The organism is Caballeronia udeis (assembly GCF_044909315.1).
In the GTDB taxonomy this organism is placed as follows: domain Bacteria; phylum Pseudomonadota; class Gammaproteobacteria; order Burkholderiales; family Burkholderiaceae; genus Caballeronia; species Caballeronia udeis_A.
In genome coordinates, this window is record NZ_JBIYEB010000009.1 from 230687 (window position 1) to 288357 (window position 57671).

The window sequence follows — 57671 nt, forward strand, 5'->3', positions numbered from 1 at the left end:
GTGACGGAGAGGCCCGTAATACCGATGAAGCTGGTGTAATGCCGGTGGAGGGAAGGGGCCTCAGTTCAAGACAGACGCAATACGTAGTGAGGACGTGGAGATTGGGCAACCTATCAACTCCGATTCGTGTTCAGACGCTGCAGATGGCGTTACACGCGAAAGCGAAGGCAGCAGCCGGGTATCGCTTTTATGCCTTGTACGACAAGATCTATCGCGAGGATGTGCTGGCACATGCGTACGCCCAGTGTCGCTCGAATAAGGGCGCGCCGGGTGTCGATCGGCAAGACTTCGCGGAGGTCGAGGCGTATGGGGTACAGAAGTGGCTCGGCGAACTGGCGCTTGCGCTCAGGCAGGAGAGTTACCGGCCGGACCCTATCAGAAGAGTGTTTATCCCGAAGGCCAATGGCAAGCTGAGGCCACTGGGCATCTCGACCTTGCGAGACCGGGTGTGCATGACAGCAGCGATGCTGGTGCTCGAACCGATCTTCGAAGTCGACCTTCCACCCGAGCAGTACGCCTACCGGCCGGGCCGCAACGCGCAGCAAGCGGCGGTCGAGGTGGAAGAACTGCTGTTTCGCGGTCACACGGACGTTGTTGACGCCGACCTCGCGGACTACTTCGGAAGTATTCTCCACGCCGAACTGATGTTGTCGCTGGCGCGACGCATCGTTGACCGGCGCGTTCTGCATCTGATCAGGATGTGGTTGGAGTGCTCCGTTGAAGAAACCGATAACCGTGGTCGGAAGATGCGGACGACTGAGGCCAGGGACAGCAGGCGCGGCATTCCGCAAGGCTCACCCATCTCACCATTACTCGCGAATATTTATATGCGCCGGTTTGTGTTGGCATGGAAGAAGCTCGGGCTTGAGCGCAGTCTTGGCAGTCGAATCGTGACCTACGCGGACGATCTGGTGATCCTGTGCAAGCGAGGTAACGCTGAGAAAGCGTTGTCGCAACTGCGCGCGATCATGGGCAAGCTGAAGCTGACGGTCAACGAGGAAAAGACACAAATCTGTTCGGTGCCGGAAGGCGAATTCGACTTCCTGGGTTTTACGTTTGGGCGAATGTACTCAGCGACAACTGGTCAGGCCCGTATGGGTTTGCGCCCGTCGAAGAAGAGTATCCGGCGCATGGTCGAAAAGATTCATGCGCTGACTGCCCTTAAGACGGCATGGCAAGAGACCACGACGATGGTGGGCAAGTTGAACCGCTCGTTACGCGGCTGGGCGAACTACTTCCAGGTAGGGAGCGTTAGCCGCGCATATCGCGCGCTCGACAGCTACACCGCGACGCGGTTGCGCCGGTGGCTACGCAACAAGCATAAGCTCAGGCGACGCAGGGGCGGGGGCTATCCACTCCCGCACCTCTACGGGCACTTCGGGCTCGTACGTCTGAGCGCCCGCGGGGGCGTAGCCTGGCGTGTGTGAAGGCGTGATGTCTTGTCCGAGAGCCCAGTGCGGGAGATCTGCACGCTGGGTTCGATGAGCGGGGTGTGGAAACGGGGTTAGGGCTAGGTTATTCGGGCACCGCCAAACGAAAAGGGCGGCAACAGACAAACCGAACCTAATGCGACCGCGCCACATCTCTACCGACGACGATCGACGTCATGGCTCAGGTGCGACTCCCGCCAAAGTTTTTCGGGAGACTGATATCAAAGGATCTTGGCTTGCGCGTAGCTGGCGTTCTCAAAACCGCCGCACACCATGTTCCACAATCGCGGCAAGCTGTCCCTCGGTCCGCCATACATGCCATGCGCGGGATAAGCTGGTACGGACTTGATATCGGGGAGCGGCAAGGCCGTTCGCGATACCCGATTGACTGGGCGAGTTGCCGTACCAGCAGCTCATCAGGACGGAGTACCGTATTGGCGGTGGCGAGTTGTGCAGGGCTGAAATCCACATTGATCAACAGGCGCAGGAGCATGGCACGTCAGTCCGCAGGCGAACCAGGGCGGTCGCCGCGTGGTACAGATCAAGTATGGTGCGCCCTGAGTGTGCAGCACACGACGCCAGCCTGTGATGCGAAGAGAGACAGTCCTTGCTGCCCATGCGCCGGGTAGGGTGAAAATGTAGCTAGTGTGACACCCGTATTACACCGGTAAGAGTCTTTCAATGATGATTCGGCATCCGAATGTTATTCCAGAGAAATAGTGCGCCGCCTTGCATGCATCCACGACGGATCACAGGCGCTTGCGTTCAACTGCGAGTTTTCGACCTGCATTGATGCACGGAAGCTGCCGCTAACCGAGTTGTACATGGTCAACATCAAGTTCGGTCGATAACGAGAAGCGCGGCGAGAATTAGTCGTCGATATTGCTTAGTAATCTTAATGATTTGGGCGTCATGGGATTTTCCCATTTCATTCAAAATGGCTTGACTCCGAATAATCCAATAAATACAGATTTATTATCCTGTATAACAAGATCTTATAGGGAGGGCAGATTAATTATTCTGTATAACAGGATGTGATGAGGCAGTAAAAATGAGATCAATGGGCATTAATTACCGACTCCGCTCAAAATCATGGAGATCATATATGCCATCGTTGACTATATGTAAATATTTAGAATATATTTTGTAATTTAATAAATGACGCATTGAAAATACGCATTTAGAGTGTCGTAAATACCGCTAAACAGATTTCAAACACTGATTCTCTTCTTTTATTTTCTGGCTTTTGACGCTGCCCGCTGGTCGGCTCTCGATCGTCACGTCAAACCGTACTGCCCGGGATTCGCCCCGGCACCACGCAGGTACCGGAAAGTACCGCCCAGTGGGCGTTTGCGCTATGTACCACCCGCCATCGGCCGACAATTCATGGTGCGGCATGGAAGCGGCAATAGCAGCTGAATCCCAATTAACGAGCTGCCGAAGGTTCGCGCATATCCGCTGCGGCATACGCTTATTCTTTTAGAGCGGCGTGAGTACGGCGTTAGTTAGAGTGTTTTCTCTAAAACTAAGTACGCTGTCGTCAAATAAAGTTTGACCGCGCATTTTTTGTCCTGCTATCTTCGCATCCCATGAAACGCCGGTGACAATCGCGCAAAAAATCGGGTGTCGTAGAGCGCTTCGTTTAAATTGTCTCCGGGTATTCATGGCAGGTCGAGATGAGCCCGCCGGATTTAATCTGCCGTTGTTTCATTTAGATGTTCTTCGGCAGGGTTGATGTATCGCCGGGGCGTCTCACAGCCGTATCCGCGTCAACGCATCAGGGTTTACGCTGCCTATAAATTCGGAGTGCAAATCAAGGGGCGGAGCGACGCAGGCAGTTGTCCGAGGTGAGCGTTGGTTGCCCCATGTCGGCGCACTGCAGTTACAGAAATGGACGATTCACGCCGGAGGAGTAAAGGTGGGTACGAAAGTCGAAGGGCAATTCCCGGCAGCAACGGTCCGTATGGAAAGGCCGGGACGCCCACGTGAGTTCGGGCGCAAGCAGCAAAACCCTGTGCGCCGCTTCGGCGGAATCGCAGTTGTTCTGCTCCTGCACATCGTGTTGATCTATGCACTTATCAACGGCCTTGCCACCAAGGTCGTACAGGTCATCCAGCATCCTATTGAAACGAAAATCATCGAGCCGGTGAAGCCGCCGCCGCCGCCGCCGTTGCCCACCGTGCAATTGCCGCCGCCGAAGTTCGCACCGCCGCCGCCGCCGTTCGTCCCGCCACCGGAAGTGCAGGTGCAAACGCCGCCGCAGCCGACCATCACGCACCAGGCCGCGCCGGTCGTGTCGGCACCCGCGGTTGCGCCGCCCGCACCGCCTGCGCCTCCCGCGCCGAGCAAGCCCGTGAGCACCGAAGTAGGGGTTGTGTGCCCGAACTCGGATCAGATCCGTTCGTCGATTCGCTACCCGAAGGAAGCGCAGGAGAACAACGTGACGGGTGATGTGCTGATCGAATTCACAGTGGACCCACAGGGCCATATCACGAATGAGCGCGTTGCCAAGTCTGCGGAAGATTCCTCACTCGACCGTGCAGCGTTCAACGCGGTCAAGCAGTTCACGTGCGTTTCCCAAGGCCAGGCCGTCCGTGTGCAAGTTCCGTTCTCGTTTAACCTGAACTGAAACCCACTGGCTGTCCGGTACCGGTTGCGATTTATCAGTCTTCGTTTAGAAGTTGTACTAATGAACTTGGAGCAGGCATGAAAAAGCGTACTCTCGCCGCACTGGCGGCAACCCTGTTGTTCGCCGTAACCACGGTGGATACCTTTGTGGCGCCGCATATGGCCCACGCGCAAGCCAGCGACGCCACCGCGTCCGCTGCGGCCACTGCTACCCCGACGGCCACCGCCGCAGCGCAAACGGCCGGCTCGGCCGCAGACGAAGCGGTACCGCCGCCGGCGCCTGCCACGTCCGAAATCGTTGCTAACCCATACGGTCTTGGTGCGCTCTGGAAGAACGGTGACTTTGTCGCACGCTTCGTGCTGATCCTGCTGGTGCTCATGTCCATGGGCAGCTGGTACATCATGATCACCAAGTTTTTCGAGCAGTTCCGTGCCAACCGCCGTGCGAAGAGCGCCGACGAGCAGCTATGGACCGCGCCGTCGCTGGTCGAAGGCGCGAAGCTGCTCGACGAAGCTTCGCCGTTCCGCTTTATCGCCGAAACAGCCATCGAGGCCGGCGAACATCACGACGAAGCACTGCTCGAAGCCGTCGACCGCAACACGTGGATCGACACTTCGGTTGATCGTGCCATCACCAATGTATCGAATCGTCTGCAGGACGGCCTGGCTTTCCTCGGGACGGTCGGCTCGACAGCACCGTTCGTCGGTCTGTTCGGTACGGTGTGGGGGATTTATCACGCGCTGACGGCAATCGGTATTGCCGGCCAGGCCTCGATCGACAAGGTCGCGGGCCCGGTGGGTGAAGCACTGATCATGACCGCGATCGGTCTCGCCGTGGCCGTGCCCGCGGTACTCGGCTACAACTTCCTGGTTCGCCGCAACAAGTCGGTGATGGAGCGTGTTCGTGCGTTCGGCGCGCAACTGCACACGGTCCTGCTGGCCGGCAGCCGGCGCTCGGCGCGCGCTACGGCTCGCGAAGCAGCGCTGGCCAATTAAGCGGAGTTCGCCATGGCTATGAGCGTTGGGCAAGATGATGACGACGAGGTCATCTCCAGTATCAACACCACACCGCTCGTCGATGTGATGCTGGTCCTGCTGATCATCTTTCTGATCACGATTCCGGTGGTGACGCATACGGTGCCGGTGCAATTGCCGAAGGAGACAATCCAGCCGCTGCAGACCACACCTAAAAGCATCGTCATCGCGGTCAATCGCGACGGCGATTTCTTCTGGAACGAGACGCTGGTGGATGCACCGACGCTGCTGACACGCCTGAAAACCGTGTCGGTCATGACGCCGCAACCGGAAGTGCATGTTCGTGGCGACCAGAACGCGCGTTATGAATTCATAGGCCGGGTCATTACCGAGTGCGAACGCGCCGGTATTGCCAAGGTTTCGTTTATTACTGAGCCGCCTGCGCGCGGCGGCTAGGAACCAATCATGGGAATGAACGTATCGTCGGGCGGGGGCAGCGCCGAACCGGATGTGATGGTCGACATCAACACCACGCCCCTGATCGACGTGATGCTGGTGTTGCTGATCATGCTGATCATCACGATCCCGATCCAGACGCACGCCATCAAGATGAACCTGCCGATCGGCAATCCGCCGCCGCCAATCACGCAGCCGGAAGTGGTGCAGATCGATATCGACTTCGACGGCACCACGACCTGGAACGGCCAGGCGGTGCCTGACCGCGCGGCGCTCGAATCGAAGCTCGCACAGGTGGCCGCCGAACCGGTGCAGGCGGAAATTCATCTGCGGCCCAACAAGCTGGTGCCGTACAAGGATGTCGCAGCGGTGATGGCTTCCGCTCAACGGCTGGGCGCGACGAAAATCGGCCTGATCGGCAATGAGCAGTACATGCAATAGGGAAGTGGAATGCTAACGATCCATCAACGGTTCAAACACGCTGTCATTGCAGCGGCAACCTGCGGGCTGTCGGCGCTCGCCGTGCTGCCGGTCACGGCTTATGCCGCCGACACCTTGCGGCCGGATGTGGCGAAGCCGCTGAACGCCGCGCAGGATCTGTATCGCGCGCACAAGTACCAGGAAGCATTGACGAAGATCGATCAGGCTGCCGCGGTGCCCGGAAAGACACCGTACGAAAGCCTCATGGTCGAAGAAATGCGCGGTGCCGCAGCGGCGGCGGCGGGCAACAACGCTGTGGCTGCCCAGGCCTATGAAACCTTGCTGGGTTCAGGGCGCCTGAGCGGCGCCGACGAACAACGCACCACCGAGGCGCTTGCAGGCATCTACTTCCAGGAAAAGAACTACGCACAAGCTATCAAGGTCGCACAGCGCTATCAGAAGTCAGGCGGCAGCGATCCCGATATGCGCACCTTGCTTGTTCAGTCGTACTATCTTTCGAACGACTGCGGCAATGTGGTGGGCCTGCTCAAGCCTGGAATCGACGCGCAAGTGCGTGCCGCCCATGCGCCCGACGAGTCGCAACTCCAATTGCTCGGCACATGTGCGCAGCGAGTAAAAGATGACACGACGTACCGCGGTGCGCTCGAAAAACTGGTCGCCTATCACCCGAAGCAGTCGTACTGGGACGATCTGTTTCAATCGATCCGCACGAAGCCGGGTTATTCGTCGGCACTCGATATAGACACTTATCGGCTGCGTCGCGCGACCGGTTCGCTCACCACCGTCGACGACTACATGGAGATGACCCAGCTCGCGATCGTGGCGGGTACCACGGCCGAGGGTAAGCAGGTGATCGACCAGGGGTTCGCGTCGGGCGTTCTCGGCCACGATGCACAGGCGGATCGCGAAAAGCGCTTGCAGGCACTAGCCGCGAAGCGGGCGCAAGCGCCGGCTGATCAGGCGAACCCTGTATCGCCGGTCGACGTCGGCTTCAACCAGGTCTTCGCGGGGCAAACCAAGCAGGGTCTTGCAGCAATGGAGGCGGCCATCGCGAAGGGTGGGCTCGATCACCCTGACCAGGCGCAGCTGCATCTTGGTGTGGCCTACTACGTGGCCGGCGACAAAGCTCGCGCAGTACAAACCTTCCGTGCGGTGAAAGGCTCCGACGGTTCGGCTGACCTCGCCCGATTGTGGGTGATGGTGGCGTCAAAATAACGGGATTATGTCTTGCTATGGTTTTGCCACTCGATAACAAGGCACAGATCGCAGTTTCAATAGGAAGAAAAATCCGCGCACTCCGTCAACGGTTCAAGCGCACGCTGGACGAAGTGGCGACGAGTGCGGGGATTTCCAAACCCTTTTTATCGCAGGTGGAACGAGGTCAGGCAACGCCTTCCATCACATCGCTGGTTGGCATTGCGCGAGCTCTGGGCGTCACGGTGCAGTACTTCGTTGACACCCCCACCGAAGACAAGTCAGTGCGTAGGGGGAGTGAGCTGAAGTACTTCGGATTCGACGGAACCGCGAATCTTTTTGGCCGGCTGACGAACCTGGCGGTAGGCGCCAAGCTGGAAGCAATTCTCGTCAGGATGCCGGTGGGACAGAACCCGTCGGAAGTCACGACACATGCCGGAGAAGAGTTCTTGTATGTGACGAGCGGCCAGATATCACTCACGTTGGAAGGTACGACGTTCGTATTGCTGGCAGGTGACACCGCGCATTTCGAGTCCACCGTGCCTCATGCTTGGAGCAATACCGCTCGCGAAGAAGCGGTGGTCGTATGGGTGGGCACGCCAAGATTGTTCTAGGTGCCTTCGCTCAGTGCTTTCTCTAAAAGCACCGACACGGTTTTCATAAGTATTACTAATAGATGATTGAAAGGTTGCTCTGATGGAGAGGGGTTTTCCGCTTCATCATGCAAGGTAGTGGAAGTGAAAACAATTAGAAAGCGCTGCGCATTTCGTTTGTAATAAATAAGTAGTCCGATATGAAAGTATATGAAGTGTCCCGTCTTCTGTCTGTGTTTGCAATTTGGTGCGCTATTGACCCGATGCCGGGCAGTAGAAGCACGGGTCAGCTTTAACGGAGCGCGGCGCAAGAACGCCGTATATCGAGTGGAGAGGTCCACAAGGCCTCTCTTCACACACAGTTGTGGCTTTACTTACGAGCGAGAAGGGGAAAAATGAAACAACGGGTATTGGCGCTGGCCATCAAAAGAATAGTCTGGGCTGAACTAGCATTATCAGCCGCAATCGCCGTACCGGCGTTTGCGCAAAGCCAGCCAGCCACCACGGGTACAGCCGCGGGCGCAACGACGACGGAAAGCACACCGGCAGCGGCAGCGGCGCCGGTATCGGCATCCGGCACTGCAGCAGCCGCGGCACCGGCATCCGGCACACCGGCAGCAGCGTCCGCGGACAACAACACCGCGACACCGACTGCTGACAAGGGCGTCCAGCAGATCAAGAAATTCGAAGTGACCGGGTCGCTGATCCGCAGCGCCGACAAGGTCGGCTTCAATGCGGTTCAGACAGTTACGCAGAAGGACATTGTGCAGAGCGGCGCCACGACCGTCGCCGATTATCTGCGCACGACCTCCGCCAACTCGGCCAATAGCTGGAGCGAAGGCCAGTCCGGCAACTTTGCGGCAGGCGCGGCCGGTATTGCTCTGCGTGGCCTCAGCGAAAAGTACACGCTCGTGTTGGTGGATGGACAGCGCGTTGCGCCGTTCGCGTTCTTCTCGAACAGTGTCGACTCCTTCTTCGACCTGAATACGCTGCCGTTGAACTCCATCGACCGCATCGAAATCGTGAAGGCCGGCGCCGTGTCGCAATACGGCTCGGACGCCATTGCCGGCGTGGTCAACATCATCACGAAGCACGATTTCCAGGGGCTGCAACTCGACGGCAGCTACGGCAGCGCCATCAGCCAGGGCGGCGGCGCGGGCACGACTAAGTTCGGCGTGCTCGCCGGCTTTGGCGATCTCAACGCCGATCGCTTCAATGTGACAGCCGCCGCGAGCTACTACAAGTCGAACGGCTTTACGCTCGCGGACCGCGACGCGACGAGCGCCCAGGATTTCACGAATCAGCCGGGCGGCCATTCGTTGCTCGCGCCGTCGTACTGGAATATGCCCGACGGCAGCGTGCAGGCATTGAGCGGCTGTGCGAACGGCGGTGCGGTGCATCCCGCAGGCACCAACTCGCTGACATCGGGGTTGCCGGGCACGATCTGCGGCTACAACTCCGCAGAAAGCACGTCTATCGCGCCGATGACCGAGCGTTTGAACGCGAAGCTTCACGCCGATTTCAAGATCAACGATACAACGACGGCGTTCGGCGACTTCCTGATCAGCAGCAACAAGACCACCACGAATGACGGTCTGTGGAACAACGTGATTGGCAATCCGCAGGTTCCCGCGCTCGTGTGGAATCCGCAGACCAAGCTGCTTTCTCCGTTCAACTTCACTGTGCCGGCGAGCAATCCGTACAACCCGTTCGGGGTAGCCACGCCGCTTACGTACGCTTTCCCGGGCGCGGTGGCGGAAGACACGTATTCCACCTACTGGCGCGCGTCGACGGGCATCAAGGGTTCGTTCAACCTGCCGAACGGCGAGTGGGATTGGGCGACGTCGATCAGTCACTCGCAAAGCACGGTTTCGAACACCTATACGAACCAGCTCAACACCAACGTACTGAACAATATTTACCAGAACGGGACGTTCGATTTCTCGAATCCGGCGGCTACGCCGAACGGCCTCAACGGGCTGTACCAGGATGCGAATAACCTGGCGATCTCGAAGCTCGATACCGTTGACGCGACGCTGTCCACGCCACACCTCTTCAGTCTGCCGGCGGGCGATGTGGGCCTCGGGTTTGGTGCGCAGTTCACACACCAGAGCGAAGTGATGACCCCGGGCTCGGCATTCGAACAGGGCGACGTTATCAGCCCGATTCTGCAGACGGTGAATGGCCAGCGCAACGTGGCCGCGGTGTACTACCAGGTCGACATTCCGATCGTGCGCGCGCTGACGTTCAGCCAGTCAGGCCGTTACGACCACTACAGCGATGTGGGCGGTGCGTTCTCGCCGCGTTTCGCGTTGCGCTATCAGCCGGTTCAGGCACTCACGATGTACACCTCGTACAACCGCGGCTTCCGTGCGCCGACGTTCGTCGAGAACAGCGACTCGCGGACGCAGGGTATCCAGGTGGACCCGACCACCGGCCAGAACTACACGTCGATCACGGAGGGTAATCCAGCCCTGAAAGCCGAGCGCACGCGTAACCTCACCATCGGCTTCCAGCTGTCGCCCACCCGTACGACCGATATTGGCCTGGATTGGTACAAGATTCGTGTCGATAACGTGATCGGCCAGGGCTCGCCTTCCCAGGTTGTCACCGACCCGGTCACGGGCGATCTCCTGTACAAGGTCATCCCGTACATGAACCTTGGTTATCTGGATACGAATGGTTTCGAAGGCACGTTCCGCCAGTCGCTGCCGACGAAGACCGGGACGTTCACCTTGTCCGGTGACTGGGCTTACGTGAACAGCTTCAAGCTCGGATCTCCGGGCCAGGCGCCGGTGAATGGCGCGGGTAACGACTACACCCTCACGCAGCCGTTCGGCGGCAGCTTCCCGCGTTGGAAAGGCAACACCACGCTGGACTGGGCGTACAACAAGTTTGACGCAGCGTTGACCTGGCAGTTCACAGGTCCGTATGCGCAAAATCTGGTCGCGGGCGGGCCATCCCACGTGGGGTCGTACAGCCAGTTCAACCTGATGATGACGTACACGGGCTTCAAGCACTGGACGATCTTCGGCGGCATCGACAACATCTTCAACCGTGCGCCGCCGTACGATCCGATCTTTGCAAATGGCACGCTGGATCAGAATGGCTACGACCAGTCGATCTACACGAACATTGGCCGCTTCGCGCAGGTCGGCGCGACGTACAAGTTCTGATGCCGCTGTAGTCTGTTTGCCGGAAGGAGCGGTCGCTCCGGCGCGCGTCATGCGGCGCTGGAGCGGCCTTGTTTTTGGCGTGCTCTCATCGTCTCCGACCCGGATATTTCGATTCAAACATCGATCTTTCGAAACCTCACCGCATGACGTGCTCAAGGCCGCAGTGAAAGCCGGGCGCGGAAGTAACGAATACCAGGAGTTGCCAGATGTTTTTCTCACTACGTCCTCATCCTTCAATCGCTCTTCGCCGTGTATCGTCGGCACTTGTCCTGGGTGGCTTGATGCTCGCCGGCAGCGTGCAGGCGGCAATCGTTCCTCCTGGCGTGCAACTCGCTGCGAAGCAGGAACTGGTGCGCAACAACGGCTCCGAAGTCGAGACACTTGATCCGAACGTGGCGGAATCCGTGCCGGCCAACGCCGTCGCGCGCGATCTGTTTGAAGGGCTGACCGCGACACGCGCTGACGGCGAGACCGTTCCGGGCGTCGCGGAAAAGTGGGAAATGAAGGACCCCACCACGTGGGTCTTTCATCTGCGAAAGAATGCGAAGTGGTCCAACGGCGAGCCGGTGGTCGCCGCTGACTTTGTCTATGGATGCCAGCGTCTCGTCGATCCGAAAACGGCTTCGCCGTATGCAACCACCTACGGCATGTTCCTGCTGAACGGAGCGGATATTGTGGCGGGCAAGAAGCCGGTGGCGTCGCTTGGCGTAAGCGCGCCTGACCCGTACACGGTGGTAATCAAGACGCCGAATCCGGTGCCGTTCCTGCCCGACCTGATGTCGAATACGAACCTTGGTCCGGTGAACAAGGCGGCGGTGGAAAAGTACGGCAAGGACTGGACCAAACCCGGCAACCTGGTCAGCAACGGCGCGTTCATGCTGAAGGACTGGCAGGTGAACAATCGTCTTGTGCTGGTGAAAAATCCGCAGTACTGGAACGCCGCTTACGTGCAACTGAGTCAGGTCACGTACCTGCCGGTGGAAGACGAAAACACCGACGTGGACCTGTACAGGTCCGGCGGCGACGACTGGGTGAACCAACTTCCCTCGGGCACCTACGCCCGCTACAAACAGGAGTATCCGAACGAGATCCGCGCGGCGCCCATGCTCGGCTTGCGTTATTACTCGTTCAACAACAAGGACCCGCTCCTGAAGGACGTGCGTGTGCGCAAGGCGCTGTCCATGGTGATCGATCGGGACATCCTGGCGCAGCGCGTGACGGCCGACGGCCAGATCCCGGCGTATGGCGTGATCGTCAAGGGGGTGAAGGGCGCGGACGTCAGTGCGTACGACTGGGCCTCGTGGCCAATGGCGAAGCGTGTGGACGAAGCGAAAAAGCTGCTGGCCGAGGCGGGCGTGAAACCCGGCACCAAGCTGCAGTTCGCCACCAACACGAGTGAGTATCACAAGAAGATGGCGATCTTCGCTGCTTCCGAATGGAAGACCAAGCTGGGCCTGGATACGGAAATCCAGACGATGGAATTCAAGGTGCTGCTCAAGAAACGGCATGACGGCGACTACCAGATCGCGCGCAACGGCTGGGTGGCGGATTACAACGACGCAAGCACCTTCCTCACGCTCGTTCAATGCGGTTCCGAGCAGAACGACAACCAGGCGTGCAACGCCCGGGCAGATGCGCTGATGCACCAGGCGTCCGACTCAACCGACCCGGCTACGCGCCAGACATTGCAGACCGAAGCGGGCAAGGTGGCAATGGAAGACTATCCCATGTTGCCGCTGCTGCAATACACGATGGTGCGGCTGGTGAAGAGCTACGTGGGCGGCTATTCCACGAAAAACCCGATGGACCATTACCGCAGCGAAGACATGTACATCATCAAGCATTGAACGCTGACTGCATGCGCGCGGCCAGGGTGCGAAGTGCAATTATCGTTCAGGACAACGGCGGCAAGCGACGATGAATAGAGGCTTTATCACGCTGGGGTTTGCGGCCTTGCTCGTTGCATCGCAAACGTTCGCGAGGCCGTCGATCGCGCAATACGGCGAGCCGAAGTATCCGGCGGACTTCATGCACTTCGACTATGCGGACCCGGACGCGCCGGCTAACGGCGACATGAATTTCCAGAACTACGATGAACAGCAAAGCTATGATTCGATGAATCCCTTCCTGGTCCGCGGCGCACCTGCGCCCGACCTGAAGAACCTGATGTTCGACACGCTGATGCAGCGAAGCTGGGACGAACTGGCGTCCGAGTATCCATTGATTACGGACGACGTGGAGGTCGCCCCGGACGGCAAGTCGGCGACGTTCCATATCAATCCCAACGCCTGTTTTTCGAATGGCGACCCGATCACCGCCGCCGACGTGAAGTATTCCTATGACACGTTGGCGAGTCATCAGGCTTCGCCGATCTACAACTCGGAGTTCGCGGGCATCAGCCGCGCGACCGCGGTCGATCGCCTGACAGTGCGTTTCGACTTCAGGGAAGCACGCCGCGATGCGCCGCTGATTGCGGGTGACTTGCCGGTCTTCTCGCCGAAGTGGGGCATGAGAGCGGACGGCACGCGGCCGCCGTTCGACCAGATATCGGACGTGCCACCGGTGGCAAGCGGTCCCTACCTGATCGAGCAACGCAAGAATGACAAGCAGATCACCTACAGGCGCAACCCGGATTACTGGGCCGCCGGCCTGCCGTCGCGGCGTGGCATGTATCGCTTCCAACGCATCACGTTCAGGCTCTTCACGGATCACTACACGTCGCTGGAAGATTTCAAGGCGGGCCACACGGATATGCGCACGGAGTATTCATCATCGACCTGGGCGCGCAAGTACGTCGGCAAGAACTTCAGCAACGGGTCGCTCAGGAAAGGTGCGTTCCCCGACAGCCCGGCGCAGATGCAGGGCATCATTTTCAATACCCGCAAGCTGGTCTTCGCGGACGTTCGCGTGCGTCGTGCGTTGACGCTGGCTTTCGACTACGACTGGCTGAACCGGCTGTATTTCTACGGTCTGTATCGCCGCACGGGAAGTTACTTCCAGGACTCTCCGTTTGGTGCGCGGGGCGAGCCGGATGCGCAGGAGTTGAAACTGCTCGAGCCGTATCGCTCGACGCTTCCCGCCGCCGTATTCGGCCCGATGATCAAGCAGCCGGACACCGTGCCGCCGCATTCGTTGCGCGCCAATTTGCGCGAAGCCCAGGCGCTCCTGAACGAAGCGGGCTGGCAGTATCGTGACGGTGCGTTGCGCAACGCCAGCGGCACGCCGATGACCATCGAGATCATGGACGACCAGCCCGGCATGGGCGGGGTCATCCTGCCGTACATCCAGCAGTTGCAGACGCTCGGTGTGCAGGCGCACCTGCGAGAACTCGACAGCGCGTTGTACGAGAAGCGCATGGATGCGTTTGATTTCGACATGACCACGTATATCTACCCGCCGGTCACTATTCCAGGAGGCGAGCTGACGCGCCGCTTCGGCAGCACGGCAGCCTCGCAGCCGGGCTCGGAGAACTATGCGGGGGTGCGTTCGAAAGCCGCCGACGCGATGATCGACGCTGCATTGAACGCGCAGACGCTAAACGATCTCGAGACCGCCACGCGCGCGCTCGATCGCATCCTGATCAGCGGGTACTACATCGTTCCGGAATACTACGCACCCGATACGCGTGTGGGGTATCGGGCGCGAATGGGCTTCCCGGCGGTCCCGCCGCTTTCTTACCTGGCGGAGGACTGGCTGATCGACTACTGGTTCGTCAAGGTTGCCCCCGCCGCTTCAACACAGTGAGACTGTCATGGCCGCTTATATCCTCAGACGCCTGTTGCTGATGATCCCCACGCTGATCGGCGTCGTCACGCTGACATTTGTTGTGACGCAGTTCGTGCCGGGCGGTCCGGTCGAACAGATCATGACGCAGATGCGCCATGGTGGAAGTCACGGCGGCGAAGGGGGCGGAGGCAGCGGGTATCACGGCAGCCAGGGAGTCGATCCGCAGCAGGTCGAGCAACTCAAGAAGCAATTCGGCTTCGACAAGCCGCCGCTCGTACGCTATATGAGCATGCTCAGGAACTACGCGAGCTTTAATCTCGGCCAGTCGTATTACCAGCATCAAAGTGTCTGGGCGGTGATCCGTTCGAAGCTGCCGGTGTCCATCACGCTGGGACTGTGGACGGTGCTGCTGATCTATCTCATTGCAGTGCCGCTGGGGATTTCGAAGGCCGTGCGAAACGGCTCCCGCTTCGATACCGCCACGAGCGTGCTCGTGCTGACCGGCTACGCCATTCCCGGTTTCGTGCTTGGCGTCCTGCTGCTGATGCTGTTTGGCGGCGGCACGCTATGGCAGGCGTTCCCCATGCGCGGGCTCACCTCCGACGACTTCGACCAGCTCAGCATGGCAGGAAAGGTACTCGATTACCTGTGGCACATCGCGTTGCCTGTGACCGCGGCGGTGGTCGGCAACTTTGCGATCGTCACGATCCTCACGAAGAACACGTTCCTCGAAGAGATCAGCCGGCAATACGTGCTGACCGCCCGCGCGAAGGGCGCGCCGCAACGCGACGTGCTCTGGAAGCACGTGCTGCGCAACGCGATGATTCCGCTCCTGACCGGGCTGCCGGCAGCGTTCGTCGGTGCATTCCTCAATGGCAACCTGCTGATCGAGACATTGTTTTCACTCGATGGCATGGGCCAGCTTTCCTACGACTCGGTGATCCGGCGCGACTATCCCGTCGTGCTCGGTTCGCTCTACCTGTTCACCCTGATTGGTCTTGTGACCAAGCTCATTGCGGACGTGTGTTATGTCCTCGTCGACCCCCGTATCCAGTTCGACCGGCTGGACCGGTGAGAGCATGAACGTCTCCGTGAACCCGATCATGGGGGAAACTTCTGCCGCGGCAGCGCTGCCGTCCGAGTCGCCGGGCCGGCGCGTATGGCTTCGTTTCAAGGCGCAGCGGCTGGGTTACTGGAGCACGGTTGTGTTCGTTGCGTTGTTCGCCATCAGCCTGCTGGGCGAGGTGCTGGCAAACGACAGGCCGCTGCTGGTCCGCTACGGGGGACATTATTATTTCCCGATCCTGAAGGACTATTCGGAAAAGGTATTCGGCGGCGATTTCCCCGCGCGCACAAATTATCTCGACCCGTATATTCGCGACCGGCTGGAATCGAAGGGCAACTTCGCGATCTATCCGCCCAATCATTTTCACTACGACACGGTCGACTATTTCGCGACCACGCCCAATCCCGCACCGCCCTCGGCCGCGAACTGGATCGGCACCGACCAGTTCGGCCGCGACGTGTTCTCACGCCTGCTGTACGGTTTCCGGCTCTCTGTGCTCATGGCGCTCGCACTGACTGTCTCGGGCGTCTTGCTGGGCGTTCTGACGGGCGCGGTGCAGGGCTTTTACGGCGGACGTACCGACTTGATCGGCCAGCGTCTGATCGAGATCTGGAGTTCGATGCCCGACTTGTACCTGCTGATCATCTTCGCGTCGATCTTCGAGCCGACCTTGTGGCTGCTGTTCATCCTGCTCTCGGCGTTCGGATGGCTGACGCTCTCGGACTATGTGCGCGCGGAATTCCTGCGCAACCGTTCGCTTGACTACGTTCGCGCCGCTCGCACGATGGGTTTGTCGAACTGGCAGATCATGTGGCGTCACGTATTGCCCAACAGCCTGACGCCGGTGATCACGTTCCTGCCGTTTCGCATGAGTGCTGCGATCCTCTCGCTGACCAGCCTCGATTTCCTTGGACTTGGCGTGCCCGCGCCAACCCCGAGCCTGGGCGAACTGCTTGCCGAAGGCAAAAACAATCTCGATGCGTGGTGGATTTCCGGAGCGGCGTTCGGCGGCCTTGTCGTCACCTTGCTGCTGCTGACGTTCATGGGGGACGCGTTACGCAATGCGCTCGATACCCGTACGCGCGGTTCCGCATTCGGAGGGGCACAGAAGTGACAACTCCTTTGCTGCAACTCGACGGTTTATCGATTGGCTTCGGCGACAAGACGGTCGTACGGGACCTGAACCTATCCATAGAGCGCGGCGAACGCGTGGCGCTGGTCGGCGAATCGGGTTCGGGCAAGAGCGTCACGGCGCTTTCCATCCTGGGGCTTGCGGACAACGCTCGCCAGACAGGCTGCATCCTGCTTGATGGCGACGACCTCCTGCAAAAGACCGAGCAGCAGATGCGCGGCATTCGCGGCCGCGATGTCGCGATGGTCTTCCAGGAACCGATGACCGCGCTCAACCCGCTGTTCACCATCGGCAAGCAGATCGCGGAAAGCCTGCGTCTGCACGAGGGTTTGCGGCCGAACGCGGCCCGTCAGCGCGGCATTGAATTATTACGGCGTACCGGTATCCCCGAACCGGAACGGCGTATCGACAGCTTCCCGCATCAGCTATCGGGCGGCCAGCGGCAACGCGCGATGATCGCGATGGCGCTGGCGTGCCGTCCGCGCCTGCTGCTCGCCGACGAGCCGACAACCGCGCTCGACGTGACCGTGCGCCAGCAGATAGTGGAACTGCTGATTGGCTTGCAGGAACAGGAAGCGCTGGAGCGTGGCATGGCGGTGCTGCTGATCACGCACGACCTGAACCTGGTGAAGCGCTTTGCGCAGCGCGTGGCGGTGATGGAGAAGGGCGTGCTGGTGGAAACCAATTCGACCGCTGAACTGTTCGCGAATCCGCAGCACCCCTACACGCGCCGCCTGATCCATAGCGAGCCTGAACGCGCGATTGATCCGATCGCTTCGAATGCGCGGCGGGTGCTCGACGTGCAGGGGTTGTCGGTGGATTACCGGACGTCGGTGAAGGGCTGGCGATCCGTCTTCTCTTCGTCTTCGTTCCGCGCTTTGCAGGACGTCGGCATCGCGTTGAGGCGCGGCGAAACACTGGGCATAGTGGGCGAATCAGGATCAGGCAAGTCCACGCTTGCCGCTGCCATCCTGGGCTTGCAGCGGCCGGCGGAAGGATCGATTCATATCGACGGGCAGCCCTTGTCCGCGCTCAGGAGCGCGAACTCGCGGCGGATGGTGTCGTCGCGGCTGCAAGTGGTGTTTCAGGACCCCTACGGATCGTTGTCGCCGCGTATGACGATCGAGCAGATCGTGGGCGAAGGGATCGCATTGCATCGGCCGGAAGTGGACGCGGTGGCACGTCGTCAGCGCGTGCTGGCGCTGCTCGATGAAGTCGGTTTGCCGGCCGAGGTCCTGCCGCGTTGTCCGCACGAATTTTCCGGCGGCCAGCGGCAGCGTATAGCCATTGCCCGTGCACTTGCGGTCGAGCCGGAACTGCTGGTACTCGATGAACCCACGAGCGCGCTCGATGTATCGATACAGCAGCAGGTGCTCAACCTGCTCACGCGGCTGCAGAAAAAATACACGCTGAGTTACCTGTTCATCACGCACGACCTTGCCGTGATGCGTGCGATGGCGCACAGGGTGGCGGTCATGAAGGCTGGGCGGATCGTGGAGATGGGCGACACCCTGGACGTATTGCAAGCGCCCGAACATCCCTATACGCAGGCGTTGCTTGCGGCTTCTATCGTGGCGGGTGCTGCGGCCTGAAATAACGAGGCGGCAGGAGTTTGTCGTTAAGCCATTGGCTCAGGACACGGGCTCGTCGTTCTTTTCGTTCAGGCGGCGTTTTACGCGCAGCGCGCTCACCGGGCCGGGCTCCGGCGAGTCAGTTCCCGAACCCGGTTCGTCGCTCGGCGCGGCGGGCTTGTCCGGGACGATCATCTTGCGCAGTTGCGGCGCGATCGAGGTCGCCTCGAAACACAGCTTGATGCCAAAGCGCGCGCGGTTGAGAAGATGCGCCGTGGACACCGCGCGCCAGAAGCGGTTCGGGTTGAAGCCGGAATAACGCGATTCGCGTTCGATCAATGCCTTGCCGTCGGGCAGGTGGACGAAGCAGCAGTGCTGGAACCATCGGAGGTCGCGATGCGTATTGCCGGTCCAGTGGCGGCCAATGGCCTGGTAAGCGCCCAACTCCACAATCTGCTGCCCTTCGTCCGCCAGCGTATTGAGTGCAGCGGAGATAAACGACTCGTCGCCGTGATGCTGCAAATTCGCGATCTCCGCCACATAACGTTCACAGTGCCGGCGTGCGCGAGGCACCAACGCCCTGAGGAACGCGCTTGTGCTCAGCAGAAACTCGCCGCCATACCAGCGCGGATTGAGCAGGTGCCGGCCGGCCACGATCTCGAGATCCTTGATGACGTTGGCGCTGCCGTAAGCGGGAAATACCTGATCCGATATGTCAAACGCACCGATTCCCGCGTCGGCACAGAGGTGAAGCAGTTCGTCGTCCAGGGGACGGATGGCGACAATGTCCGAATCGAGCAGCAACAGCAGCATGTCGGGCGCGAGCATGCCGGCCACTTGTTCGAGCAGGTCGAGCTTGAAATGCGCCCCGTAGAACTCCGTGTTCCTTGGAACATTGACGCTGGTGATCAGTTCGTGCACGAACGGACGCCGCTCTTCCGGCACGAGGGAAAAGCAGGCGTTGACCGCGTCCGGTGCATTCGTGAAGACATTAAGCCGGGGCATGCCTGCATGAAGCAGGGTCTTGTTTAAACAAAGCGCCTGACGGGCGTAGGACAACGGATCTTTACTCGTGCTATTGGGACTGGCGTTTGCGTCGACATCAACGAAGACCAGCGTACAAGGAAAAATTTCCATTGTTTGGTTGTCCACTTCTTTAATCGGGAATTTCTTGCTGATTTGAATCGGGCCATTGAATAACCCGCCGTTATAAGCATCGTGGGAGATATGAATACCATGTGTCCGCCAAAATGCCGGACACGTGAGACATAGATGGAGGGATTTAGCCAAATTTGGATAACCCGTAATCAAGCGTACGGGTTTTTTCAGTGAACGCGCGCAATGCGATTTGTAAAACCATTATTGGACGGCAAGAGCTACCGTCGTTTTGAATACACAGTAAGCTTGACCGTCTTGTTTATGACAATGACGTAACGTGTGTTTGAAACGGGTGCCTTGTCGGGGCTCGCGGCTCAGATTCGGCGGATGCATCCGCAATACCGAATGGGGATTAATGGCTACGACAGCAACTTGAGCGACGTGATATTACTCATGCCTTTCGGAACCCAAAGATGCACCGTTCGAGGGTGCCGGATTATTTCGGTATGTTAAAAAAAGGGGCATTAACCTCCTAAAGAAAACCGCGGAAGGGGCGAGTTTGCCCGTGTCGCTTTCGCACCAATTTTCTGCGCGTTGGCGAAGTCGAAATGAAAGTCCTCCCCGGCCTCGGACTGGTAAAACTAAAAATCAGATTCGACCTTGAGCCAGTCGCCACCCGCAGAATCAGCAAGCTGAACCCGGGAAGCCGGAAATTTCCGGGAACCTTAAGCCGGCTGCTCCGTGCTGCATTCGCGCATCGCGAGTAAGCTCTAGCGGGGATTTCCGTGCGAGCGTGGTTCCGGCGAAGAACCCGGACGTTTGCATTCCGAAAGCCCTCCTCATTCCGCTGCACCAATACAACCGACTTTCCGATCTATAAATAGGAGCTTTCCATGATGAATCGAGACAATCCCGTATGGCTCATCACCGGCTGTTCGACCGGTTTCGGCCGCGAGCTGGCAAAGCTGGTGCTGGAGCGCGGGTGGCGCGCCGTGGTGACGGCCCGTGACCCGTCGAAGCTTGGCGATCTGGCTGAAGGTCACGGAGACCGTGCACTGGTGCTGCAACTGGACGTGACCGACCGCCAGCAGATCGCCGATGTTGTTGCGAAGTCGCAGAAGCATTTCGGACGTATCGATGCGCTCGTGAACAACGCCGGTTACGGCTACCTGGCAGCAATTGAAGAAGGTGAAGACGAAGCCGTTCGAGCGATGTTCGAGACCAACGTGTTCGGTCTCGTCGACATGACCAAGGCCGTGCTGCCCGTCATGCGAGCACAGAAGAGCGGCCTCATTGTCAACATTTCGTCGATAGGCGGGATTACGAGTTTCGCGGCCACGGGCTATTACCACGGCACCAAATACGCGGTGGAAGGCATCTCGGAGTCGCTCGCGATTGAAGTGAAACCGCTGGGCATCGACGTGCTCGTGGTCGAGCCCGGACCATTCCGCACCAACTGGGCCGGACCATCGATCAAGCAGTCGGCTACGCGCATTGATGACTATGAGGGGACCGCGGGCGAGCGCCGCAAGCAGACCGAAGCGCGCAGCGGCAATCAGGCGGGTGACCCCGTGCGCGCGGCGCAGGCGATCATTGACGCAGCACTCTCGGACACTCCGCCGTTGCGTTTGCTGCTCGGCAAAGCCGCGCTTGAACTGGCGCGCAGGAAAGTCGCTTCGCTGACTCACGACTTTGACGCGTGGGAAAAGACGACCATCGGCGCCGACTTTCCGGAAGGATCGCGCTAAGCCAGAACATCGCGCGGGGCATGAGGCGGTGCATGAGGCAGGCGCTCCGCACGCCTCCACCTCACCGCGATTGCAGGAAACGCCGCTTCCGCGAACATTTTGCATAAGGCAAACTTATGCTTATCGACGGAAAACGCTGCAGCTTCGCACGGTCCCTGGCAGCGCAGGCATGCTGGGACCTTGCCCCAAGCGGGCGCCGCGCCAAACCGGAGCGCCTATGAGACGACCGCGTCACCCCATCGACTTGCGTGCGCTGCAGGCGTTCGTAGCCGTCTGCGACACAGGTTCGATGACTGCCGCTGCCAGGCAACTCGGCGTGAGCCAGAGTGCAATCAGCCAGGCTGTATCCGCGCTCGAACGCGAGCAGGGCACGAGCCTGTTCGACCGCGACAGCCGTCCGCCGCGTGCCAACAGCGCCGGACGCGCGTTGCTCGAACTTGCCACGCCGCTGCTTGATCATGCCCAACGGGTCAGCGCCCGCATTGACGAGGTATCGGATGTGGGTAACGCTTCGGTGCGGCTTGGCTGTGTGGACTCGTTCGCGGCGACCGTGGGCCCCGAACTGATTCGTGCGTTGTCGGGTTCGTCGCGGCAGATTGCGTTGTGGTCGGGACTGACGCCGGGGCTGACCAAGCAGTTGCACGATCGCGAGATCGATCTGGCCGTCTGCACCCAGACTGTCATTTCGGACCCTCGTATAGTGGAGATTCCGTTGTTCTCCGAGGCGTTCGTGGCCGTGGCGTCGCGGCGTTTCCTCGCGTCGCGGCCGGCGGCGGACTGGCGTTTGCTTGCGAGCAGCCTGCCGTTGATCCGGTATACGGGGCGTTCGGTCATCGGCCAGCAGGTGGAGCGCTTTGCGCGGCATCTGGGTATCGACAGTCCGAGGCGTTATGAATTCGACGCCACCGATCCGCTGCTCAGCCTCGTTGCCGCAGGCCTGGGTTTCGCGATCTCCACGCCGCTTTGCTTATGGCAGGCGCGTCACTATCTGGACGAGATCGACGTGTTGCCACTCCCGCCCGGCGGCCTTGCACGCCGCGGTTTTTTCCTGCTGCATCGTGAAAGCGAATGGGACGGTTTTGCGGCCGAGCTCATCTCCCTGACGCGCGGCGTGCTTGACCAGCGCATTCGACCGGCACTGCAGGAAGCGCTGCCGGCCCTGCCGGACGACGCGCTCCAATAATCGCTTATCGACTTGCCTATCGCGCTTTTTTCGACACTTGTTTTGCCTACCTACTTCGCCCGGAATCCATCATGACCGATCTCTACACCTTGCATCGCGGCGACGCTCCGCTGCTCATTTCCATCCCGCATGTGGGCACCCGGATTCCCGAGAGCTTGCGGCCGTTGTACACGGACATAGCGCTGACCGTTGCCGATACCGACTGGCATCTCGACCGCCTTTACGACTTTGCCCGCGAGATGGGCGCGACAATTCTGGGCGCACGCATCTCGCGCTATGTGATCGATCTGAACCGCCCATCGGATGACGAAAGCCTCTATCCGGGCCAGACAACCACCGGTCTGTGCCCGGGTGAAACCTTCCGCGGCATGCCGCTGTATCGTGATGGCTCGCAGCCCGATGACGCCGAGAAAGCGCGGCGCGTAGTCACTTACTGGCAGCCGTATCACGAGGTGCTTGAAGCGGAACTGGCGCGATTGCGGGCGGCGCATCCGAACGTGTTGCTGTGGGAAGCGCATTCCATCGCAAGCGTGTTGCCGCGTCTGTTCGAGGGCAAGCTTCCTGATCTGAACATTGGTACGCAGGATGGGCGCACCGCGGCGCCGGGCGCTTTGCAAGCCGTCACGGATGTCGCTGCGCGGAGCGCCTATACGTGGATCGCCAACGGCCGCTTCAAGGGTGGCTACAACACGCGTCACTATGGAACCCCCGAGAGCGGCATTCACGCGATACAACTGGAAATGTGCCAGTCGACCTACATGCACGAGACGGAACCGTTCGACTACGCGCCTGAAGCGGCCGGCAAGGTTCAGGTTGTCGTGAAGGACATGGTGGGCGCTGCGCTGAATGTGGTCCGGGGGTTGTAAAGCGAGCACATTGCCGCTGCCGTATCCGTACTGGCATCAACGCGGGTTCGCGGACCGCAATCCGTCACCGGTGTAGAGGAGGGGAACGAGGGAGGCTATTGCGTCCCTGCGTCAACTGTCCTCAACCGTATCCCCGCGCTCTGCAATGATCCGTCCCAGCTCCCGCGTTGAAGGCACGCGGCGCATTGGATTCGTGGACCCCAATTCATCGTCGGCCAGGTTTTCAATCAAAGCGAGCAATACCTTCCGCGCGGTCTTGATGTCCTGCTCGCTCAGGCTCGCCACGCTGATCTCATTGACTTCCTCCGCGAGCGGAACGAGCTTTTCTTTCAGCGCCCGGCCCTCGGCAGTCAGGAAGACGTGCACGTTTTTCTTGTTCTCGGGCATCTGCTGACGCTCGACATAACCCAGCGCCTCCATGGCCTTGACGGCGGCAAAGGTCGTGGGCTCCATCACCCCCGCCTGCGTGCTCAGCTCGCGCTGCGTCAGGCCATCCGTCTCCCACAAGATTCGCAGGAACGTCCAGTGCCCGTACGATACGGTGTGCTCGGTAAGGCGCATCTGCATCGCGCGCACCATCGAACGCGCAGCGTCCTTCACGAGGTGGGCCAACCGGTCGTTGGGTACGGCGTCGTGCCAGTGACGCAGGATTGCAGCGGTTTCCCGAGGCGCGCTGTCCGCAAGTTTCTTTCGTGTCATGACCGTGTTTTCCGAAGCTCGAGGTATTGCCCAGACCGACATGATAGCCGGTCGGAACCAACCGGAAGAACAGCGCCGCGCGGTCCGTGCATGATGGAAAAATTCACGCTGATGCCGGCATGAGCACGCCTGTTGCACAAGCGGGTTCCTGTATAAAATCAATCTGCCGGTCGAACCGCGAACACCTGTGTGTGCAGTGCAAGATTGAACGTCTCAGCCCCCATGCGGGAATTGTCGTTATAGACTGTATGCACTGCTCCCAGTCACCGTCGACAGAATCGGATATGCTGGCTCCCGCTAAATTTGACGACGAAAGCAACCCGGTTCATGCCTTGCGATCGCCCGACGGGGACACACTCCCGGACGAACGATTCGACGGCCTGACCCGCCTCGCCAGACACCATTTCGGCGTTACCGTTGCGCTGATCATGCAGGTTGATGCACAGCGGCAGTGGTTCAGTTCATACGACTGTCTTTCTGCGGGGCCTCTCTTCCCGCCAAGCCCTCGCGAGTTATCGTTCTGTGGCAAGACAACCTGTGACGACGAGCTCCTGGTCGTGCCGGACACCCTCGCCGACAAGCGCTTTTACAGTCACCCGCTTGTCATGGACACCCCTCGCGTCCGTTTTTATGCGCAATGCCCGCTGCGGGCTTCGAACGGAGAACCGCTCGGTGCCTTTTGTCTGCTCGATACCAGGCCCCGAGAACTGAATCAGGCAGAGCACGAATGCCTGCGCGAGTTTGCCCGGCTGGCGGAAGTGATCGTTGAGCGTGATCATGTGGCCGCCCAATTAAAGGAAGAGCAGGACGCGCTGTGTGAGCGAGAGAAAAGAATGGCGCTTGCCATTGCAGGCAGCGGCACGGGCATCTGGGATCGCAATATCGTTACCAACGAGATCCACTATTCCGCGGGATGGAAAGCCATCCTGGGTTATGCGGACTGGGAACTGACCAATGAGCTCAACGAGAGCTACAAGCGGGTCCACCCGGACGATCTCGCTTACGTTCAAGCGGCCATCCAGGCACATTTCGATCAAAAGACGCCAAGTTATGAAGTTGAACATCGCATCCGGTGCAAGGATGGCGGCTATAAATGGATCTCCAGCCGCGGCAAAGTGGTAAGCCGTGACACCGCGGGCCGGCCACTGCGCATGATTGGCACCACTACGGATATCACCGCCATGCGCGCGATGTCGGAACGGCTGCAGGAATCGGTCGACCTGATCACCAGCCTGACCAACGAGGTGCCGGGTCTGGTCTTTCAATATCGCCTGCTCCCGAATGGCGAGTCGTTTTTTTCGTATGCAAGCGCGGGCATTGAAGATATCTACGAGATCACGCCGCAGCAGGTGGCCACGAGCGCGGCGATCATCAATTCGATCGTGCACCCGGATGATCTCGCGGCTTATCGTGCGTCCCTGGAACACTCCGCCGCGAGCCTGACGCCGTGGCACCTTGAATACCGTGTCGAGTTGCCAAGACGGGGCCTGTGCTGGCGGCAGGGTGACGCACAGCCCCGGCGGCTGGAAGACGGCAGCACGCTGTGGCACGGCTTCATTACCGACGTGACGGAACGCAAGCGCACAGAGTCCGAACTGAAGGAGTTCGCGACCATCGACTTCATGACGCAGTTGCCCAATCGCCGCCATTTCATGGTTCAGCTCGAGGCGGTACTCGCGCGGATACGGCACACGAAAGAGGGCATCGCGGCCATCCTCATGTGCGATCTGGACCACTTCAAATTGATCAACGACACTTGGGGACACGCGGTCGGCGACCGGGCGCTCAGGCATTTCGCGTCGCTCCTGCAGGCTGAGCTGGGAAAGCAGGGCATTGCCGGCCGCGTTGGCGGCGAGGAGTTCGCGGTGGTGCTGCCCGGTATCGGCCTGAAAGATGCAAGGGCGTTCGCCGAACGAGTGCAGCAACGGATTGTGGAAGCGCCGCTGATGGAAAGCGACTGGCGAATCGCGCTGACGGTCAGCATTGGCATTACCGTCATGAATGCGGCCGACGCAGCCCCCGACGCGTCCCTTTCGCGCAGCGACGCCGCGCTATATCGCGCGAAGGAGCGGGGGCGCAATCGTATCGAGTGTCATTGATCTGGCACCTCGTCTGTCACGCCGGTCGCGCCGGTCACCGCAGTCACGCCCGTTGCGGGCAGCATTCTCGCAAACGATACAGCCATGGACGCCAGCTCCTGCGCGACCGGCGTCAGCGGCACGCCTGCCCGGCGCAGCAGGCACACGCGCGTACTCATGGCCTGTTCCTTGATCGGGACGATCGCCACGTGGTCCCTGAAAAATGGGTGGGCCGCGAGACGCACGGGCTCGAGCGACAAATAATCGCTGTTGGCCACGCAATGCAGCGTGTCGAACACGGCTTCGGTGGTGGCCGCGATACGCGGCGGTTCAAGCCCCGCGTCCTCGAACAAGGCGGACAAGCGGTTCACTACGTCGCCCGAATGACGAGGCCGGGTGCTGACCCACTGGCAGTCCTGCAGCGCCCGCAACGATCGCGCGCGGGCCAGCGGATGACCCTGCCGCGCGATCACGGTGACGGGCGATTCAAACAGCGTGGTGGCGTCCAGGTCGTGGATATCGGCTTCGGTCGACGCCAGCGCCAACGCAAAGTCCAGGCTGCCGTCGCGCACCCACGACGTCAGGACCCGCGACGTGGCGCTGGTCAGGTGAACGTCGATACGCGGGCACCGCTCACGAAAACTCGCCAGCAGCGCGGGAAATAATCGCATCATGGCCTCAGCGGCGACGCCGAGCGAGACCTGCCCCGTCAACTCGCCGCGCAGCTGACGCATTTCGTTTTCGGTTCGGACGCACTCGCCAAGGATCACGTCCGCCCGAATCCGCAGGCGCTCGCCGATCGAGGTCAGGCGCGCACCGCGATGCCCGCGCTCGAACAACGGTCCGCCCGCGCTGGTTTCCAGCTTCCTCAACTGCTGCGTCACACCGCTCTGGGCAATGCCGAGGCTGCGCGCCGCCGCCCTGAGACTGCCGGCTTCAGCGACAGCGACGAATACGCGAAGCTGAGTCAAGGTCAAGTCCACTGTAACCGTCCGGGTGATAGGTAAAAGTGATCATGATAAGTAAAACGGGCCTATTTGGTGGCATTTTGCACTCGTACCATGCAGGCGTCCTATCCCCATCACTGTGTTCACTACTGAGTAAGCGCCGATGAAAACCCTCCCTTCGTTGCTCGCCGCCGCCGTGATCGCGGCCGTGACCGTCGCCACGCCGGCCTTCGCGAAAGACGCGAACGTGTTGCGGCTGGGCATCGATCCGACCTATCCGCCGATGGACGTAAAAATGCCCGACGGCTCCGTGACCGGTTTCGACGTCGATCTCGCCAACGAGATCTGCCGCCGCATCGCGATGCATTGCCAATGGGTCGAAATGGAGTTTTCCGGCATGATCCCGGCGCTGCAGGCACGCAAGATCGACGCGATCATCTCGTCGATGGCGATCACCGAAAAGCGCATGCAGCAGATCGCGTTTTCAACCAAGCTGTTCCAGTTCAAATCGCGTTTGATCGCGAAGACCGGTGCTCCCCTGACCGTCAGCGCGGAGGGTTTGCGCGGCAAGCGCGTTGGCGTGCAGAGCGGCACGCAGTTCGAAACCTATGCACAGAAGAACTGGCAGCCGGGCGGAGTGGAAGTGGTCGCGTATCAAAGCCAGGACGGTGTCTTTGAAGACCTGACGGCTGGCCGGCTGGACGCGGCGCTGCTGGGGTCGGTGGAAGCGGATAACGGCTTCCTGAAGACCCCGCGAGGCAAGGGATTCGGTTTTGTCGGCGGGATGCTGGATATGGGTGACCATGGCACGGGCATTGGCCTGCGCAAGGACGACGTTGCGCTGAAGGCGAGCATTGATCAGGCGATCACCAGCATGCGTGCCGACGGCACGTACCAGAAGATCGCCCGCAAGTACTTCGACTTCGACGTCTACGGCAACTAACAGGATTTCAGGAGCATTCGATGCATACCCAAAGCACGCCGCTGGTTTCCACGTCCATCGGCACGCGCCGCGAGTTCGTCAGCTTTCACTTCGGCACCCCCGGCAAGGGCGAGAAGATCTACATACAGGCGTCGCTGCACGCGGACGAAATACCCGCGATGCTGACCGCGTGGCGCCTGAAGCAGCGGCTGATCGAACTGGAGAAGGCGGGGTGCATTCGTGGCGAGGTGATCGTGGTGCCGGTCGCCAATCCGATCGGACTGTCGCAACATGTGCTCGGGCAGTTCCTTGGGCGCTTCGAATTGAATAGCGGCCACAACTTCAACCGCAGCTTTCCGCTGCCGGCCGCCGCCGCTTTGGTCAAGCGTATTGGCAGCCAGTGGACGCAGGATGCGGACAGCAACACGCGCTTGCTGCGGCGGGCCGTGTGCGAGATGCTCGCCGAGGTCAAGCCGAAGAACGAGTTCGAGTCCCTGCGCCGCGAGATGCTGATCGTGGCGGCCGACGCCGACGTGATCCTCGACCTGCATTGTTCGCTTGAAGCCACCATGCACCTGTACACGAGCCCTGCGAGCTGGCCGTCGGTCGAACCGCTCGCGCGCTATCTGGGCGCAAGCGGTGTCCTGCTCTGTGCGGACTCGGGTGGCCAGTCATTCGACGAGGTTCACACGCAGTTGTGGAACGACGTTCGCGCGCTGCTGGGCGAGGGCACGCCGCTTGCCGCGCCAAATGTTGCGCTGACGGTCGAGCATCGCGGCCAGCGCGACGTGTCCTACGAATTTGCCGGGCAGGACGCGGAGGCGATTGTCGATTACCTGACGTATCGCGGTGTGATCGAAGGTGAGGCGCGCGAGTTGCCGCCGCTCGGTCATCCGGCAACGCCGCTGGCCGGCAGCGAGCAGTTCATTGCGCCCGCAAGCGGCGTGGTGGTGTATCGCGCGCAGGTTGGGGCACATCTGAAAGCGGGTGACCCGGTGTTCGATATCGTCGATCCGATCACCGACGAAGTGACCACGCTGACGACGAAAAACGACGGTGTCTTTTACATGCGCCGCGCAATTCGTTTTGTGATCGCCGGCGCACCGATGGGCCGTGTAACGGGTGCCGTCCCGTTCAGGACCGGGGTGCTGATCGGCGCTTGAACATGCCGCTCAGGCAGCGCGCGTGAATAGCGTCACTTGACCTCGCTCGCACGCCCGCGTGCGGATCCTCGCGAAGCAGAAATCCCCGCCCCTGCTTCAGCGGGCATCCGCATGAACATCGGATAAGAAGCAATCACAACGAGCGCGGTAACAATAAAGGCAGAGGCCAACTGCCAGCGTTCGGCATGCGTGCCGGGGGCCACGATCATGGTGACTTGAATGGTCCCTGCCGCGACCGTCACGCCTACGGCTTTCATCAATTGCTGGGCGGTACCCTGGAACGAGGTGGCGGCAGCCAGCCGGGCCTTGGGTACATCGGCGAAAGCGAGCGCCCCCATGGTGGCGAAGCTAAGCGAGCGCGACAAGCCGCCCACCAGCAGCAACAAGAAGATGCCCCCTGCCGGCCAGTTTTGCGACATGAGCGAGCACACCATCAGCACGGCGGCAAACGAAACGCTGCCTGCGCACAAGACGGTCCGGACAGAGAAGCGCCTTAGTGCAAGCGATGTCATGGGACGCATGCAAAATGACCCCAGCGCGCTGGCGAACGTCACCAGGCCGCTAGCGGAAGCGCTATAGCCGAACCCGGCCTGCAATGTCAGCGGCACGAGAAATGGCAGCGCGCCGGCACCGGCACGAAACAGACTTCCCGCAATAGTCGCCGCATGAAAAGTCGGAATGGAGAGCAGCGAGAAATCGACGGCCGGATCGTCCACGCGGCGGCAGTGCCTGACCGCCACCCAGAACATCAGCACGCCCGCAGCAACAAATGCAGGCGACGCAAACGGCGGCAGGACCCCGCGTCCCGCGCATTCAATGCCGGTCATGAACAGCGTGAGCGACCCGCCTATCAACATCATGCCGCGAACGTCAGGCGGCGCATGATGTTCGGGAGGCGCGGCCGGCAACAAGCGCCAGGTCAGCAGCAGACCCACAATGCCAACGGGCACGTTGACCCAGAAGATGCTGCGCCACGAGAGGGTATCGGTGAGAAAGCCGCCTAATGGCGGACCCATCAAGGGGCCGATGAGCGCCGGCATGGTGAGCCATGTGGTGGCCTGCAGCAACTCCTCGCGTTTGACGCCACGGAACAGGATCAGACGTCCGACCGGCACCATCATTGCCCCGCCAATTCCCTGCACGATACGCGCAACAATGAGTTGCGGAAGGTTCGCGGCAGCCGCACACGCGAGTGACGCCAGCGTGAAAGTTGCGATTGCCCACATGAAGACGCGCTTGGCGCCGAAGCGGTCGGCCACCCATCCGCTAGCGGGAATGAAGACCGTCAGCGCCACCAGATAAGCGGTAATGGCGCTGCTCAAATGCACCGGGTCAACGCCGAGATCGCGCGCCATCGCGGGCAGGGCCGTCGCGACGATCGTACCGTCCATGTTTTGCATAAAAAGCGCGCTGGCTACGACGGCGGCGGTGATGCGGAAGTTGGCTGGTTTCACGAGGCGGCGAGCGGATTTCTTGTGGAGCCGACGACGCACTTTCAAGCAAAGCGCCGAAGGTTCAATCGATTGCGTGGCACCAGAGTCTACTTGAACCAGGGGACACGATGCGAGAGCATCGACGTGTCTCGTTCATTACAAAAGCATTGCACGTATGAGGCAAGGAGCGCCGGGTCAGGGTAATTACTATGAAGAACACCGTCGCGCGCGTTATACGAATGGGACTAGGATGGCGTATGAAACTCAATTTCCCGAACCCCAGCCGGTCCTACGACGACTCCAGGCACTGCGTGTGCTTCTGGGGGTATGACGGTTCGCGCGAGATCGCATTCCAGATAGGCGATGCGGCCCTGTCGAGTTTCAATCCGCAAATGGGGTCGGGCGAATCCGCCGTGCTCGCCGCCTTCGATCTGTACCGCGAACGCATTCTCCTGAAAGCTGAGGACCTGTACGTGCGCGGCTCGCAAAACATCTTCAAGATATCCTGAGCTCAGGTTGCGCGTGCTTGTGTTCGTTCGAACGCCTGCGCTCTGCAGACGCCTCTTGTCGCGTATAAAATCGCGGCATGTCCAAGCCAGTTCCCACGCATCCTGAAAGCCGCACGAAAAGCCAGCCACAGGCAGGGTCAGAGCACGCGTTGCCGTTGCGTGCATCCGGCACGGCGTCGTTGTTGCTGGCCGCGTTGATCGCGACCATGGCGTGGCTGTCGCTTGCCGCACAAACCGACATCACGGTTCATCGAATGCTGGCCAGGGGCTTAAGCGTATTCGATGGGATTGAACGCCTCAGCAGCTATCTGACGAACCTGACGGTATTGACCGTCGCCCTGTGTTTTTCGTTTGTCGCCGCGCTTGGCCACTCATCGCTCGGGCGATTTTTTCGCAAGCCGACCGTGGTGACGGCGGTCGTCGTGTACATCGTATTTGTCGGGTTGGCTTATAACCTGTTGCTGCGTCACCTGTGGACGCCGGCGGGATATCGCGCGGTGCTCAACGAATGCCTGCACACCATTATTCCGGTGTTGTCGGCACTCTATTGGGTGCTGTTCGTGCCGCGCTTTCATCTGACTTTGCGGCAATGCATGCTGTGGCTGATTTATCCGCTAGCTTATCTTTGCATCACGCTGTGGCGCGGCAGCATGTCGGATTTTTATCCGTATCCGTTCATTGATGTCAGTGAACTTGGTTATCCGCATGTGCTGCTCAACGCGACCTTGCTCGTGCTGGCGTTTGTCACACTGATGGGCGTGTTCATTGCCTTGAATCACAGGCGTCCGCATTAGCGCGTGATCGAATGACCGCCGGTCGCGTGCGTGCGCGAACGGCGGTTTGTCTTGTTGCGCGTACGGTAGTTACTTCGGCGCGTAGTGCATGTCACCATTGCCGAACGACCAGTCCTCGCGATTCACCTCGACCAGGTTGATCCAGACGTCTTCCTTTCGTATGCCCGTCTTCGCATGTATGCCGTCGGCCACCGCGCGGTAAAAGGCCTTTTTCATTTCGATCGTCCTGCCGGTGTTCCAGGTTACCTGAATAAACACGATTCCCGGTGTGTAGGTCACGCCCAGGTATCCCTCCGCCGGATAGATCAATTCGTCCGGCGCATGACGCGTGATGATCTGGAACTTGTCGTGCTCGGGCACTTTGACTACATCGATCATGGCGTCATACACGACGTTGCTGATTGCCTGAACGACTTCAGGCGAGGCGGTTTGCGCAAGATTGATTCGAACGAGTGGCATGGTCTGACCTCTGGCTTAAGTGGGGAATAGGGACGCGCTGGCCACGACCTGCCGGGTGTGTTGTCGTGCCTGGAGTTTGCCCACTGCGATAAAAGATACTGCAGTCGCGTGGTTCGCCGTTGAAGATTAGACTAGGTGGAAACTTGCATCAAGCGCATAATTTTCATATGAACCATGAGAGGTGGGCATGTTATTCGAAGACCTTAAAACCCTGGTTGCGGTGCTCGACCATAACTCGTTGACGCGGGCGGCGGATGTGTTGTCGCTGACGCAATCGGCCATATCGCGGCGGATTCAGCATCTTGAAGCGGTCCTGGGCGCGGAGCTTCTGGATCGCAATAGCAAGCCTCCTCAAGCAACCGCGATTGCGCGCCGGATCTATGAACATGCGGTGCCGCTGATGCGCAGCGTGAATCAACTGCTCGAGATTCCCCGGGAAGAGGCCGTGCCGAGCGGGACGTTTCGTCTTGGCCTGTCGCAGGTGGTAGCGGAGATCGTTTTGTTCGATGCGGTAATGCGTCTGAAAACCGCATTTCCGGCGCTGGAGGTTCAGTCGCACACCGAATGGAGCACGGGGCTGTTGCAGCAGGTCAGCCTTGGGAAACTGGATGCAGCCACGTTGCTGCTGCCGTCCCCCAGCACGCTGCCGGCCAATGTGGCGGGACGGTTCATCACGACGCTGGAGGTGCTCGTGGTCCAGAGCAAACGGCGGCCGGTGGTTGAGCGGCGCTCGAGCATCAAGGCGCTGGCGGAGCAGGAATGGATCCTCAATCCGCTAGGCTGCGGTTACCGGGCCGCGCTGGAACGGGCGATGCAAGGGGCGGGGCGCGAGCTCAGGCTAAGCGTGGATACGCACGGTACCGAGATGCAACTGAAGTTGATTGCTGCGGGGCTTGGTTTGGGACTCGTGCCGCGCAGTGTGCTTGGGCGAAGTAATTCGTATGCCGAACTATCTGTTGTCGATGTGAAGGACTTTTCGTTAAGCCTCGATATCTGGCTGATCCACCCCGTTCAGTTGGGCAATTTAAAAAGTGCGGCCAGCGTGTTCGGGGATGCCGTAGCCGAGGGGTTTGCGAGTACTGTTGGCTGAGCAAGCGTTCCTTGCGCCAGCCAACGACACCCAAAACCGCTTACTCTCCTGACTTCTCGATCGCCCGCTGATACGCGTCACGCGCTTCTATGCGCCGGACGAACGCCGTGAGGTTGGGGTACGCATCTTCGCCGCAGAACTTCACGGCCATCTGGACCGCGAACGACAGTTGAACGTCGGCGCCCGTCAGTTCATTGCCAATAAAATAATCCCGTCCCGCAAGCTCGCTGTTCAGGAAACCGAGATGCCTCTGCATTTCGCTTTCAATGCGCGGTTGGAGCGGTGCAGCGCCGTCGCCAAGCCGGCTCGTGTAGAGCTTGAGCATGAGCGGCAGCATGGCGGAACCCTCTGCGTAGTGGAGGAACTGTAAATACCGGTTGTAGTCACGCGAGTCCGGCGCGGGCGCAAGCCGGCCGTTGCCATACTTGCGGACCAGATATTCGATGATCGCTCCGGACTCGAAGATCACTTCGTCGCCGTCGCGAATCACGGGCGCCTTGCCCAGCGGATGAATCTTCTCGAGTTCGGGCGGCGCAAGCCGCGTTTTCGGATTGCGCTGGTAAGCATGAACGGTGTAATCGAGTCCGAGTTCTTCGAGCAGCCACGTGATGCGGCGCGACCGGGATTCGTTCAGGTGATGGACTTCGATCATGGATAACCTTGTGATTCAAACAGTGAAGAAGGGGTGGTGAGCGCACAGCACGCAAACTACGGTCCCGGTTGCGGCATCATTGCGTTGTCAGAATCGCCCGCTGCAACGGAAGGTCATTGCTTTGATCAGCAATGACCTTGCAACCGGGCAAGCGCCGCCTACGGCTTGACGAAACGCAGCGTCATCCGGTCCGACTCGCCAATGGCGGCGAAGCGTGCGCGGTCGGTATCGCCGCCGCGGTAGGTCGGTGGCAGGGACCACACGCCGTTCGGATAGCCCTTCGTATCGCGGGGATTGCTGTTGATCTCGCTGCGCGCGGCAAGCCTGAAACCCGCTGCCTGTGCGTGCTCGATGACGTAGGCTTCAGTCATGTAGCCTGTATCGATCATTTGCTGAACCGATGTACCGGGCTTTGCGCGATGCTCTTCCACACCCAGCACGCCGCCGGGTTTAAGGACCGAATAGAAAGCACGCAGGTTTGCATCGACCTGACCGTCTTCTATCCAGTTATGAATATTACGGAACGTCAGCACGCGATCAACCTGCAGTCCTGCAGGCAAGCCCTTGAACTGCCCCGATTGCAGGGTGCCGACAACGACCGTGCCATAGATCTCCGGCTCAGCAGCAAGCTTATGTTCGAACGCTGCATTGCTCTTCGCTTCGCCGGCCGGGAGCGTTCCTTGGGGTGGCAGGTACTGCGCTTCGTAAAGCGTGCCGCGTCCCCGCAAATACGGCGCGAGGATGTCCGTGTACCAACCGCCGCCCGGCGCGATTTCCAGCACGCTCTGGTTCGGCGCGAGGCCGAAGAATTCCAGTGTGTCTTTCGGGTGCCGGTAGACGTCGCGGGCCTGCGCCTTGTCTCCGCGATACGGCGCGGCAATGGCGGTATCGAGTGAGGTTGGTGCGACAGGCGCGGCGCATGACGCGAGCAGGAGGGCGGCGGGCAGCACCAGCAACGCGCGCCGCATGAGGCGGGGAGAAGGGAGTATTTTCATGCGGGTCATTATCGGGCAAAGCGCGCCGCTTGTCAGAGCGAGTCTGTTTTACCCCGCGCGACCTTCAAGCTTCCAGATTCTGGAAGGTCCACGCGGATGACCGCCCCAATATGAACCCGCAGTCAAACATTCAAACGCTCAGAGCAGCGTCCTGACGTGCCATAACTCGGGAAACAGCACGACATCCAGCATCGTTCGCAAATAGGGCGCGCCGCTGGTACCGCCCGTGCCCTGCTTGAATCCGATGATCCGCTCGACGGTGGTGACGTGACGGAAGCGCCATTGCCGGAAAGAATCTTCGAGATCGACAAGCTCTTCCGCCATCTCGTAGAGTTCCCAATGCTGGGTCGGCTCGCGATACACCGTGAGCCACGCTGCTTCCACGCTGGCGTCGTGGGTGGTTGGCTGAGTCCAGTCGCGCTCAAGCCTTTCCGGCGCGATCGGGAAACCGCGGCGCGCAAGCAGGCGGATGACTTCATCGTAGAACGAGGGGGCTACAAGCGTCGCGGTGACTTCGGCAAGCACGTTCGGCCTGTGTGCATGCGGCTTGAGCATCTGCACGTTCTTGTTGCCGAGCAGGAACTCGATCTGCCGATACTGATGCGACTGGAATCCGGACGATGCCCCCAGATAAGGCCGCATTGCCGTGTATTCGGACGGCGTCATGGTCGCGAGAACGCTCCACGCCTGGACCAGTTGATCGAGTATGCGCGAGACCCGCGCGAGCATCTTGAACGCAGGCGGCAGGTCATCGCGATGCACGGCGGCAAGCGCTGCATGCAGCTCATAAAGCGCGAGCTTCATCCATAACTCGCTCGTCTGGTGCTGAACGATGAACAACATTTCGTTGTGGTCGGGCGAGAGCGGATGCTGCGCCGCAAGCAGCGTGTCGAGCGAGAGATAGTCGCCATAGCTCATCGAACCGGTGAAGTCGAGCTGCGCGTCATGCCAGCCTTCGGGCTTCTGCGCAGCGTCGCCTGCCGTCCCCGTCCCCGTTCCCGTCCCATACCCCATGGGACAGCCGCCCGTGCCTTCGCTTTCATGTGATGGTGTCATCGCGCGTTCTCCATTTGATCAGGTAACGGCGCCACGTTCGGCGAATTCAGGTGCACGCCACGCTTCGGTCGCGAGCACGTCGCGCAGGGTTTCAACGGCGTCCCATACATCCATATAGCGCGTATAAAGCGGCGTGAAGCCGAAGCGCAGGATGCGCGGCTCGCGGTAATCGCCAATCACGTTACGCGCAATCAGCGCCTGCATGACCTCATACCCATGCGGGTGTTCGAAGCTCGCCTGCGATCCGCGTTCAGCATGTGTTCGCGGCGTCACTAGCTGCAACGGAAATTCGCTGCAGCGTGTCTCCACGAGTTCAATGAACAAGTCGCTCAGCGCAAGCGACTTGCGGCGCAACGCGGTCATGCTGGTTTGCCCGAACACGTCCAGGCCGCATTCGACCATCGACATGGAGACAATGGGTTGCGTGCCGCACAGGAACCTGCCAACGCCGTCATCGGGCCGATATTCCGGGCTCATTTCAAACGGCTTCTTGTGGCCCCACCAACCGGACAGAGGTTGTGAGAAAGCATTCTGCAGCCGCTTCGGCACCCAGATGAACGCAGGTGAACCCGGTCCGCCATTCAGGTACTTGTAGGTGCAGCCGACCGCGTAATCCGCGCCGGCAGCGTTGAGATCGACCGGGACCGCGCCTGCCGAATGCGCCAGGTCCCAGACCGCAAGTGCGCCCGCCTGATGAATCACGCGGGTCAGCGCGGCCATGTCGTGCATGGCGCCCGTGCGATAGTTCACGTGCGTGATCATGGCGACGGCCGTGTTCTCGTCGATAGCACCGGCGAGCTCGGATGCGTGATCCACGAGACGCAGTTCATAACCGCGATCCAGTTGTTCGATCAGGCCCTGCGCAATGTACAGATCGGTCGGGAAATTCGAGCGTTCGGAGACAATGACACGACGCTTGGGGTCTCGCTCGTTGGCTACACGCAGCGCTGCCGAGAGGATCTTGAAGAGGTTGATTGAAATGGTGTCGGTGACGACCACTTCGTCTTCGGCCGCGCCAATCAACGGAGCGAGCTTGTTACCGAGCCGCTTGGGCAACGCGAACCATCCCGCCGTGTTCCACGAGCGGATCAGACCGTCGCCCCATTCGCCGGTGATGACGGCGGCGGCGCGCGAGGCGGCGGCTTTGGGCGGTACACCCAGCGAGTTGCCGTCCAGGTAGATGGTGTCGTGGCCGAGCGCGAACTGGTCGCGCAAGCGGGCTAGCGGATCGTCGCGGTCGAGTGCCGCGGTATCGTCTCTATGGTTCATTGAAGCGTATTCCGGTGAATTAAGTGTCCATGTGTGTCCGCGTGCCGGACGGAAATCCACGTCTCGCCGCCGTTTGGCAGAGCGTGTGCCCATGCCTGAAAGCTTAGCCGAGAACGGTCTTTAATTGATTGCGAAACAAACGCGGCGCTTGGGCGACGATGCAATATTCTTCGATGAAAACCGCGCCTGGACGCAATAAATTGATCGCGATCTGTTATGGGCGGAATTCGGGTGCGCTCACCAAGGCGCGCGCCGGGTCCGCTAAGCTGGCGCTGCTCGCCTGCGGTAGCGTTACTCGTTACCATGCAGCCAACCCTTAGCCAAATATCTTGATAGACCACCGCTCATGACCCAATTCGCCCTTGCCTTGACCCTGACCGACTGCGTCGACCATCACTTTGACCAGGAGGTCCAGTTCCTTTCCGCGCTCGTGCAAAAACCGTCGGACAATCCACCGGGCGATTGCGCAGGCCACGCCGAGATGGCGGCGCAATGGCTGGAAAGGCTCGGCTTCACGGTCGAGCGCCATGTGGTGCCGGCCGGCGATGTCACGCGCGCCGGCATGATCAGCGCCACGAACCTCGTGGTTCGCCATCGCTTTGGCGCGGGGCCGGTGATCGCGCTGAACGCGCACGGCGACGTGGTGCCGCCCGGCGATGGCTGGACCGCCGATCCATACGGCGCCGAAATCCGCGATGGTTTCATGATCGGGCGCGGGGCGGCGGTATCGAAGTCGGACTTCGCCACCTATGCGTTTGCGTTGAAGGCGTTGATCGAGAGCGGCGCGACGCTGGCCGGGACGGTGGAGCTACACCTGACCTATGACGAGGAAACCGGCGGCTTGATCGGGCCGGGGTGGTTGTTGAAGCAGGGCATCGTGAAGCCCGATTACGCTATCTGTGCGGGCTTTTCTTATTCGATCACCACCGCGCACAATGGCACGATCCACCTGGAAGTCACGGTGCGGGGCAAGTCGGCGCACGCGGCGCGGCCCGATACCGGGCATGACGCGCTGGAAGCCGCCACGGCGGTACTGAACGCGCTGTACGCGCATCGGGCAGCATTGCGCGAGATCCGTTCGGCGACACCGGGTATTGATCACCCCACGATCGTGGTGGGTCTGATCAAAGGCGGGATCAACACGAACGTGGTGCCTGACAAGGTCAGTTTGCGGCTCGACCGGCGCGTGGTGCCGGAGGAGAATCCGCAAGACGTGCTCAAGCAATTGAAGACGCTGATCACGGCGGCGGTGGACGGCTTGCCGGGTATCAGCGTGGAGATGGAAGAGGTGTTGGTGACATCGCCATTGCGCGCGCTCGACGGCTCGGAACGCTTGTCGCAGGCGTTACAACGCGCGGCCCTGGTGACGCTTCAGCGTGACATTCCTACTGAGGGGGTACCTCTTTATACCGATGCCCGCTTGTATTGCGAGGCGGGCGTACCCACCGTCATTTACGGCGCCGGTCCGCGGACGCTGCTTGAGGCTAACGGACATCGGGCCGACGAGCGGGTTGCGCTTGAAGACTTGCGGGTTGCGACCAAGACCGTTGCAATTGCGCTTGCGGATTTGCTTGGTCAACAGCCTCAATCCTGAGCGTTCAAATGCTTCGTTCCTTTGCAGCCTTGCAAGGGAACGAAGCGGCGTTTTGCACTGGCGCAGACAAAAGCCCAGGACCTGTCTTGCGTTAAAAGCCTTCAGCCAATCTCCTCAGTCTCCCCGATCGACCCGCATTCCAACTCCTCCTGCCAGGGGCATTCAGCACATCTTCAAAAACTCGAACATAATTCCCGATGTCGTTATGTCGAGCTTTGCCGCGGCGCCCGGCTGCCGCGAAGCGTGACAGGTCGAACCTCAATCTCGAACAAACTACTATGAAAACATCCGAAGAGACAAAGCATTCCTGGCTTTGGCTGGTCTTGCTCATTCCGTATATCGCATTGCTGTGGCTGCCTTTTTATAACGATACCCGCCCGTCTTTCGCCGGTTTCCCCTTCTTCTACTGGTATCAGTTCCTGTGGGTGCCGTTGACCTCGCTCATCATTTACATCGTATATAGAGGTGTCAAATGAGCGATATTGTTCCGGTCAATCCGGTAGCCATGACGGTCTTTATCGCCTTCTTCCTGCTGGTGACGGTGGTGGGATTTTTCGCGGCGCGCTGGAAACGCGGCGACCTGACGCAACTTCATGAATGGGGGCTGGGCGGCCGCCAGTTCGGCACCGTGATTTCGTGGTTCCTCGTAGGCGGGGATTTCTACACCGCCTATACCGTGATCGCCGTACCGGCCTTGGTGTATTCGGTGGGTGCATACGGGTTCTTTGCGCTGCCTTACACCATCATTGTTTATCCGTTTGTGTTTGCGGTCATGCCCCGGCTATGGAAGGTCGCTCACGCCAGGAACCATATTACGGCGGCCGATTATGTGCAGGGCGAATATGGCGGCAAGTGGTTCCCGGCGGCCGTGGCGCTGACCGGGATTATCGCGACCATGCCGTACATTGCGTTGCAACTGGTGGGCATGCAGGTCGTGATCAAGGGCCTGGGCGTGAGCGGCGAGTTGCCGCTGATTGTCGCGTTCGTGATTCTCGCGCTCTATACCTACACCAGCGGTTTGCGTGCTCCGGCCATGATCGCCTTCGTGAAGGACATCATGATCTATATCGTGGTGATCGCGGCGGTGTGGCTGATTCCGTCGAAACTCGGCGGCTACGGGCATGTGTTCGATGCGGCCGACCAGTTCTTCAAAGCCAAGGGTGGTGCGACCGGCATCATCCTCAAGCCGACGCAATTCACCGCGTATGCGTCGCTTGCCTTGGGCTCGGCGCTGGCGGCCTTCATGTATCCGCATACCATGACCGCGGTATTGTCGTCGTCGTCGGCTGCGACCGTGCGCAAGAACGCCATCTTCCTGCCTGCCTACACGCTGCTGCTCGGCCTGATCGCGTTGCTCGGCTACATGGCGATTGCTGCGGGCATCAAGGTGCAATTCGCGTCCGACGTCGTGCCCGCGTTGTTCGGCCAGCTGTTCCCCGCGTGGTTCGTCGGCTTCGCGGCCGCGGCCATTGCAATCAGTGCGCTCGTGCCGGCGGCGATCATGTCGATTGGTGCAGCGAACCTGTTCACGCGAAATCTGTGGCCGCTGATGGTGCGCGACACCACGCCCGAGAAGGAAGCGAAGACAGCGAAGCTGGTGTCGCTGGTGGTGAAGTTCGGCGCGCTGCTGTTCATCGTGTTCCTGCCGACGCAATATGCAATTGATCTGCAATTGCTTGGCGGCGTGTGGATCCTGCAGATATTCCCGGCCATTGTGTTCTCGCTTTATACGCGGCGCCTTAACACACCGGGCTTGTTCCTCGGCTGGCTGGCCGGGATCGTGCTCGGGACCGGCATGGCGATCGCGCAGGGTTTGAAGCCAGTGTTCGCGCTGCATCTGGGTGGGGCGACGTATCCGCTGTATATCGGGCTGATCGCGCTGGCCGCAAATATAGTGGTGGCGTTTGTCGTGTCGATGGTCACGCCGCGCCGCGCTCACGTTCAGCAGGCCGCGTAAGGAAAGGGCAAGCTCGCCATCGCGCAGGTCGATGCGCCAGGACCTTTTGCGCATCGACCGAGTCATCTTTACGGCGCCGGCGCGCGTGGTTTGTGCTTTCCGTGTCCGGCCTGTAAGCTTCGGCAACGAGCATTTCCTGCTCGTTATTCACCCCCTGATTCACGACACTTCCGCAAAGCTTTCGCCTGTTTCCTACCCGATGCAACATTCAATTGTTTATTCCCCGCGCCGCCGTTCATTGCTGATGGCTGCTGCCATGATCCCCTTTGTCAGCGCGTGTACGTCGTGGCATTCGGCCACCGGCAGCTCACTCGCCGAAGACCAGTTGAAGCAACTGGAAAGCAGTGCTGGAGGACGCCTTGGCGTTGCAGCCCTGAACACCGCTGACGGCAAGCAGGTGAACTATCGCGCGGACGAGCGTTTCCCGCTTTGCAGCACCTTCAAATTAATGCTGGTGTCCGCGGTCCTCGAACAGAGCGAGAGTCCGCTTCAAAAGGGCTTGCTTGAGCGCCGGATCCACTATGCGCGCAGCGAACTCCTGTCCTGGGCGCCGATCACCAAAAAACAGATTGCTACGGGCATGACGGTCGCGGAACTCTGCGCCGCCGCGCTGCAATACAGCGACAACACAGCCGCCAACCTGCTGATGAAACTGGTCGGCGGCCCGGAGACGGTGACGGCGTACGCGCGCTCAATAGGCGACAGCCAGTTCCACCTCGACCGCTGGGAACCGGATCTGAACTCGGCAATACCCGGCGACCCGCGCGACACGTCGACCCCCGCAGCGATGGCGCGCAGCCTCCAGCGCGTGACGCTAGGCGATGCGCTCGGCACTTCGCAACGCAGCCAACTGCAGACATGGCTGCTGGGCAATACCACGGGTGCCGGCAAAATCGCCGCGGCAATGCCTGCGCATTGGATGATTGGCGACAAGACCGGTTCGGGCGACTACGGTACGACAAACGATATCGGCGTCATTTGGCCACCGGGAAAACCGCCCATTGTCATGGCCATCTATCTGACTCAGCGAGAGCAGGGTGCGAAGGCGCGTGACGACGTGGTGGCGTCGGCGGCGCGGATTGTCGTGGGTGCGTTTGCTTGAATGGCTGCTGCGGCACTTCGGCTTTTGCCGCACTTCGTCAGGTCCCCTTCCTGACCTTTCGATGACATCTTTGTCATCAAGCTTCCACACGTCGCCGGGCGAGCTAACATAAGGCAAGAGGAGGACGCCTGGGCGCCCGGCCGGCGCTTGGGTGCCGGGCGCCGGGTACAGCGCGTCGTCCTGAACCCCGGAGGCTCTCCATGATTTCCACGAAGAAAAATCCTGCAACGTTCCTGCGCTCGCGCTGCGCTGCGCTGTTGACGGCTGTCGGCCTGGGTGCCGGCATCCTGTTCGCCTCCATGCATCTGGCACATTCTTCAGAAGCCGCGGTCGTCATTGCGCCGCCCGCGCTCGACGAACCCGCGAATGGCGCGCACGAGGAAACCGCCGTGCTGGCAGGCGGTTGTTTCTGGGGTGTTCAAGGCGTGTTCCAGCACGTGAACGGCGTGACGAAGGTTGTGGCGGGTTACGCCGGCGGTCAGCCCCAGACCGCGCAATATGAAACCGTCAGCGGCGGCCAGACGGGTCACGCCGAGTCCGTGCAGATTACCTACGACCCGGCCAGGATCACCTACGGCAAGCTGCTGCAGATCTATTTCTCGGTAGCGCACGATCCGACGGAATTGAACCGGCAAGGGCCGGATAGCGGCACGCAATATCGTTCGGCCATCTTCCCGGCCAACGACATGCAAAAACACATCGCGCAAAGTTATATTGCGCAGCTCGACAAGACGCATGTTTTTCCCGCGCCGATCGTGACCAAGACAGACCCGCTCAAGGGTTTTTATCCTGCCGAGTCTTATCACCAGAACTATTTGACGCTGCATCCGGATGCGCCGTATATCGCGATCAACGACCTGCCGAAAGTCGAGAACCTGAAGCGTCTCTTCCCGACGCTTTACCGAGATAAACCGGTGTTGCTGAGCGTGGCATCGCAGCGATGAAAAAGCGGCGGACTTGAAATCCGCCGCCTGATGGCTTGCCGCACATAGAGCAATTCTGTGCAATGCAGCATGCATAAGCTTGCATACGCGCGGGCATCCCAGCTTTTGCCGTGAGTGGCCGGAATGGCCGCCAGCATCAGCCGCTCACGCGCTTCGACGCTACTACTCAGCGTTGTCAGTCAGCGTGTCGACCAGGTCGCGCCCCGCGTGATAGGCCGCATCAAGTGCCTTTGCTTCAGTCTCAAACACATTGCCGAGCTCATAAAATTGCGTGCGTTGGCCGGCATGACGCAGGTCGGCGCCGGGTCGGCATACGTAGCCGTTGTAGTGGTAGGGGGTATCTGGCGTGGGAGGTCCGTATGCAAGGATCGGCAGCACCCAGATCTCGAAGCCTTTGTAGTCAATTCTTTCCCACATGGAAACCTCCACCCTCAGGAGCCCGCGCCAAACAAATGGGAACTAGACCGCCCCGCCCAACACGCGCGCGACGAAGTGTCTACCCCATGCTTCACCGTGCGCAACGGCGTCCGCCACCGTGACGTAGGGCCCGTGAGCCCCGGTCAATTCGCCGGAATCTTCCGCGTGCGTTGAACCTCGGACCGGCGTGCCATCATGGCGGGTCACCGTCACGCGGACGCTAAAGCCATCAATATTTTCTGCGCCGGCAGGGTCGTTTTTCGGCGCGACGTTTATAGTCAGAAGGTAGTCGCCCACTTCAACGTCTTGATGCATGGCCGTCTCCCTGCTCATCGAGGAACCTCATTATGAGCGCGATCATCAGTCCTTGCGGCACGTATCGCTACGTGCTGACGCGCGCGGACGACACGCCGTCAGGCAAACGCGGAAAGGTGATGTTTCTCATGCTGAATCCGAGCACGGCTGACGCCACGCTCGACGACCCGACTATCAGGCGCTGTCGTTGCTTTGCGTCTTCATGGAGATTCGACGGCATCACCGTCGTGAACCTGTACGCGTTGCGCTCGACCGACCCGGCGGCGCTGTGGCTGCATCACGACCCGGTTGGTCCGGACAACGACGACTACCTGTACGAGATGGCGGTGACGCACGGACTCGTCGTGTGTGGCTGGGGTGCGAACGCCAGGGACGACCGGGTGACAGCGGTCATGAAGCTGCTGCGCCATGCAGGCGCGCAACTCACCTGCCTCGGCATGACGAAAAATGGCGCACCGCGTCATCCGCTATATGTGTGCGGCGACCAGCCGTTGATCGAGTGGTCGATAACAGGGATGCTGTCTTCGCATAGCGATTTTCCGCGTGCAAATGGTCCTTCCCAAAATATGGGGGGCGATCTGCATATCCAGTTGACCGCAGGGAAATAGGGTGGCGTTCTTGAAACGCTCTTTATTTCTGTAGCCACGTGCTTTGACGCGCATCGCGCGAATCAGGCTGTTTAATTGGAAGATTGGCAACTATTTATCGGCACCCCTGTTTCCGGTACTCAGATTCGAGAGTTGCTCGTTTATCGTATTCTCGCAATTCATTTCGCGGCTTTCCATCTGGACCATAACCTTGAACGACAACGTTTTTACGGTCAGGCGAAGCGACTGCCTGGTTGATGGCCCCGTTGAGTTCCAGACAACGCCCTTGCTCCGAAGTTACTTGAGGCGCATTCGTGCCACTTTCAATATTGCGCGACAAGGGGGAAGTAAATTGAGTGCTAGATGATCCAGTTGATGTGATGCTGTTGGCAACTTGAGCGCCGGCAGAACCTGCAAAAGTCGAAAAACACAAGAGTGCGAGAGTCGTGCGCATGTATCTGTATGGCCGTGAAAAACAATGAGACGCCAACTCATCCAAATGGTTCCATTTCGCGCTCTCTATCACCCACCATAGTTGGAGAAGGACCTCGTAAACACAGTAATCAGCATTCCTAAAATCCCTATAACGTTGTCTGAACCATGTGTCCATGTCTACGTAAAGCGGCAGCGGACTCGAAAATCCGCCGCCGCTTTTGCCGAGACCAAACCGACTTACTGCGATGCCTGCGTCGTCTTGCGCAGCTTCGCGACATCGGCTGCCGCAACGGCGGGCGCACCGTTGTTCCATCCGGCGCGAATGAACGTGAGCACGTCGGCGATCTGCTGATCGCTTAGCACCGGCGCGTATTTCGGCATTGGATACGCTGCGGGAATGCCTTGTATCACGAGGTCGTGCGTGCCGTTCAGCGTGACGTTGATCAACGACGAGGCATCCGTCTCCATCACGTTCGGATTGCCCGCCAGCGGAGCAAGCAGTGGTGCGAATGCGCGGCCATCCACACCGTGGCAATGCATGCAATACGCGGTATACACCTTCGCGCCCGCGTCATTGGCCGGATGTTGCAGCAGTGCGGTAGTGGCCTTCGGATCGTAGGCGTAGGCCGGTGCATTCGTGCCACCGGCCGGCGGCAACGACTTCAGATACGCGGACATGGCTGCCAGATCCTGATCGTCCATGCCCTGGGTGCTGTGGTTGATCACATCGGTCATGGACCCGAACGCCGACGCATGCGCGTTCGCTCCGGTCTTCAGGAACGCGGTCAGGTCAGCATCCGACCAGCGCCCCAGCCCGACGTTTTGCTCGCCCGTCAGGTTCGACGCAAACCAGCCGTCGAGCGCACCGCCCGTAAGCCAGGCGCTGCCGCTTTCATCCAGCGCCTTTTCCTGGAACGCAATGCCGCGAGGCGTGTGACATGCGCTGCAATGGCCCAGTCCCTGGATCAGATAGGCACCGCGATTCCACGCAACATCCTTGCTGTCCTTGTCGCGATAGACCCCTTTATCGAGGAACACCATGTTCCAGAACTTGAGCGGCCAGCGCATGTTCAGAGGGAATGGAATATCCGACGGCCGGTTCGCCTGGTTCACCGGCGCGACACCGTGCATGAAGTACGCATAGAGCGCCTTCACGTCGTCGTCGCGGACCTTCGCATAGGACGTATATGGCATGGCCGGATAAAGGTTGTGACCATCCTTCGCCACGCCTTGGCGCAACGCTTTTTCGAAGTCCTCTTCGCTCCATTTACCAATACCCGTATCCGGGTCGGGCGTGATGTTGGTCGTATAGATCTTGCCCATGGGCGTGCTCATCGGCAGGCCGCCGGCAAACGGCTTGCCTTTGGGCGCGGAATGACAGGCGACGCAATCGCCCACCTTCGCGAGATAGGCGCCACGGGCAACAAGCGGATCGTCGTTCGCAGCGGCATGAGCCAGAAGGGGCAAGCCAAGCGAAAGTGCGAGGGAGGCAACAAGATGTTTGATCATTGTGTGTTCCCTCATGCGCTTTGCAGTTGACGGCCGACGGGCAACTGCCGCAAGCGCTTGCCGGTAGCGGCAAAAATCGCGTTGGTCAGCGCGGGCGCGAGTGCTGCGGTACCCGGTTCGCCAATGCCTCCCGGCGCCTCGCCGCTCTTGACGATATGCACCTCGATAGGCGGTGTCTGGTTAATCCGCAGCATTCGGTAATCCGTAAAGTTGGATTGTTCTACGCGGCCGTCCTTGATCGTGATTTCGCTATAAAGCGCTGCCGTGATGCCGAAGATAATGCCGCCCTGGATCTGCGCCTCGATAGTGTTCGGATTGACCACCATGCCGCAATCCACTGCGCATACCACGCGGTTCACGGCCACTTCGCCGTCGCCGTTCACGGTGACGTCCACCACCATGCCGAAGAAGCTGCCGAACGCGTGCATTACCGATACCCCGCGTCCCTGGCCCTTGGGCGGCGTGTTGCCCCAGCCGGCTTCACGGGCGGCGACGTCGAGCACGTTCTGGGCGCGCGGCGTTTTGCCCAGCAGGTCGTGACGATACTTGACCGGATCGACTTTTGCCTGCGCGGCCAGCTCGTCCATGAAACTCTCGACCACGAAGGTGCCGCGAGTCGGACCGACGCCGCGCCAGAACGCGGTGGGCACGTCCATGGGTTCCTGCCGCACATAGTCGATAAACTGGTTCGGGAGGTCGTAGGGCAGGTCGGCGGCAACTTCCACCGCGTCCGGGTCGAGGCCGTTCTTGAACGCAGGCGGAGCGAAACGCGCCATCACGGACGACCCCACTATGCGATGTTGCCACGCGACCGGACGGCCGTTGGCATCGAGGCCGGCGGAGATGACGTCGTAGTAATACGGGCGATACATGTCGTGCTGGACGTCCTCCTCACGCGTCCACGTGATCTTCACGGGCGTGCCGACCTGCTTGCCGACCTTCAGCGCCTGAGCGATGAAATCGGTCTCCAGCCGGCGTCCGAAGCCGCCGCCGAGCAAGTGGTTGTGCACGGTGATCTTGTCGGCGGTGAGGCCGGTGATCTTTACTGCCGTATCCACCGCACGCGTGGGCACTTGCGTGCCGACCCAGATATCGCAGCCGTCAGCGCGCACGGACACGGTGCAGTTCACCGGCTCCATGGTGGCGTGCGCAAGGAAGGGTTGCTGGTACACCGCATCAACGCGGGTCTTGGCGTCATTGAAGCCCTTCTTCACGTCGCCGTCCTTGCGTGCCACCGCGCCATCGCGCTTCGATGCATCGGCGAGTTGCTGCACCACCTTGGCCGTAGAAAAGTCCGCACCGCGGCCTTCATTCCATTTGATGTCGAGCGCCGCCGCGCCGCGCTTGGCGGCCCACGTATGGTCGCCGATCACGGCCACGCCGTTGTCGAGCCGGATCACCTGGCGAACGCCGGGGATCTTCTTCGCGTTGGTGTCGTCGACAGACGCGAGCGTCCCGCCGAACACCGGGCTATTCACAATGGCGGCATAGACCATGCCCGGCACGCGGACGTCGAGTCCGAACATGGCCGTGCCGTCCACTTTTTCAGGCGAGTCGAGACGCTTGGCAGCGGTGCCGATCAGCTTGAAATCCTTTGGGTCTTTAAGCGGCACGTTCTGCGGTGCAGGCAGTTTCGTGGCAGCATCGACAAGTTGTCCGTAGCCAATCCGGCGACTGCTTGCGGCATGAACCACTTCGCCTTTCTCCGCATGGCACGACGCCGGGTCGACCTGCCATTGCTGCGCCGCCGCGGAAATGAGCATCACCCGGGCGGTGGCGCCGGCCTTTCGCATGGGCTCCCATGCATAGCGGATCGACGTCGAGCCACCGGTCAGCTGGCCGCCAAGTAACGGGTCCATGAAGAGCTTTTCGTTGGGCGGCGCGTGATCGATCACCACGCTGTCCAGCGGCACTTCCAGTTCTTCCGCGATCAGCATGGGGATGGACGTATAGATTCCCTGGCCCATTTCGACCTTGGGAATCACCAGCGTCACCTTGCCGGCCGCGTCGATCTGCACAAACGCGTTGGGTTCGAATACGCCACTTTGCGGCGCTTCGTTGCCGTCGCCGCCGATCACCGATTTGCCTTGGGGCGTTTCACCCTGGCTCGCGGCGGGCAAGCTGAATCCCAGCAGCAAGCCGCCGCCAACCGCTGCGCCAACCGATACCCCGAGCTTTAAAAATGTGCGCCGATTCAGGCCGTCAGGTGCGCGGCGGTTCTGTGCATCAAGTAATCCTCGCGACATGTCACGCCCCCTTGGCGGCGTGCTTGACCGCGGCACGGATACGGTTGTACGTGCCGCAGCGGCAGATGTTGCCCGTCATGGCAGCGTCGATATCGGCATCCGAAGGGTTCGGGTTCGAGGCGATCAGCGAAGCCGCCGACATTACCTGACCCGACTGACAGTACCCGCACTGCACAACATCGAGCGCGACCCACGCGTCCTGGACTTTCTTGCCTGCGGGCGTGGTGCTGACGGCCTCGATGGTCGTCACCTTGCGTGTTCCCACCGCTGCGACCGGCAACACGCAGGAGCGCACTGCCTGCCCGTCGAGGTGCACGGTGCATGCGCCGCATTGCGCGATACCGCAGCCGAATTTAGTGCCCGTGAGACCAACCAGATCGCGCAGCACCCAGAGAAGCGGCATGTCGGGTGGGGCGTCGACCGTGTGAGATTCGCCGTTGATGGAAAGCGTCGTCATCTGCAACTCCAGTTGTCATGGGGATTTTTATCGGTGTTCTTAACGGAAAATCTTATACAAGATTACGACTATTCGTGCTGAATTGCCTGTGGGACGCCGGCTGCGTTCTTTGCCGGTTGCGAAAAATCGTGGAATAAAGAGTTGTGGAAAGGGGTTAGCGCTGGCATTGATGTCTTCACACCCGTTCTTCGAGGTGAATGTTCATGGCTTCCAATTTCATTACGGTCTTGCGTGCCCGATGCGTCGCGGCCGCGGCACTGTCCGTTGCCGCCGTTGCGCTGGGTTCAGCCGCTTCCGCAGCCCATGCTGCAGGCGCGGCGAACGGAGGCCCGGAAACACCGTTCCTCGCTGAAAACGACCAGGCGATGACGCGCATGATGGACGGGATGTCCGTCAAGCCGAGCGGCGACGTCGATCGTGATTTCACCGCGATGATGATTCCGCATCATCAAGGCGCGATTGATATGGCGCAGGTCGAACTGCGCTATGGGCACAACGAGCAATTACGCCGGATAGCTCAGGAAATCATCGTTGAGCAACAGCAGGAAATCACCGCCATGCGCCTCGCGCTCGGTCAACCATTGCCTCCCTCAGCGCCGGCACCGGATCAAGGTCAAGGTCGGGCACCGGCAAACGCAGTACCCGTCCAACCCGCGTCCAGCACAACAATGCCCATGCCAATGCGCATGGATCAGGAGATGAAATGAAACGAGCCACTCTGTTTTCCGTCGTGATGACGGTGTTCGCGACCGCCGCTTTCGGCACCATGCCGCAGCTTGCCTGCGCGGGCCAGGCGCCCGATTCCGCGTCAGCACCTGATGTGGCGATCAGCCACCACGACCGCGTCTATGCGGCCGAACAGTTCTCCAACACGGTCTCCGTCACGGACCCCGTCGACAACAAACTGGTCGGCGTGATTCGTCTGGGCGATCCGTCGCCGGGCAATTTCAGCCCGTTGTACAAGGGGCAGGTGCTGGTGCACGGCATGGGTTTCTCGCCGGACCATCGCACGCTTGCGGTGGTCTCGATCGGCTCGAACTCGGTTTCGTTCATCGATACGCAGACCAATGCCGTCAAGCATGTGACCTATGTGGGGAGGGCACCCCACGAAGCGTTTTTCACGCCGGACGGCAACGAGGTCTGGGTGACCGTGCGGGGTGAAAACTATGTGTCGGTGCTGGATGGTCACACGTTCGAGGAGAAGACCCGCATCGTCACGCCTGCGGGACCGGGCATGCAGATTTTCTCGCCCGACGGCAAGTACGGGTACGTGTGCTCGTCGTTCAATCCTGAAGTGGACGTGATCTCCGTGGCCGATCACAAGCTGGTCGGCAAGGTCACGCAGGTGAGTCCGTTCTGCCCGAACATTGCGGCCACGCCCGACGGCAAGCAGGTCTGGTTCACGCTGAAAGATACGGGCAAGACGCAGGTCTTCGACGCGCGTCCGCCGTTCGCCACGCTAAAGGTGCTTGACACAGGCCCGATCACGAACCACGTCAACATCGTGCATAACGCCAACGGTACCTTTGCTTATGTGACCGTCGGTGGCCTGAATCAGGTGAAGGTGTTCCGTACCGACGACTTCTCGCAGGTCACGACCATCCCGGTCGGCAAGCTGCCGCATGGAATCTGGCCGTCAGGCGATGGCAGCCGCGTGTATGTCGGCCTGGAAAATGCAGATGGGATGACCGCTATCGATACCCTGACCAACAAGGTTATCGCTACGGTGCCCATCGGGCAGGCGCCGCAAGCGGTTGTCTATGTGCCGAACGCGGTGCCTGAAGGCGATGGTACGCAGAACACGCAACCGCTTGGATTGGCGGGCGAGAGCGCGCACCTCAGCCTGGTGCCGGTCGGGACGGGTCAAACGGCGGACGTGGTGCCGACCAGCGTCGCCTTGTTCGATCAGGGTTTGCTGCAGGTGCTGCAGGCATCGGCGACTGGCTTGCAGCCGAAATCGCCGTACGTACTGGGTCTTTCCGATAACGCCGATGGCAGCGGCAATGTTGAATCGCTTGCATTGTTCATGACCAACCCGGCCGGCGCGGCGATCGTCAACGCAATTGGGCAGATCCGTCAGGTAGTCGTGCCGGGTGTGAGTCATCCTGCGGACAAACGGCGCTACCTGGTGATTGCACCGCAAGTGTCGGGCAAGCCGGGTGCGCCCGTGCAGGTGCAAGCGCTCTAGGCGTTTGCGTTTCACCAGAAGCAGAATCATGCGGCCGCCGGAGTTGGTGCTCCGGCGGTTTTTTTGTGCAGCGGCGTTTGTCTTAAGCGCCGACATCGTGCAGGCAGGTCGCTATTTATTTTCGACAACTCAGGAATAAGTCCGGCGGGAAATGGGTTAGCCCTTGTACCAACCCGTTAAACATATTGGAGTCGAAAATGAAGACACTTGCCTGGCTTACGTTGTCCACCGCCGTCCTTGTTTCCTCAAGCGCGTTCGCGCAAGGACTGACCCGTTCCGAAGTTCGCCAGCAACTGGTGGAAGCACAGCAGAATGGTTCGGAATACGTATCGAATTCATCGTATCCGGATATCAGCCCGGTGTTTCAGAACCAGGTCGCGAATCAGCAGAAAAATGCGGGCGCGTATGGCGGCGTTGCGGCTGGTTCTACCATGAGTGCGCCACGCGTCAAGCTTAACGGTACGCAAAGTCCCGAAACCTGTGTCGGTCCGGTCAGCTTCTGCAATATCTATGCAGGGTCCTGAACGGGCTGGACCACGCTGCTGGTGGTCATGCAACTGTCGTACATCACCGCTGCGAATGATGCGTAATGACGACCAGTGGGGAGGGCGGCGCAGAACGGTTCATTGTCTGCGCCTTGCCGCCTACTTTGGAATCGGCAACTTGACCGGGTCGCGCTCACCCACAAACGCCATTACCAGCAGCTTGGCAGGCTCGACCGCACTGGCATTTCGCGAGACCAGATGATGTGAACCCGGCGCCTCATACCATGACTCGCCTGGTCCATAGGTTTTCGCGGCAGAACCCTCGAGCTGCGACACCACGTGGCCTTCGAGCACGTACGCGAAGACTGATCCACGGTGCATATGCGCCTCAGACGCCTGTCCTGGCGCATAACTCACTGTCGCGACAAGCACGTTCTTGCCCGCCGCTTCGGGAATCGCCTGTCGCATGACCGGCTGGATCTTTTCCTGGCCCGTGTCATCTGCATGGGCGACGCCGCAAAGGGTGAACATCAGCGCAGCGACCGCGGTTTTGATTCGACTCATGAATAAGACCTCAGTTGATCAGGCGGGCATCTTGCGGAACGCGATTGCAAAACGGTTCCAGCTGTTGATCTGCGATACAAGCAGCGTCAGGTCTACGATTTCCTGTTCAGAGAAATGCGGCTGCACGGCTTCCCAGACGGAATCGGGTACATGGCCGTGCGAGACCAGCGTAAGCGCTTCGGTCCATTCCAGCGCCGCGCGTTCGCGGTCCGTGAAGAACGGTGTCTCACGCCATACCACCACGGCTGCCAGCCGGCGATCGGTCTCGCCGCCCTTGCGGGCATCTGTTGTATGCATGTCGACGCAGAATGCACAGCCATTGATCTGCGATGCACGCAGGCGAACCAGCTCCGCCAGCGATTTTTCCACCGATGACTTGCCGATAAATTCTTCCACCGCAACCAGGGTCTTGATGGCGGACGGGTTCGCTTTGTAGAAGTCCAGACGGGTTTGCATGACAGCTCCTTTGATTGGGTCGATGCGCGGGTTGGCGCGACATGAGTAAGATTAGGCGTTTGACTGGACCTTATAAATAGCCGATTCGGCCTAATTTCAGGTAACCAGTGCCGAACCCTCCGGGCTTCGTTCCCTTAAGCGCGTCAGCTAAAAAGCCGAACACCGGCTTATGCACGAGCCAACTATCCGCACGCTAACGAAATGCTTTAAAAAATGCCGAAGCCAGCGAAATAATGCGGATTATTTGACATGGATCATTGAACATCAAAGCTCATTATTTCGACATGTTGAATCATCTCAATATTGATTAATAATGCGTGAAATCGTGTGAATCTTAGCGCTCGGCAAATTGCCCCAAGTGCTTTAAGCTCACTTACCAGGGCAGTGGCGTGGTTATAAAAAATTAGCTTTAGCGAAATACTGCAGACACAAAAACCCGATCGAGGGATACAACGGTGGGCATACGCAGCGTCCTCTTAACACTAGTGCTGCTCGCAGGTTCAAGCCTGCATGCATTACATGCATTCGCCGCCGGCGAGGCGCCGGCCGAGAAAGCGCCTGACACCATGCAGGCGCGCGTGCTTGGTTGTGCGGCATGCCACGGCGCGCAGGGTGAAGGCACGAGCAATGATTATTACCCGCGGCTCTCAGGTAAACCCGCTGGTTATCTTTACAACCAATTGCTGGCCTTCAGAGACGGCCGCCGCAAATATCCGCCAATGAATTATTTATTGGCGTATCTCCCTGACCCGTATCTGATGAAGATTGCGGAGTATTTCGCCGCCGAGCATCTGCCATTTCCCACGCCTGCGCGAGTGACCGCGGATACCGCGACGCTAGCGTTAGGCAAGAGTCTAATAAATAGCGGTGCTGCATCACGCAAGATTCCTGCATGCGCCGCGTGTCACGGTGCGGCACTGACCGGCATGGAGCCGGCTATTCCTGGCTTGCTGGGACTGCACTCCGACTACATCAGCGCACAGTTGGGAGCATGGCGTTACGGCACACGCACCACGCTTGCTCCCGATTGCATGCATGACATCGCCACGAAACTGGCCGACCGGGACATCACGGCTATCGCTGCCTATCTGGCTTCGCTGCCCGCGCCGGAGAATCCGGCGCCAGTGGCGGCGGGGTCGCTCAAGACGCCGCTGGTTTGCGGCACTGTTCCTAATCAATAGGCGAGGAAATAGACGTGTTCAGTTTCCGTGCCCTAATGCTTGTTTGCGCTTGCATCCTCACCTTGAATGCACGAGCGGCCGATCCCTCAGTGATTGCCCGTGGCGAATATCTCGCTCGCGCCGGCGATTGCATCGCGTGCCATACAGTCCTCGCGGGCAAACTATTCGGTGGCGGCCGCGCGATGGAAACACCGTTCGGCACGCTCTATACGCCGAACATTTCATCGGACAAAGAGACCGGTATCGGCAAGTGGACCTCGGCTGAGTTCTACACCATGATGCATACCGGCAAGTCGCGCGATGGCGAGCTGCTGTATCCCGCCATGCCGTTTGCCTCGTACACCAAGGTCTCGCGCGACGACTCCGACGCGATCTACGCGTACCTGTTGTCCACGCCGCCCATTCATCAGCCCAATCGCGCGCATGAATTGCGATTTCCGTTCGACCAGCGCTCATTGCTCTATGGGTGGCGCCTGTTGTACATGAAGCCCGGTGAATACCAGCCGGATACCACGCAATCGGTGGAATGGAACCGCGGCGCTTACCTCGTCGAAGGGCTGGGCCATTGCACGATGTGTCATACCGCGATCAATGCGCTAGGCGGCAACTCGCCTTCCAAGCGCTTCGAAGGCGGCCTGATTCCCGTGCAGAACTGGTATGCGCCGTCGCTCACATCGAACAAGGAAGCGGGGCTGGGCGACTGGAGCGTCGAGGACATATCGGACCTGCTGCAGTCGGGTGTGTCGAACCGTGGGGCAGTATATGGGCCCATGGCCGAGGTCGTGTACGACAGCTTCCAGTATTTGACGGACGAAGATATTCGCGCGGTAGCGGTCTATATGAAGACGCTGCCTGCGCGTGCTGGCGAGAAGCCTGCGCCGGTAACCGCGGCTGTTGCCGAGCAACAGACCAGCCTTTCGCCGCTGGGCAAGAAGATCTACGACGCCCAATGCGCGCTGTGCCACGCGTCGCAAGGGCAGGGCAAGCTGCCGCATTTTCCGCCCCTGGCGAACAACCAGTCCATTCAGATGACGTCGTCGGTGAATCCTATCCGCATGGTGCTGAATGGCGGATACGCGCCCGGCACGAAGAAGAACCCGATGCCCTACGGCATGCCGCCGTTTGCCCAGTCGCTCTCTGACGTGGAGGTCGCGGCGGTGGTCACGTATATCCGCACGGCCTGGGGTAATCACGGCACGCCGGTCAGCGTCAAGGAGGTCAACACCTTGCGCTCAGCCCCCCTTTACTGAGGACGTCATGACTGATTCCGAGAAAGAAGATGCCGCCGTCGACGAGATCGTGAGAGACGGCCCGCACGGCGCCATTGCGCTGGCGGGCGCGGCAACGGCCATTGTGATCGGCTTGTGGTTTGTGTTCTATTTCCTGGTCTTCCTACCCCGCGGCGTTATCCAATGAGCACTGAACACCCGTCGCATGCGTCTGCCGACATTGCCGCGCGCATCGAGCGCAAGTGGGCGCTTCTTGTCGTCATCATTCTCTGCGTGCTGGTCGCCATGACGATCTTCACCGGTCTGCACTGGGCCATGATGCCGCCATCCAGGGTGGAGACCGTGCGGCCTGAAACGCTCAACGTAAGCGGTGAATTCATTGAAAGCAACCTGGGCAGCGCGATTGAAGCGGACGGGTCGGTCACCGTGCGGATCGTCGCGCAGCAGTATTCGTTCACGCCGCAGTGCCTGCTCATTCCAACCGACACCCCCATCACCTTTCGCGCCACCAGCGCAGACGTGGTGCATGGATTCCTGATCACGAACACGAATATCAATTCGATGCTCGAGCCCGGCTATATCTCCACGTTCAAGAGCACGTTCACGCAGCCCGGCGAGCATCTGATGCCTTGCCACGAGTTCTGCGGCACCGGGCATCAGGGTATGTGGGCGCATGTCAAGGTGATCGATAAAACGGCCTTCCTCAAGATGGCAAACGCTAACGGTTCGCGGAGACTTAGTTGTGTTAAATAGCAAGCGACTCGTTCTCGCGCATTTCTGGCTGGGTTTCATCAGCTTCGGCGGCGCGTTGCTGCTCGGCGCGTGGCAAATGTGGGTGCGCAGTCCGCTGCACCCGTGGCTGAAGAATCCGGAACTCTACTATCGCTCGGTCACGGCGCACGGTTCGGCCATGGCCTACGTGTTTCCTACGCTGATCGCAATGGGTTTCGGTTACGCAGTGACCGAACTCGCGCTCAAGAAACCGCTGGTCGGAGCGCGCTGGGCATGGGCCGGTTTTATCCTCGTGGCCGTGGGTACGGTCACCGCCATGGTCCCCGTCGCCATGGGCCTTGCGTCGGTCCTCTACACCTTCTATCCGCCGATGATCGCCAATGCGTTCTTCTACATCGGCATTGTGCTGGTGGTGGTCGGGTCCTGGATCTGGGTCACGCTGATGTCGATCAACCTTGCGGTATGGAAACGCGAGCACAAGGGTGTGCCGGTACCGCTTGCCATGTTTGCCACCCTGGCCGGGGCTTATTTATGGGGCTGGACCGCGGTGGGTGCGGCTATCGAGATCCTGTTCCAGATCCTGCCCGTGGCGCTTGGCTTCAAGACGACGATCGACGCCGGCCTTGCCCGCGTGTTCTTCTCGTGGTCCCTTCACGCGATTGTCTACTTCTGGCTGATGCCCGCGTACATAGCGTATTACACGATCCTGCCGCGAGCGATTGGCGGGCGTCTGTACAGCGATTCGATGGCGCGCATCTCGTTCATCCTGTTCCTGGTTGTGTCCATGCCGATCGGCATCCACCATCTGTTCGCCGATCCGCAAGTGGGTTCGGGTTTCAAGTTCATGCATTCGGTGTTCACGGCGCTGGTTGCGGTGCCGACTATGCTGACGGTGTTCACCATCTGCGCATCGGTTGAAATTGCGGCGCGCTTGCGCGGCGGACGGGGTACCTTTGGCTGGATCAAGGCGTTGCCCTGGGACAATCCGTTGATGCTCGCGCTAGCGTTTTCATTCGTGATGCTTGGCTTTGGCGGAGCGGGCGGCATTATCAACATGAGCTACCAGCTCGACTCGACTGTTCACAACACGCAGTGGGTCACGGGTCACTTTCATCTGATCTTCGGCGGGGCGATCGTCATCATGTATTTCGCGATCGCCTATGATCTGTGGCCGCATCTCACCGGCCGTGCGATGACGCAATTGAAGCTGATGCGCCAGCAGTTGTGGCTGTGGCTCATCGGCATGATCGTGCTGACGTTCCCGTGGCATTTCGCGGGCATTCTCGGTATGCCGCGGCGCATGGCCTTCTTCGACTACACGGACCCGGAGATCGCTGAACAGGCGTTGTCGGTGATCATCTCGACTATCGGCGGCCTGATCCTGGTTGTCTCGGCCGTGATGTTTTTCATCGTGCTGATTCGCAACCACCGCGCGCCGAGGAGCGTGGTTGAAGCGTACACGTTCAGCAAGGCAGTGCATGAATCGAAGACCATTCCGGTTGCGTTGAACAGCTTTGGCTTGTGGCTTGCGCTGATGATTGGCCTCACGCTCTTCAACTACGGTTATCCGGTCGCATCGCTGCTATTTCGCGCGGATACATCCATCCCCGCGATCCAGATTGGAGGGCCGCAGCGATGAGCGATGAGCGCCTGTTCTCGTTACGCAACCGGTGGTTCACGGTCACGGTTGGCGGCATGCTTGGGCTGGTCGTGTTCTCGGCGGCCGTGGGTTTCATATGGCTGCCTTCGGCCCAAAGCGATCAACCCTTTCAGGGCGTCTGGAACGCGATCTGCAGCGCCGCGGGCGTCCCGCAGCAATGGTTGCGCGCTTCGTCGGCCACGCCCGTGCCGCTGGTGCAAACCAGCTCGGTGGCCATGACGCCGCAACTGCTGGCGCAGCCGAGCAGCACGTCGATCGGCCGCG

The 57671-nt window shown here is 60.1% G+C and carries 53 protein-coding genes (1 of these 53 cut by a window edge); 37 read left to right on the forward strand and 16 right to left on the reverse strand.

Annotation, left to right across the window (positions count from 1 at the left end):
* Window positions 1-101: 101 nt before the first annotated feature.
* The 13 genes from ltrA to ABH944_RS17175 all read left to right on the forward strand — a co-directional run bounded on the left by ltrA (window position 102) and on the right by ABH944_RS17175 (window position 18409).
* On the forward strand, window positions 102-1427 hold the full coding sequence (ltrA, locus tag ABH944_RS17115; protein WP_404609344.1) for a group II intron reverse transcriptase/maturase: 1326 nt from the start codon (window positions 102-104) through the stop codon (window positions 1425-1427).
* A gap of 1921 nt (window positions 1428-3348) precedes the next feature.
* Entirely contained in the window at window positions 3349-4059 is a 711-nt protein-coding gene (locus ABH944_RS17120; protein ID WP_404609346.1) for an energy transducer TonB, read from the forward strand.
* Between the two features lie 77 nt (window positions 4060-4136).
* The gene (locus ABH944_RS17125; protein WP_404609347.1) at window positions 4137-5054 is read left to right on the forward strand and encodes a MotA/TolQ/ExbB proton channel family protein; all 918 of its coding nucleotides are present in this window, start codon (window positions 4137-4139) and stop codon (window positions 5052-5054) included.
* A gap of 12 nt (window positions 5055-5066) precedes the next feature.
* Entirely contained in the window at window positions 5067-5489 is a 423-nt protein-coding gene (locus ABH944_RS17130) for an ExbD/TolR family protein (protein WP_404609349.1), read from the forward strand.
* Window positions 5490-5498: 9 nt separating this feature from the next.
* The gene (locus ABH944_RS17135; RefSeq protein ID WP_404609351.1) at window positions 5499-5930 is read left to right on the forward strand and encodes an ExbD/TolR family protein; all 432 of its coding nucleotides are present in this window, start codon (window positions 5499-5501) and stop codon (window positions 5928-5930) included.
* 9 nt (window positions 5931-5939) lie between these two features.
* Window positions 5940-7145, forward strand: coding sequence for a tetratricopeptide repeat protein (locus ABH944_RS17140; RefSeq protein ID WP_404609353.1), 1206 nt, complete (start codon window positions 5940-5942; stop codon window positions 7143-7145).
* A gap of 17 nt (window positions 7146-7162) precedes the next feature.
* Window positions 7163-7738, forward strand: a complete 576-nt coding sequence (locus tag ABH944_RS17145) for a helix-turn-helix domain-containing protein (protein WP_404609355.1) — start codon at window positions 7163-7165, stop codon at window positions 7736-7738.
* Window positions 7739-8112: 374 nt separating this feature from the next.
* Window positions 8113-10893 (forward strand): TonB-dependent receptor, encoded by a 2781-nt coding sequence (locus ABH944_RS17150; protein ID WP_404609357.1) that lies wholly within the window; start codon window positions 8113-8115, stop codon window positions 10891-10893.
* Between the two features lie 206 nt (window positions 10894-11099).
* The gene (locus ABH944_RS17155; RefSeq protein WP_404609358.1) at window positions 11100-12740 is read left to right on the forward strand and encodes a peptide ABC transporter substrate-binding protein; all 1641 of its coding nucleotides are present in this window, start codon (window positions 11100-11102) and stop codon (window positions 12738-12740) included.
* Window positions 12741-12810: 70 nt separating this feature from the next.
* Window positions 12811-14637, forward strand: a complete 1827-nt coding sequence (locus ABH944_RS17160; RefSeq protein ID WP_404609360.1) for an extracellular solute-binding protein — start codon at window positions 12811-12813, stop codon at window positions 14635-14637.
* A 7-nt stretch (window positions 14638-14644) separates the two neighbouring features.
* Complete coding sequence (locus ABH944_RS17165) at window positions 14645-15694, forward strand: microcin C ABC transporter permease YejB (protein WP_404609362.1); 1050 nt, start codon at window positions 14645-14647, stop codon at window positions 15692-15694.
* Window positions 15648-16799 carry an ABC transporter permease gene (locus tag ABH944_RS17170; RefSeq protein WP_404609364.1) on the forward strand — a complete coding sequence of 384 codons (1152 nt, stop codon included), beginning with the start codon at window positions 15648-15650 and terminating at the stop codon, window positions 16797-16799. Before ABH944_RS17165 ends, ABH944_RS17170 begins: the two co-directional genes overlap by 47 nt.
* Entirely contained in the window at window positions 16796-18409 is a 1614-nt protein-coding gene (locus ABH944_RS17175) for an ABC transporter ATP-binding protein (protein ID WP_404609366.1), read from the forward strand. Before ABH944_RS17170 ends, ABH944_RS17175 begins: the two co-directional genes overlap by 4 nt.
* Window positions 18410-18448: 39 nt before the next feature.
* Here ABH944_RS17175 and ABH944_RS17180 read toward each other — a convergent pair whose 3' ends face one another.
* A complete protein-coding gene (locus ABH944_RS17180) occupies window positions 18449-19525 on the reverse strand; it encodes a hypothetical protein (RefSeq protein WP_404609368.1) in 1077 nt (358 codons plus the stop codon).
* Between the two features lie 854 nt (window positions 19526-20379).
* Here ABH944_RS17180 and ABH944_RS17185 point away from each other — a divergent pair.
* The 3 genes from ABH944_RS17185 (at window position 20380) to hutG (ending at window position 23283) form a co-directional block, all read left to right on the forward strand.
* A complete protein-coding gene (locus ABH944_RS17185; RefSeq protein ID WP_404609369.1) occupies window positions 20380-21234 on the forward strand; it encodes an oxidoreductase in 855 nt (284 codons plus the stop codon).
* A gap of 217 nt (window positions 21235-21451) precedes the next feature.
* Window positions 21452-22417: a LysR family transcriptional regulator gene (locus tag ABH944_RS17190; RefSeq protein WP_404609371.1), complete on the forward strand. Its 966-nt coding sequence runs from the start codon at window positions 21452-21454 to the stop codon at window positions 22415-22417.
* Window positions 22418-22488: 71 nt separating this feature from the next.
* The gene (gene hutG / locus ABH944_RS17195) at window positions 22489-23283 is read left to right on the forward strand and encodes an N-formylglutamate deformylase (RefSeq protein WP_404609373.1); all 795 of its coding nucleotides are present in this window, start codon (window positions 22489-22491) and stop codon (window positions 23281-23283) included.
* 111 nt (window positions 23284-23394) lie between these two features.
* Here hutG and ABH944_RS17200 read toward each other — a convergent pair whose 3' ends face one another.
* On the reverse strand, window positions 23395-23982 hold the full coding sequence (locus ABH944_RS17200; protein WP_404609375.1) for a MarR family winged helix-turn-helix transcriptional regulator: 588 nt from the start codon (window positions 23980-23982) through the stop codon (window positions 23395-23397).
* Window positions 23983-24266: 284 nt separating this feature from the next.
* Between ABH944_RS17200 and ABH944_RS17205 the strand changes: the two genes are divergently transcribed.
* Window positions 24267-26081, forward strand: a complete 1815-nt coding sequence (locus ABH944_RS17205; protein WP_404609376.1) for a sensor domain-containing diguanylate cyclase — start codon at window positions 24267-24269, stop codon at window positions 26079-26081.
* Here the strand turns inward: ABH944_RS17205 and ABH944_RS17210 are convergent.
* Window positions 26075-27031, reverse strand: a complete 957-nt coding sequence (locus ABH944_RS17210) for a LysR substrate-binding domain-containing protein (RefSeq protein WP_404609378.1) — start codon at window positions 27029-27031, stop codon at window positions 26075-26077. The two genes, ABH944_RS17205 and ABH944_RS17210, sit on opposite strands and share 7 nt — an antisense overlap.
* 139 nt (window positions 27032-27170) lie before the next feature.
* Between ABH944_RS17210 and ABH944_RS17215 the strand changes: the two genes are divergently transcribed.
* The gene (locus tag ABH944_RS17215) at window positions 27171-27950 is read left to right on the forward strand and encodes a transporter substrate-binding domain-containing protein (RefSeq protein WP_404609380.1); all 780 of its coding nucleotides are present in this window, start codon (window positions 27171-27173) and stop codon (window positions 27948-27950) included.
* Window positions 27951-27970: 20 nt separating this feature from the next.
* On the forward strand, window positions 27971-29092 hold the full coding sequence (locus ABH944_RS17220) for a succinylglutamate desuccinylase/aspartoacylase family protein (protein ID WP_404609382.1): 1122 nt from the start codon (window positions 27971-27973) through the stop codon (window positions 29090-29092).
* Between the two features lie 32 nt (window positions 29093-29124).
* Here ABH944_RS17220 and ABH944_RS17225 read toward each other — a convergent pair whose 3' ends face one another.
* Window positions 29125-30546, reverse strand: coding sequence for an MFS transporter (locus ABH944_RS17225; RefSeq protein WP_404609448.1), 1422 nt, complete (start codon window positions 30544-30546; stop codon window positions 29125-29127).
* Window positions 30547-30782: 236 nt separating this feature from the next.
* Between ABH944_RS17225 and ABH944_RS17230 the strand changes: the two genes are divergently transcribed.
* Together ABH944_RS17230 and ABH944_RS17235 are read left to right on the forward strand one after the other, a co-directional pair.
* Window positions 30783-31034: a DUF1488 family protein gene (locus ABH944_RS17230; protein ID WP_047846077.1), complete on the forward strand. Its 252-nt coding sequence runs from the start codon at window positions 30783-30785 to the stop codon at window positions 31032-31034.
* A gap of 77 nt (window positions 31035-31111) precedes the next feature.
* On the forward strand, window positions 31112-31828 hold the full coding sequence (locus ABH944_RS17235) for a Pr6Pr family membrane protein (RefSeq protein ID WP_404609384.1): 717 nt from the start codon (window positions 31112-31114) through the stop codon (window positions 31826-31828).
* A 69-nt stretch (window positions 31829-31897) separates the two neighbouring features.
* On the opposite strand, the gene ABH944_RS17240 is transcribed toward ABH944_RS17235, so the two are convergent.
* Window positions 31898-32287 carry a tautomerase family protein gene (locus tag ABH944_RS17240; RefSeq protein WP_404609386.1) on the reverse strand — a complete coding sequence of 130 codons (390 nt, stop codon included), beginning with the start codon at window positions 32285-32287 and terminating at the stop codon, window positions 31898-31900.
* Window positions 32288-32474: 187 nt separating this feature from the next.
* Here ABH944_RS17240 and ABH944_RS17245 point away from each other — a divergent pair, with 187 nt between their 5' ends.
* Complete coding sequence (locus ABH944_RS17245; RefSeq protein ID WP_404609388.1) at window positions 32475-33377, forward strand: LysR family transcriptional regulator; 903 nt, start codon at window positions 32475-32477, stop codon at window positions 33375-33377.
* Window positions 33378-33417: 40 nt separating this feature from the next.
* Here ABH944_RS17245 and ABH944_RS17250 read toward each other — a convergent pair whose 3' ends face one another.
* The 4 genes from ABH944_RS17250 to kynU all read right to left on the reverse strand — a co-directional run bounded on the left by ABH944_RS17250 (window position 33418) and on the right by kynU (window position 37349).
* Window positions 33418-34029 carry a glutathione S-transferase family protein gene (locus ABH944_RS17250; protein WP_404609390.1) on the reverse strand — a complete coding sequence of 204 codons (612 nt, stop codon included), beginning with the start codon at window positions 34027-34029 and terminating at the stop codon, window positions 33418-33420.
* Between the two features lie 158 nt (window positions 34030-34187).
* Window positions 34188-35024 (reverse strand): class I SAM-dependent methyltransferase, encoded by an 837-nt coding sequence (locus ABH944_RS17255; protein WP_404609392.1) that lies wholly within the window; start codon window positions 35022-35024, stop codon window positions 34188-34190.
* A gap of 138 nt (window positions 35025-35162) precedes the next feature.
* Window positions 35163-36080 (reverse strand): tryptophan 2,3-dioxygenase, encoded by a 918-nt coding sequence (gene kynA / locus ABH944_RS17260; protein WP_404609393.1) that lies wholly within the window; start codon window positions 36078-36080, stop codon window positions 35163-35165.
* An 18-nt stretch (window positions 36081-36098) separates the two neighbouring features.
* A complete protein-coding gene (gene kynU / locus ABH944_RS17265) occupies window positions 36099-37349 on the reverse strand; it encodes a kynureninase (RefSeq protein WP_404609395.1) in 1251 nt (416 codons plus the stop codon).
* Between the two features lie 346 nt (window positions 37350-37695).
* Between kynU and ABH944_RS17270 the strand changes: the two genes are divergently transcribed.
* The 5 genes from ABH944_RS17270 to msrA all read left to right on the forward strand — a co-directional run bounded on the left by ABH944_RS17270 (window position 37696) and on the right by msrA (window position 42946).
* Window positions 37696-38943: an ArgE/DapE family deacylase gene (locus tag ABH944_RS17270; protein WP_404609397.1), complete on the forward strand. Its 1248-nt coding sequence runs from the start codon at window positions 37696-37698 to the stop codon at window positions 38941-38943.
* 278 nt (window positions 38944-39221) lie between these two features.
* On the forward strand, window positions 39222-39419 hold the full coding sequence (locus ABH944_RS17275; protein ID WP_062088110.1) for a DUF3311 domain-containing protein: 198 nt from the start codon (window positions 39222-39224) through the stop codon (window positions 39417-39419).
* The gene (gene mctP / locus ABH944_RS17280; RefSeq protein WP_404609399.1) at window positions 39416-40900 is read left to right on the forward strand and encodes a monocarboxylate uptake permease MctP; all 1485 of its coding nucleotides are present in this window, start codon (window positions 39416-39418) and stop codon (window positions 40898-40900) included. Before ABH944_RS17275 ends, mctP begins: the two co-directional genes overlap by 4 nt.
* Window positions 40901-41111: 211 nt before the next feature.
* A complete protein-coding gene (bla, locus tag ABH944_RS17285; protein ID WP_404609450.1) occupies window positions 41112-42002 on the forward strand; it encodes a class A beta-lactamase in 891 nt (296 codons plus the stop codon).
* A 200-nt stretch (window positions 42003-42202) separates the two neighbouring features.
* Complete coding sequence (gene msrA / locus ABH944_RS17290) at window positions 42203-42946, forward strand: peptide-methionine (S)-S-oxide reductase MsrA (protein WP_404609401.1); 744 nt, start codon at window positions 42203-42205, stop codon at window positions 42944-42946.
* 162 nt (window positions 42947-43108) lie between these two features.
* On the opposite strand, the gene ABH944_RS17295 is transcribed toward msrA, so the two are convergent.
* Together ABH944_RS17295 and ABH944_RS17300 are read right to left on the reverse strand one after the other, a co-directional pair.
* Complete coding sequence (locus ABH944_RS17295) at window positions 43109-43363, reverse strand: hypothetical protein (RefSeq protein WP_097270001.1); 255 nt, start codon at window positions 43361-43363, stop codon at window positions 43109-43111.
* A gap of 42 nt (window positions 43364-43405) precedes the next feature.
* Window positions 43406-43678, reverse strand: coding sequence for a hypothetical protein (locus ABH944_RS17300; RefSeq protein WP_404609403.1), 273 nt, complete (start codon window positions 43676-43678; stop codon window positions 43406-43408).
* A 32-nt stretch (window positions 43679-43710) separates the two neighbouring features.
* On the opposite strand from ABH944_RS17300, the gene ABH944_RS17305 reads away from it, so the two are divergent.
* Window positions 43711-44286 (forward strand): DUF1643 domain-containing protein, encoded by a 576-nt coding sequence (locus tag ABH944_RS17305; protein ID WP_404609405.1) that lies wholly within the window; start codon window positions 43711-43713, stop codon window positions 44284-44286.
* Window positions 44287-44937: 651 nt separating this feature from the next.
* Here ABH944_RS17305 and ABH944_RS17310 read toward each other — a convergent pair.
* The 3 genes from ABH944_RS17310 to ABH944_RS17320 are packed head-to-tail and all read right to left on the reverse strand — an operon-like array spanning window position 44938 to window position 48912.
* Entirely contained in the window at window positions 44938-46209 is a 1272-nt protein-coding gene (locus tag ABH944_RS17310) for a c-type cytochrome (RefSeq protein ID WP_404609407.1), read from the reverse strand.
* Window positions 46210-46220: 11 nt separating this feature from the next.
* On the reverse strand, window positions 46221-48455 hold the full coding sequence (locus ABH944_RS17315) for a xanthine dehydrogenase family protein molybdopterin-binding subunit (RefSeq protein WP_404609409.1): 2235 nt from the start codon (window positions 48453-48455) through the stop codon (window positions 46221-46223).
* Window position 48456: 1 nt separating this feature from the next.
* On the reverse strand, window positions 48457-48912 hold the full coding sequence (locus tag ABH944_RS17320; RefSeq protein WP_404609411.1) for a (2Fe-2S)-binding protein: 456 nt from the start codon (window positions 48910-48912) through the stop codon (window positions 48457-48459).
* A 203-nt stretch (window positions 48913-49115) separates the two neighbouring features.
* Between ABH944_RS17320 and ABH944_RS17325 the strand changes: the two genes are divergently transcribed.
* The 3 genes from ABH944_RS17325 (at window position 49116) to ABH944_RS17335 (ending at window position 51624) form a co-directional block, all read left to right on the forward strand.
* Window positions 49116-49619 carry a DUF305 domain-containing protein gene (locus ABH944_RS17325; RefSeq protein WP_404609413.1) on the forward strand — a complete coding sequence of 168 codons (504 nt, stop codon included), beginning with the start codon at window positions 49116-49118 and terminating at the stop codon, window positions 49617-49619.
* 26 nt (window positions 49620-49645) lie between these two features.
* Window positions 49646-51100 (forward strand): YncE family protein, encoded by a 1455-nt coding sequence (locus ABH944_RS17330; protein WP_404609452.1) that lies wholly within the window; start codon window positions 49646-49648, stop codon window positions 51098-51100.
* 197 nt (window positions 51101-51297) lie between these two features.
* Window positions 51298-51624 (forward strand): DUF4148 domain-containing protein, encoded by a 327-nt coding sequence (locus tag ABH944_RS17335; RefSeq protein ID WP_404609414.1) that lies wholly within the window; start codon window positions 51298-51300, stop codon window positions 51622-51624.
* 120 nt (window positions 51625-51744) lie between these two features.
* On the opposite strand, the gene ABH944_RS17340 is transcribed toward ABH944_RS17335, so the two are convergent.
* Both ABH944_RS17340 and ABH944_RS17345 read right to left on the reverse strand, forming a co-directional pair.
* The gene (locus ABH944_RS17340; protein WP_404609416.1) at window positions 51745-52149 is read right to left on the reverse strand and encodes a cupin domain-containing protein; all 405 of its coding nucleotides are present in this window, start codon (window positions 52147-52149) and stop codon (window positions 51745-51747) included.
* Between the two features lie 18 nt (window positions 52150-52167).
* A complete protein-coding gene (locus tag ABH944_RS17345) occupies window positions 52168-52605 on the reverse strand; it encodes a carboxymuconolactone decarboxylase family protein (protein WP_404609418.1) in 438 nt (145 codons plus the stop codon).
* A 566-nt stretch (window positions 52606-53171) separates the two neighbouring features.
* Here ABH944_RS17345 and ABH944_RS17350 point away from each other — a divergent pair.
* The 6 genes in view from ABH944_RS17350 to ABH944_RS17375 are tightly spaced (at most 35 nt apart) and all read left to right on the forward strand, a layout consistent with a single transcriptional unit that may run on beyond the window.
* Window positions 53172-53786, forward strand: coding sequence for a c-type cytochrome (locus ABH944_RS17350; protein WP_404609454.1), 615 nt, complete (start codon window positions 53172-53174; stop codon window positions 53784-53786).
* A gap of 35 nt (window positions 53787-53821) precedes the next feature.
* A complete protein-coding gene (locus ABH944_RS17355) occupies window positions 53822-55036 on the forward strand; it encodes a c-type cytochrome (RefSeq protein WP_404609455.1) in 1215 nt (404 codons plus the stop codon).
* A 7-nt stretch (window positions 55037-55043) separates the two neighbouring features.
* Window positions 55044-55202, forward strand: coding sequence for a hypothetical protein (locus ABH944_RS17360; RefSeq protein WP_404609420.1), 159 nt, complete (start codon window positions 55044-55046; stop codon window positions 55200-55202).
* Window positions 55199-55768 carry a cupredoxin domain-containing protein gene (locus tag ABH944_RS17365; RefSeq protein WP_404609422.1) on the forward strand — a complete coding sequence of 190 codons (570 nt, stop codon included), beginning with the start codon at window positions 55199-55201 and terminating at the stop codon, window positions 55766-55768. The genes ABH944_RS17360 and ABH944_RS17365 overlap by 4 nt, the downstream gene beginning before the upstream one ends.
* The gene (locus ABH944_RS17370) at window positions 55758-57386 is read left to right on the forward strand and encodes a b(o/a)3-type cytochrome-c oxidase subunit 1 (protein ID WP_404609424.1); all 1629 of its coding nucleotides are present in this window, start codon (window positions 55758-55760) and stop codon (window positions 57384-57386) included. Before ABH944_RS17365 ends, ABH944_RS17370 begins: the two co-directional genes overlap by 11 nt.
* Window positions 57383-57671: the 5' portion of a c-type cytochrome gene (locus ABH944_RS17375; RefSeq protein ID WP_404609426.1), read on the forward strand. 518 nt of this gene lie beyond the right edge of the window; only the first 289 of its 807 coding nucleotides appear in the window; the start codon lies at window positions 57383-57385; its stop codon lies beyond the right edge, outside the window. The genes ABH944_RS17370 and ABH944_RS17375 overlap by 4 nt, the downstream gene beginning before the upstream one ends.

Coding starts and splice junctions, on each gene's coding strand:
- ABH944_RS17320 (WP_404609411.1), bottom strand. CDS start 48,912: ATGACGACGCTTTCCATCAACGGCGAATCTCACACGGTCGACGCCCCA.
- ABH944_RS17295 (WP_097270001.1), bottom strand. CDS start 43,363: ATGTGGGAAAGAATTGACTACAAAGGCTTCGAGATCTGGGTGCTGCCG.
- ABH944_RS17155 (WP_404609358.1), top strand. CDS start 11,100: ATGTTTTTCTCACTACGTCCTCATCCTTCAATCGCTCTTCGCCGTGTA.
- ABH944_RS17160 (WP_404609360.1), top strand. CDS start 12,811: ATGAATAGAGGCTTTATCACGCTGGGGTTTGCGGCCTTGCTCGTTGCA.
- ABH944_RS17205 (WP_404609376.1), top strand. CDS start 24,267: ATGCTGGCTCCCGCTAAATTTGACGACGAAAGCAACCCGGTTCATGCC.
- kynA (WP_404609393.1), bottom strand. CDS start 36,080: ATGACACCATCACATGAAAGCGAAGGCACGGGCGGCTGTCCCATGGGG.
- ABH944_RS17340 (WP_404609416.1), bottom strand. CDS start 52,149: ATGAGTCGAATCAAAACCGCGGTCGCTGCGCTGATGTTCACCCTTTGC.
- ABH944_RS17190 (WP_404609371.1), top strand. CDS start 21,452: ATGAGACGACCGCGTCACCCCATCGACTTGCGTGCGCTGCAGGCGTTC.
- ABH944_RS17135 (WP_404609351.1), top strand. CDS start 5,499: ATGGGAATGAACGTATCGTCGGGCGGGGGCAGCGCCGAACCGGATGTG.
- ABH944_RS17360 (WP_404609420.1), top strand. CDS start 55,044: ATGACTGATTCCGAGAAAGAAGATGCCGCCGTCGACGAGATCGTGAGA.
- ABH944_RS17345 (WP_404609418.1), bottom strand. CDS start 52,605: ATGCAAACCCGTCTGGACTTCTACAAAGCGAACCCGTCCGCCATCAAG.
- ABH944_RS17325 (WP_404609413.1), top strand. CDS start 49,116: ATGGCTTCCAATTTCATTACGGTCTTGCGTGCCCGATGCGTCGCGGCC.
- mctP (WP_404609399.1), top strand. CDS start 39,416: ATGAGCGATATTGTTCCGGTCAATCCGGTAGCCATGACGGTCTTTATC.
- ABH944_RS17335 (WP_404609414.1), top strand. CDS start 51,298: ATGAAGACACTTGCCTGGCTTACGTTGTCCACCGCCGTCCTTGTTTCC.
- ABH944_RS17150 (WP_404609357.1), top strand. CDS start 8,113: ATGAAACAACGGGTATTGGCGCTGGCCATCAAAAGAATAGTCTGGGCT.
- ABH944_RS17300 (WP_404609403.1), bottom strand. CDS start 43,678: ATGCATCAAGACGTTGAAGTGGGCGACTACCTTCTGACTATAAACGTC.
- ABH944_RS17185 (WP_404609369.1), top strand. CDS start 20,380: ATGATGAATCGAGACAATCCCGTATGGCTCATCACCGGCTGTTCGACC.
- msrA (WP_404609401.1), top strand. CDS start 42,203: ATGATTTCCACGAAGAAAAATCCTGCAACGTTCCTGCGCTCGCGCTGC.
- ABH944_RS17235 (WP_404609384.1), top strand. CDS start 31,112: ATGTCCAAGCCAGTTCCCACGCATCCTGAAAGCCGCACGAAAAGCCAG.
- ABH944_RS17355 (WP_404609455.1), top strand. CDS start 53,822: ATGCTTGTTTGCGCTTGCATCCTCACCTTGAATGCACGAGCGGCCGAT.
- kynU (WP_404609395.1), bottom strand. CDS start 37,349: ATGAACCATAGAGACGATACCGCGGCACTCGACCGCGACGATCCGCTA.
- hutG (WP_404609373.1), top strand. CDS start 22,489: ATGACCGATCTCTACACCTTGCATCGCGGCGACGCTCCGCTGCTCATT.
- ABH944_RS17200 (WP_404609375.1), bottom strand. CDS start 23,982: ATGACACGAAAGAAACTTGCGGACAGCGCGCCTCGGGAAACCGCTGCA.
- ABH944_RS17250 (WP_404609390.1), bottom strand. CDS start 34,029: ATGATCGAAGTCCATCACCTGAACGAATCCCGGTCGCGCCGCATCACG.
- ABH944_RS17125 (WP_404609347.1), top strand. CDS start 4,137: ATGAAAAAGCGTACTCTCGCCGCACTGGCGGCAACCCTGTTGTTCGCC.
- ABH944_RS17275 (WP_062088110.1), top strand. CDS start 39,222: ATGAAAACATCCGAAGAGACAAAGCATTCCTGGCTTTGGCTGGTCTTG.
- ABH944_RS17255 (WP_404609392.1), bottom strand. CDS start 35,024: ATGAAAATACTCCCTTCTCCCCGCCTCATGCGGCGCGCGTTGCTGGTG.
- ABH944_RS17230 (WP_047846077.1), top strand. CDS start 30,783: ATGAAACTCAATTTCCCGAACCCCAGCCGGTCCTACGACGACTCCAGG.
- ABH944_RS17220 (WP_404609382.1), top strand. CDS start 27,971: ATGCATACCCAAAGCACGCCGCTGGTTTCCACGTCCATCGGCACGCGC.
- ABH944_RS17130 (WP_404609349.1), top strand. CDS start 5,067: ATGGCTATGAGCGTTGGGCAAGATGATGACGACGAGGTCATCTCCAGT.
- ABH944_RS17145 (WP_404609355.1), top strand. CDS start 7,163: ATGGTTTTGCCACTCGATAACAAGGCACAGATCGCAGTTTCAATAGGA.
- ABH944_RS17180 (WP_404609368.1), bottom strand. CDS start 19,525: ATGGAAATTTTTCCTTGTACGCTGGTCTTCGTTGATGTCGACGCAAAC.
- ABH944_RS17140 (WP_404609353.1), top strand. CDS start 5,940: ATGCTAACGATCCATCAACGGTTCAAACACGCTGTCATTGCAGCGGCA.
- ABH944_RS17215 (WP_404609380.1), top strand. CDS start 27,171: ATGAAAACCCTCCCTTCGTTGCTCGCCGCCGCCGTGATCGCGGCCGTG.
- ABH944_RS17165 (WP_404609362.1), top strand. CDS start 14,645: ATGGCCGCTTATATCCTCAGACGCCTGTTGCTGATGATCCCCACGCTG.
- ABH944_RS17270 (WP_404609397.1), top strand. CDS start 37,696: ATGACCCAATTCGCCCTTGCCTTGACCCTGACCGACTGCGTCGACCAT.
- ABH944_RS17315 (WP_404609409.1), bottom strand. CDS start 48,455: ATGTCGCGAGGATTACTTGATGCACAGAACCGCCGCGCACCTGACGGC.
- ABH944_RS17365 (WP_404609422.1), top strand. CDS start 55,199: ATGAGCACTGAACACCCGTCGCATGCGTCTGCCGACATTGCCGCGCGC.
- ABH944_RS17310 (WP_404609407.1), bottom strand. CDS start 46,209: ATGATCAAACATCTTGTTGCCTCCCTCGCACTTTCGCTTGGCTTGCCC.
- ABH944_RS17170 (WP_404609364.1), top strand. CDS start 15,648: ATGTCCTCGTCGACCCCCGTATCCAGTTCGACCGGCTGGACCGGTGAG.
- ABH944_RS17245 (WP_404609388.1), top strand. CDS start 32,475: ATGTTATTCGAAGACCTTAAAACCCTGGTTGCGGTGCTCGACCATAAC.
- ABH944_RS17350 (WP_404609454.1), top strand. CDS start 53,172: ATGCAGGCGCGCGTGCTTGGTTGTGCGGCATGCCACGGCGCGCAGGGT.
- ABH944_RS17240 (WP_404609386.1), bottom strand. CDS start 32,287: ATGCCACTCGTTCGAATCAATCTTGCGCAAACCGCCTCGCCTGAAGTC.
- ABH944_RS17330 (WP_404609452.1), top strand. CDS start 49,646: ATGACGGTGTTCGCGACCGCCGCTTTCGGCACCATGCCGCAGCTTGCC.
- ABH944_RS17305 (WP_404609405.1), top strand. CDS start 43,711: ATGAGCGCGATCATCAGTCCTTGCGGCACGTATCGCTACGTGCTGACG.